We start from the raw sequence: 56,379 nt of genomic DNA, 5'->3' as shown, positions 1-56,379 counted from the left end.
CGGATCGCCGACAGCGGCCGGCCCGTCGTCGGCCGCCCGGTCCGGGGCACGCGGGCCCACGTCCTCGACGCCTCGCTGCGCCTGGTGCCGCCCGGCGTCACCGGCGAGCTGTACCTGTCCGGCGCCGGGCTCGCCCGCGGCTACCTGGGCCGCCCCGACCTGACGGCCGAGCGCTTCGTCGCCGACCCGTACGGCCCGCCCGGCGCCCGCATGTACCGCACCGGCGACCTCGCCCGGTGGACGGAGGAGGGGCAGTTGGAGTACGCCGGCCGCTCCGACGACCAGGTCAAGATCCGCGGCTACCGGGTCGAGCTCGCCGAGGTCGAGACCGCCCTCGCCGCGCACGACACGGTGGCCCAGGTCGTCGTCGCCGCCCGCGAGGACCGGCCCCGCGTACGGCAGCTCGTCGGCTACGTCGTCCCCGCGGAGGGCCGGAGCGCCGACCCCGCCGCCCTGCGCGCCCACGTGGCCGCGAGCCTGCCGGAGTACATGGTCCCCGCGGCCGTGGTCGTCCTGGAGCGGCTGCCGCTGCTGTCCAACGGCAAGCTCGACCGCAAGGCGCTGCCCGCCCCCGACTTCACCGCGGGCACCGGCGGCCGCAGGCCCGGCAACGACACCGAACGCACCCTGTGCGGCATCGTCGCCGAGGTGCTGGGCCTGCCCGCGGAGGCCGTCGGCACCGACGACGACTTCTTCGCCCTCGGCGGCGACAGCATCGTCGCGATGCAGTTCGTCAGCCGGGCCCGCGCGGCCGGACTGCGGATCACCCCGCGCCAGGTCTTCCAGCACCGCGACGTGGCCTCGCTCGCCGAGGTCGCCGTCCCGCTCGCCGGCGACGAGCTGGTCCGTACCCACGACGACGGCACCGGCCTCGTCCCGCTCACCCCGATCATGCACGCCCTGCGCGAGCGCGGGGGCCCCATCTGGGGCTACCACCAGGCCGCGCTCCTGCAGACCCCGGCGGACATGGACGAGGACGGCCTGCTGGCGGTCCTGCGCGCCGTCGCCGACCGGCACGACATGCTCCGCGCCCGCCTGGAACGCACACGCACCCAGCCGTGCCACAAGGGCGACAGCGGCGAGCAGTGGGCGCTGCGCGTGCCCGCCCCGGGCACCGTCGACGTGGCTTCCTGGCTCGCCCGCGCCGACGTCCCCGGCGCGGACGACACCGCGCTGCGCGAGGCGATCGCCGCCCACGCGCTCACCGCGCGGGCCGGACTCGACCCGGACACCGGCGACATGGTGCGCGCCGTGTGGTTCGACGCCGGGCCCGGACGGCCGGGACGGCTGCTGCTGCTCCTGCACCACCTCGTCGTCGACGGCGTGACCTGGCGCATCCTGCTGCCCGACCTGGAGACCGCCTGGGCGGCCGTCGCGGCGGGCCGCGCCCCGGAACTGCCCCCCGTGGACGTCTCCTTCCGCCGCTGGTCCGAACTGCTCACCGCCCGCGCGCAGGACCCCTCCCGCGAGGACGAACTGCCCCGCTGGACCTCGGTCCTCGCGGACGGCGCCGGCCTGCCGCTGGCCCGCCCGCTGGACACGGAACGCGACACCGTGGAGAGCACCCGCTACCTGTCGCTGACCCTGCCCGCCGACGTCACCGGGCCGCTGCTCGGGCGGGTGCCCGCCGCGTACGGCGCGAGCGTCAACGACGTGCTGCTGACCGCCTTCGCGCGGGCCGTCGCCGACTGGCGGACCAGGGTGCTCGGTGCCGAACCCGGCAGCGCCGTCCTCGTCGACCTCGAAGGCCACGGCCGCGAGGAGGAACTCGCCGGCAACGCCGACCTGTCCCGCACCATCGGCTGGTTCACCAGCGTCGTCCCGGTCCGCCTCGACCCGGGCCACGCGGGCCTCGACCCCGACGAGGCCGTCGCCCGCGTCCGCGAGCACCTGACCGCCGCGCCCACCGGCGGCGTCGGACACGGCCTGCTGCGCCACCTCAACCCGGTCACCGGGCCCGAACTGGCCCTGCTCGCCGAACCGCAGATCGAGTTCAACTACATGGGCCGCTTCGGCGTCCCCGAGGCCGCCGACTGGTCGTACGCGCCGGAGGGCGACGCCGCCGACCTCGACGCCGACCCCGGGATGCCCATGTCGCACGCCCTCACCCTCAACGCCCTCACCGAGGACCGCCCCGGCGGCCCCGAGCTGAGCGCCCACTGGGCCTACGCCGGCGAACTCCTCACCGAGGAGGCCGTCCGGGATCTGGCGCAGACCTGGTTCCGGGCCCTTGCGGCCCTGGTCACACGGAAGGAAACCACCCGATGAGCAGCAACCCCTTCGAGAACCCCGACGGCGTCTACTCCGTCCTGGTCAACGCCGAGGGCCAGCACAGCCTGTGGCCGGACTTCGTCACCGTCCCGGCCGGCTGGACGGTCGCCCACGGTCCGGCGGGCCGCCAGGAGTGCCTGGAGTACGTGGAGACCCACTGGACGGACCTGCGCCCCAAGAGCCTCGTCGAGGGCCGGTAACCGCCCGCACACGCCGAAGGGGCCGACCCGCACCGCGCGGGTCGGCCCCTTGCGTGCCCCGGCCGACGGATCCGGCCGACCACGGCCGTAATTCCGTCGACGAAGTGTGAGCAGGCCTGGCAGGCTGCGCACATGACCTACCGAATCGAGTCCCACCCCGCCCGGTGAGCGCCCGGGAAGAGCGCGACGCGCTCACCCTTCCGCCCGCCCTGTACGACCGCGCCCTGCACCTGCTGCGCGAATCCCCGGACGGGCTGCCGCCCCGGCGTGGGCACTCCCTCCCGGGGAAGGCCGAGTCAGCCGGTCCCCACCTGACCCGGGACGAGGTCAGGGCCGCCGTCCGCGCGGCCCTTGACCCGCTGCCGGACGACTCACCCACCCTCCACCACCGCTTCGCCCGGCTCGGCGTACGGGACAGCCACAGGCACCTGATCCGTTCCGCCGTCGAGGAGTTGCCGCTGCCGGAGGAGGAGCGGGACACGGCCCGTGCACTGGCCCGGCAGCTGACCAGGACCGGCACCACCGCGCCCGCCGTCACGGCGGGAATCGCCCTCCTCATCCGCGTCGGCGAGTCCGAGGACGTACCGCACCTCGCCGCTCTCGGGGTGTTCCGGCAGCTCACCGGCCTGGCCGTGAACGCCTTGGACGGACTGGACCGCAGGTCCGCGGCCGTCGTCCACCTCGCCACCTTCGCCGACGACGAGCTTCGGCCGCTCGTCCGCGCCCTCCGGACGGGAGACGAGCACGCGGTCCTCGCCGAAGTGACCGCCCTTCCCAACCCGCTCCACCGAGTCGGCGCCAGGGACGCTCGCCGGATCGCGGAGGCCGCCGGGCTGCCCGAACTGCTCGAGCGCCATCCCCGCGACACGGCACTTCTCGCCCAGGCGGTCAGCCTGCTCGTGCGGATGGGGCTCTCGTACGACGACCCGAGCCACCTCCTCGCCTACCGAGAGGCACTTGCCCTGTACGAGAGGGTCGTCACACGCGCCGGCCTCCTGCCGCCGAGCCTCGACCACCACGCCACCCTGCTCTCGCTCGCCCTCGACATGAGCAGCGGCTCCGCGGCGCTCCTGGACTGGCCGGGGGACCGGCGTGCGGCGCTGCTCGACACACTCGGGCGGCTGCTGGCCGAACCACGATGGGCCTCGCAGACGGAGATCCCCGAAAGCACCGCGGAGCAGCGGCGGCGGGCGGGCTGGATCCGGCGCACCGGGCGGCGGCCGTTCACCCTCCCGGCCACGGCCGGCCGGCTGCGCATCGAGGTGGTGGCGGGTGACCCGGTGGACCGGGACCGGGTCGAGACCCGCATCCTCGTCGACGGCCGCCCCGTCGTCCCGGCGCTCTTCTCCCGCGGTCCCGCCAACAGCCCCGAACTCCTCCTGGAGGAGGGGCGACTGCGCGCCGGTCCTGAGCCTCGCGAAGTGCAACTCGCGGAGGCGGGCTGTACGGAGGGCTGCTGCGGGGCGCTCCACGTCACGATCCGGCGCGACGGGGACCAGGTGGTGTGGTCGAACTGGCGCCGGGCGCTGCCCGGTTCCGAGGAGCCCGCGCCCCAGCCGGCGCCGTACCGCTTCGACGCTGCGGCCTACGACGCGGAGGTCGCCCGCGCGGAGACCGACCGTGGGTGGTCCTGGCGGGTTCGCACGGTGGCCCGCCTCATCAAAGCGGGTCTGGTGGCGGAGCCCGATCTGCTGAGCAGATGGGACGCGAGCCGGGGCTGGATCAGCAGCAGCTTCGACGACCGGGCGGACACCACCGTGGTGACCTTCTGGTACGTGCCCGGACTCGCCTCGGGGAACCCCGACCGGCCCGACAGCCCGCTCCAGTTCCGGTGGGACATCGCCGACGACGGCACACCGCCCGAGGCACAGGCCGCGGCCGCGTTGCTGCGCCTCGCCGGGGAGGACCCGAAGACCTACGCACGGGTGTCCGGCGGTACCCGGGAGCGCGCTCGGGAACTCGGGTACCCGTGGCCGGACACCTGGTGACCGGCACCGGGCCGACACGAAGCCGCCCGGTGGTGTGCGCGCCCGCACACACCACCGGGCAGGCGGACACTCAGGACGCGGGCTGCTCCACCTTCGTCGCCGGGTCGCCGTCCACCGCGGCGGCCAGCTGCGGGACGAGGCGGTCCAGGACGTAGGGGATGCTCAGCACGGTCGACAGGGAGACCGCGTTGCCGTAGTCGCCGGTCTCCTGGACGAAGACCTCGCGGCCCTCCTTCACGACCTTCAGGTCGGCGTACAGCTTGTCCTTGTGCAGCTTGGCGACGGCCCCGGTGGTGTCCGGCACGATCCACACGGCGACGCCCTGGTCGAGCAGGTCGGTGCGCTCCTTGCTGATGTTGGCGCCGAACTGGTCGCCGATCACCTTGTCCAGGTCCGCCGGGAGCTTCAGCCCGAGGTCGGACAGCAGCCGCGAACGCGCGTCCTGGCTGCCGTAGACGAAGGTGCCCTCGTACGGGGTGGCCATCACCGCGGTGGAGCCGGCGAAGTCGGGGTGCGCCTTCTTGGCCTCGGCGAACTTCGCCTCGACGCCCTCGACGAGCTTGGCGGCCTCCTCGGACCTGCCCAGCGCCTTGCCGATGGTCTCCGTCTGCTGCTGCCACGGGATGCCGTAGTCGTTGAACTCCTTGGGCTGCGCCACGACCGGGGCGAACTTCGACAGCGTGTCGTACTGCGCCTTGGTCAGGCCCGAGTACAGGGCGAGGATCAGATCGGGCTTGAGCGCGGCGATCTTCTCGACCTGCGGCCCGGTGCCGGTGTCCTTCAGGACGGTCGGCGCGGCGGCGGAGCCCAGCTTGTCCTGGGCCCAGGGGCCGACGGCGCCCTTGTAGCCGCCGATCCACTCCGTCGTGCCGACCGGGACGGTGCCGAGCGCGAGGACGGCGTCCTGGTCGGTGAGGCCCACGGTGACCACGCGCTTGGGCTCGGCCTTGATCGTGGTGCTGCCGTACTTGTTGGCGATCGTGACGGGGAAGGCGCTGCTCGCGGGCGCCTTGGTGGAGCCGGAGCCCGGCTTGGCCTCGTCGGAGGGGGAGTCGGAGGAGCCGCAGGCGGCTACCGCGCCGACAAGAACCAGTACGGAGGCGAGCAGTCCGGTGATCCGGGTGGCTCTGGTGGCGCGGGGCATCGCGTGATCCTTCTGTTCGTTTCGGTTGTGGACGGGTTCGTAGGGGGCGGCGGCCGGCTACGGCCGGGGGGTGCTGCGGTGCTCCGCCCACGCCTGCCACAGGGCGGCGTACGGCCCCCCTGCGGCGCGCAGTTCGTCGTGGGTGCCGCTCTCGGCGATGCGGCCCTCCTCCATCACCACCACCCGGTCGGCGGCGGCGGCCTGGCTGAGCCGGTGCGCGACGACCAGTGCCGTACGGCCCTCCAGCGCGCGCTCGGCGGCCTCCTCCAGCCGCCCGGCGCCGGAACTGCCGGCCTCCGCGGTCGCCTCGTCGAGGACGGCGACCGGCGGGTCGGCCAGCACCAGGCGGGCGAGGGCGAGTTGCTGCGAGCGGTCCGCGGTCAGCCGGTGACCGCCGTCGCCGACGACGGTGTCCAGGCCCTCGGGCAGCGCCTGCGCCCAGCCGAGCGCGCCCACCCGCTCCAGGGCCTCGCGCAGTTCCTCGTCGGTGGCGTCCGGGCGGGCCAGGCGCAGGTCGTCGGTGAGCGGGCCGGAGAAGACGTGCACCTCCTGCGTGACCAGCGCGACCGTGCGCCCGGTCTCCGCGGGCCGGCCACCGCCGACCTCGACCCGGCCCGACGACGGCTGGTGGATGCCGACGACGATCTTGGCGAGCGTGGTCTTGCCGGCGCCGCTGGCACCGACGAGGGCGACCTTCTCCTTGGGCCGGAGGACCAGGTCCACGTCGCTGAGCACCGGCCGCCCCGGCACGTAGGCGTGGCCGACGCCCTCAACGGTGACGGCCGGAACGCCGGGGACGTCCTGCGGCCGTGCGTCGTCCGCGGCGGCGGGTGCCGGCTCGTCGACGACCCCGACCAGCCGGGCCAGGGCGGCGGTCGCGGACTGGGCGTCGTCCAGCAGCACCAGCGCGGTGTTCACCGGGCCGAACAGACTGTGGAAGTACAGGGCCGCCGCCGTCGCCGTGCCGATCGACGCGGAACCGCCGCGCACCAGCAGGAAACCGGTGACCAGCACGGCGGCCAGCCCGGTGTACTCGGCCACGTGCAGCCGGCTGTAGAAGCGCAGCACCAGCTGCACCCCGCGAAGTGTCAGGTCGACGGCCGCACGGGAGCGTTCGGTGACCCGATCGGTGTGCCCGGCCTCGGCCCGGTAGGCCCGCACCGTCGCCGCGCCGCCGATCGTGTCGAGCAACTGCTGCTGCTGGGCGCCGGTGGAGATGCGCTCCTTCGCGTACAGCGGGGTGGCGTTGCGGACGTACCAGCGCGCGGTGTGCGCCTGCACCGGCAGCGCGAGCAGCGCCGCCAGCAGGAACCGCCAGTCCAGCACCGCGAGGGCGGCCAGCGTCAGCACGATGGACAGCCCCGACCGCACCAGTTCCGGCAGCGCGGTGCGCACCGCCTCCGCCACCCGTGACACGTCACGCGTCACGCGGGAGTTGAGGTCGCCGGATCCGGCCCGCTCCAGCCGCTCCAGCGGCAGGGACAGCGCCCGCTCGACGAAGCGCTCGCGCAGTTCGGCGAGCACGGTCTCACCGAGCCGCGACACCAGCGACATGCCGAAGGCCGTGGCCACGCCCTGCGCCACCGCGACCAGCACCAGCAGCACCACGGGAAGCGTCAGCGCCCCCGCCGGGCGCCGGTCGGTGACCAGGTCGACGATGTGCCCCAGCAGCGGCTGCGTCAGCAGTCCCACCGTGGTCGCCGCCACCATCACCACGGCCCCGCCCACGGCCAGCGCCCGGTGGGGACGCAGCAGTTCGCGCACCGCCGCGCGGGTCCGCGCGGGCGTCGCGGTGGGCAGCAGTTCGCGCGCCGCGGATCCCGATGCCGTCGTCATGCCAGTACCGCCGTCCGGTAGGTCGGGTCGCCGTGCACGAGGTCGCCGTGCACGCCGTCGGCGGCCACCCGGCCGCCGTCGAGGAGGACGACGCGGTCGGCCACGGACAGCAGGGCCGGGCTGTTGGTGACCAGCAGCGTCGTGCGGCCCCGGCGGTGCTCGCGCAGGCCGCCGGCGATGCGGGCCTCGGTGACCGCGTCGACCGCCGTGGTGGGGTCGTGGACGACGAGCACCGGGCGGTCGGCGACGAGGGCGCGGGCGAGCGCGACGCGCTGGCGCTGGCCGCCGGAGAGCGAGCGACCGCCCTCGGTGACCTCGGAGGCGGTGCCCTGCGGCAGGGCCCGCGCGACCTCGTCGGCGCAGGCGGCGGCCAGCGCGCGGTCGGTGTCCCCGGCGCCGCCCAGGTTGTCGGCGAGGGTGCCCTCGAACAGATCGGCGTCGTGCGCCGCGACGAGGACCGCGGTGCGCAGCCGCGCGGGGTCGAGCTCCGGCAGGGGCACGCCGTCCAGTTCGACGACGCCGGCCTCCGGGTCCGTGGTGCGGCCGAGGCAGGCGAGCAGCGCCTGCGCGGCGGCCGGGTCGGTGCTGGCCACGCCGAGCAGTTCGCCGGGCCGTACGTCGAGGTCGGCCCCGCGCAGCGCGCCGAGGGTGACGCCGCGCAGCCGCAGGCCGCCCAGCACCGGTTGCGGCAGGGGGCGTTCACCGGGCAGCACGTCGGGTTCCGCGGCGAGCACGGCCGCGATGCGTCCCGCGGAGGCCCGCCCCTGGGCGAACTCGGCGTTGACCCAGGCGAAGACCTCCAGCGGACCCAGGAGGAACAGGGCCAGGCCGACGGCCGACACGAGCTGACCCAGCGTGATGTCGCCGGCCGCGGCGAGCCGTCCGCCGATCAGCGCCACGAGCGCGATGAAGACGCCGGTGAGCGTGAGCACCACCCCGCTCTGCCAGGCCTCGGCGCGCGCCGCCCGCACCGTCGCGCCGAGCGAGGCGCGGCTGGTGCGCCGGTAGCGTTCGACGGCGGCGGCCTGCGCGCCGATGCCCTTGAGCACCCGCAGTCCGGCCACCAGGTCGGCGGCTATCCCGGAGGCGTACGCGGCCCCCTCCTGCTCGGCTTCGCTGCGCCGCTCCAGGGGCTTGCTCAACAGGTGCCCGAGCCAGAGCAGCACCGGTGTGCCGAGGAGGACGACCAGGCCGAGCGGCACGGAGATGCGCAGCAGCGCCACGGCGCTGACCAGGAGTCCGGTCAGGGCCGAGATCCCGGTCATGACCGCCATGTTGACGGCGCCGACCCGTTTGGCGTCCTCGGTGGCGATGTTCGCCAACTCGCCCGGCAGGTGGCCGCGTTCGGCGCCGCCGCCGGGGTCGAGGACCCTTCGTACGAGCGTGATCCGCAGGTCGTGCGCGGCCTGTTCGGCAGCGCGTTCGCCGGCGCGGGCGCCGAAGCGGAAGCTGAAGGAGAGCCCCACGTACACCACGGCCAGCACCGCGAGCCAGCCGAACAGCGCGCGGCCGTCTCCGTCGGAGACGGCCTGGTCGATGACGATGCCGATGACGACGGGGACGAGAGCCTCCCCGAACTGATGGCCGGCGCCGAGTACGGCGCCCACGGCGACGTCCTTCCGGCGGCCCCTGACCGTCCGCAGCAGGACATCCCGCCCTGACGGCACCTTCGTTCCCACCCCGCGACCCCTCCGGTACCCAGCCGACGGCGACCAGCACCCATGTCTGAAATTTAGGTAAGGCTACACTAAGTCCTTCTCGGGGGTGAGGTCCCCCGGAGACATCCGGAGCACCGCGGCGCACGACGCGCCGGTGCCGGAGCGAAGTGACCTCGGCCACGTGCGCACCCCACGCTTGACCTCAAGCGCTTGAGGTTCCGAAGACTGAGGACGTGGCAATGACAGACGCCCCGCCGGTGTCGATCCAAGAGGTGTCGCGACGCAGCGGCCTCTCCGAGCCGACACTCCGGTACTACGAGAAGATCGGCCTCATCGGCCCGGTCCCCCGCGACGCGGGCAGCGGACACCGCCGCTACGGCGCTGCCGCGGTGGAGAGGATCGAGGCCCTGAGCTGCCTCAAGGCGACCGGGATGAGTGTGCGCGACATGCACGCCTACCTCCGTCACCTCGACGGGGAGGCGGACGCCGACCGGGCCGCGCAGCTGCGCGAGCTGTTCCGGCGCAACGCCGACCGGGTGGCCGAGGAGCTTGGGCGGATGCGGGTCCGCCTGCGCTACCTGCAGTTGAAGACCGACCTGTGGGACGCGCGGGAGCGGGGCGACGACGAAGCGGAGCGGTGTGCCGTGGACGAACTCACGCGCACGGTGCCCGAACTGAGATAGGGAAGAGAAGACCATGCACGACCACGACCTGACCCCCGGCTCCGGACCCGTCCTCGTGACCGGTGGCAGCGGCTACCTCGGCTCGCACGTCGTCGACGCACTGCTGCGGGCCGGCCACCGGGTGCGCACCACCGTCCGGTCGCTCGACCGCGCGGACGACGTCCGTGCGACGGCGGCCCGTGCGGGCGCCGACCCCGGCGAACGGCTGGACGTCGTCCAGGCCGACCTGGCTTCGGACGAGGGCTGGGCGGAGGCGGTGAAGGCACGTGGCGTCGCCCTTCCCGGCCCGTCAGCCCCGCACCGAGGACGAGGTCGTCGTCCCGGCCCGGGACGGCGCACTGCGCGTGCTGCGGGCGGCGCGTGACCACGGCGTCCGGCGCGTGGTGCTGACCTCGTCCTTCGCCGCCGTCGGCTACAGCCGTACGGGCGGCGGCGCGTACGACGAGAGCGACTGGACCGACCCCGCGGACGACCTGACGCCCTACATCAAGTCCAAGGCCGTCGCCGAGCGCGCCGCCTGGGACTTCGCGGCGGCCGAGGGAGGAGGCCTCGAACTGGCCGTGATCAACCCCCCGGGGATCTTCGGCCCCGTGCTGGGCGCGCACCTCTCCGCCTCGGTGGCGCTGGTCAAGGCGATGCTGGAGGGAGCCCTGCCGGTGGTCCTGCCGCAGTACTTCGACGTGGCCGACGTGCGTGACGTGGCGCAGGCCCATCTGCGGGCCATGACGGAACCGGCCGCCGCGGGCGAGCGGTTCCTCGTCGGCAGCGGCACGCCGACGAGCTTCCTGGGGATGGCCCGCGTCCTGGCGGAGGGCCTGGGCGAGCGCGCCGCGAAGGTGCCGGCGCGGGAGCTGACCCCCGAGGAGGTGCGGGAGGGCGCGCGCACCGACCCGGCGCTGCGGGAGGCGGCGAGCCGGCTGGGCGAGGTGCCGGTGCTGCGCACCGACAAAGCGCGCGCGGTGCTGGGCTGGGAGCCGCGCTCCGTGCGGACGACCGTCCTCGAGACCGCCGAGAGCCTGTTCCGGCTGGGGCTGGTCGAGGCCTGACGCTCCGTGCGGGTCACGTCTCCCAGTGGTACCCGAGGGTGAAGTCGACCACCACGGCGAAGGTCAAATACAGCAGCCAGGCGGCGGTCAGCAGGCGGAACAGCCCCATCACGCGCTCGGCGACGGGGACGCCGACCGACATGACGAACTTGCTCAGGTACACGACGAAGAGCCCGACGAAGACCAGTCCGACGGGCCAGTCGTTGGCGGCGAAGAACACCGTCGCGCCGAGGGCCGACAGGACCATGTAGGCCACGCCGACACCGGCGTTGACGCGTGCGTCGTTGCCGCGGTAGCGGTCCCAGCCGAGCGCGAACCAGTGGATGCCGTACGCCGTGAAGGCCAGTGCGGCCATGTAGAGCGGCGGCTCCTTGAAGACCTCGAACCAGGTGAGGCCCACGAAGAGGATGACGCCGGCCAGGAGCTGGCAGAGGCCCGGCAGCCAGATGCCCCAGACGCCCATCGCCCGGTCGACCTTCTCGTCCCTCTTGGGCCAGCCGAACAGTTCCTGGGAGCCCCAGATCAGATAGCCGGTCGCCAGACCGAAGAAGCCGAGGGCGAGCGGTGGGTACACCGACGGTTCAAAGATCACATCCATTAGTCCATTATTCACCCAAATGGGTCATTTTGCATATGAAATGCAGAGGGTGCCACGCACGCATCCCGGGCCGGTCGGTGACGGACAGCCCTCTCGGTGTCACCCTCCGTCGCGCACCGGTGCGGTGCTGTCCCGGACGGCCCGCTGCGTCGCGAGCTCCACCCTCGGCAGGTCGGCCTCCTCCCCGTCGACCAGCCGCGGCAGCGTGCGTGCCGCCATCGCGGCCATGGCCTGCAGCGGCTGGCGGACGGTGGTGAGGGCGGGGGCCGTCCACCGGGTGACGGGCACGTCGTCCAAGCCGACGACGCTGATGTCGCCGGGGACGTCCAACCCGCGCTCGCGCAGCGCGGTGCAGGCGTCGAAGGCCTGCAGGCCGCTGGCGGCGAGCTCCATCAAGCCCGGTGGTTTCACCGGGGCCTCCGTCACCGTCCACTACCGCGTGAACGGCGGTACGCAGGCGAACCACTTCCTGACCTGGAACGCCTCGGCCGGCCGCTGGGAGCAGCCCGTCCCGCTGCGCTCCGGGGACACCTACACCTTCGACTCCCTGCCCGCCGGGCAGACCGCGCAGCCCACCGGCGCCGCCTTCACCTGCACCGCCTCCTGACCACCGCCCGGCGGAAGGCCGGCCCAAACATGTTGCCGACGCTCGTCGAGGTGGAGAAGGATCTCCTGCCGGGACGCGAGAGTGCCCGGGAGGGCAACGTCAGCGACGGCTCGGCGGGATCGAAGGACTCGATGTGGCACCCGCCTTCCTCCGGACCGCTCGAACGCCCCAGGCGTATGTGTGGTGTGCCCGACAACAAGGGAGGACGTCATGGAGCCGTCGCAACTCCGCCGCGCGGTCGAGGCGGCACGGGCGACCGCCTCGGAGCTGGGCCTGAAGGTCGACGACGTGGTCGTCGTCCACGACTCGGACCGTGTCGCGCTGCATCTCGTCCCTTGCGGTGTGCTGGCCAGGGTCGCCCCCGCGGGCCATCTGGCCGATTCCGAGTTCGAAGTGGCGGTCGCCCGCATCCTCGCCGGCGTCGACGCTCCCGTGGCCGAGCTCGACCCCAGGGTCGACCCCCGCGTCCATGTGCGTGACGCCTTCGCCGTCTCGCTCTGGACGTACTACGAACCTGTGGGATCGCGGATCGCTCCGGCCGACTACGCGGACGCGTTCCTGCGGCACCATGCCGCCCTGCGCCGGATCGACCTGGACGCACCGCATGTCACCGATCGAGTCGCCTTGGCACTGGGAGAAGTCGACGACCGGGAGCGATCCCCCGAGCTGTCCGACGCCGACCGGGAGTTCCTCCGCGGCACACTGGCCGCTCTTAGCGCGGCGGTCGGCATCGACAGGGCCGGCGAGCAACTGCTGCACGGCGAGCCGCATCCGGGCAACCTCCTCAGCACATGGAGGGGTCCGCTCTTCGTGGACCTCGCCACGTGCTGCCGCGGGCCGGTCGAGTTCGATCTCGCCCATGCGCCCGAAGAAGTGGCAGAGCACTACGCGGGGGCCGACCACGAACTGATCCACCGGTGCCGCGCCCTGAACTGGGCGATGTTCTCGGCCTGGCGCTGGCGCCGGGACGACCGGATGCCCGACCGGGACCACTGGAGAGCGGAGGGGCTCCGCCGGGTTCGTGCCGCACTCGACCGCTGCGGACCGGGCTGAACCCGGGACGGAGGGGATCCGCCTTCCCCGCACCGTCCCCCTGGACCCGTCCGCCCGGGGCCCGTCGCCGACACGGGACCCGGGCGGACGCGGACACGTCAGCCCGCCGTGATCCGGAGCCTGATCGTGCGGGCCTGCGGGCGGAGCGCGAACTCCGGCCACACGTCGGGTCCGCACGCCCGGGAGCCGAGTCCGTGCTGGGCCGCGTCGACGAAGAGGTGACTGGTCGCCGACCGGGGGAGCTCGAACGGGTGCGCCGCCCGGGCGATCTGCTGCGGCGTGTGACGGCTGAGCGTGAAGCCGGGCAGGCGGCCCTGCACGTCCGGGACGGCCGCGAAACGCAGCACTCCGGCGCCGCCACTGGTCAGCTCCAGCTCCCGCCACCGGGAGCGGTGCCCGGTCTCCTGGGGGCGCGCGTAGTCGACCGAGAGGTCGTCGACACCGGCGGAGAACCGGCCGGTGCGCGCCGCACGAAGGCTGTCGGGGTAGGACTCGTGCGGGCCGAGGCCGAACCACTCGGCCCCGTCGACCGGAGCTGCGCCGTCGGGGAGGTCGAACCGGACGCCGATCCGCGGCCACACCGTCGTCCAGCCGCCCGACGGCTCGATCTCCACGCGCAGTTCGAGCTCGTCGCCCTCCAGGGACCAGACCGTCTCCACCGTCACCGACGACGCGGAGTCCGCCGCGGAGACCCTGGCGACGGTCCGCAGGGCGTCCGCGGCGGTCTCCACCGACAGCAGCCGCGAGGTCAGCCGGTCCAGGCCGTCGCGCCGCCACAGCTCGGCGTTGGAGACCCCGGGGACGTGGGCGTCGCTCTCCTCGGCCACCCCCGAGGTGCCCTCGTCGTTGTCGGTCGGGGCACGGAACAGCTCCAGGCGCGGGCCCGCCACGGCGCGCCCGGCGAGTCGTACGAGGGCCCCCTCGGCGAACTCGGCGATGCCGAGCGTCAGCGTCCCGTCGCTCCGCCGCCAGTCGGCCGGCAGCCGGACGGCGGGCGCGGTACGCCGCGCCGAACGGTCCAGCTGGGCGGTCGCGACCACATGCCCCTCGCCCGCCCACACGGTGCCGGTGGCCAGGACCGCGTCCACGGTGAGCCATGTCTCCGACTCCAGGGACACCGCGATCCGCGGCAGCGGCACGCGCGCCGACCCGCCGGCCGCGACGACGGGCACCTCCAGGTCCCCGGAGTCCACGGGCCTCCCGTCGTGCTCGACGCGCCAGCGGAAGCGCAGGTCCGAGGTGTCCGCCGAGTGCCGCAGATTGGCGACCGTGACCGCGCCGTCGCCGTCGCCGTCGAAGGTGAAGCGGAGCGGCTGCACGACGGCCTTGAACTCGTGGAGACCGGGGGTCGGGACGCCGTCGCTGAGCACCATCCCGTCCATCACGAAGTTGCCGTCGTGCACGACCTCCCCGAAGTCGCCGCCGTACGCGTAGTAGGGCGTGCCGTCCGGTGCCGTCGCCCGGATGCCGTGGTCGCGCCACTCCCAGACGAACCCGCCGTGCAGGCGCGGGTGCCGGTGCACCAGCTCCTCGTACTGGTCGAGGGCACCGGGCCCGTTGCCCATCGCGTGGGCGTACTCGCACAGCAGGAACGGCTTGGTGCGCTGCCGCGCGCCCTGCGAGGGGGTGCAGTCCTGCAGGGGTGCGCGCGAGCCGTCCGTCCCGATCTGCTCGGTCTCCGCCACCGACGCGTACATGCGCGAGTAGACGTCCGTGTACGCGCCGGCGTGGTCGCCCTCGTAGTGCACGGGGCGTCCCGCGTCGCGGGCGTGGACCCACGCCGACATCGCGGCGAGGTTGCCGCCCGTCCCCGCCTCGTTGCCGAGCGACCACATCACGACGCTGGGGTGGTTCTTGTCCCGTTCCACGGTGCGCCGGACACGGTCCAGGTACGCCTCGCGCCACGCCGGGTCGTCGCTGGGGTTGCCGGCCCAGGCGCCGTCCTTGTCGAAGCCGTGCGTCTCCAGGTCGCACTCGAGCACGACCCAGAACCCGAGTTCGTCGGCGAGGTCGAGCAGCCGCGGGTGCGGCGGGTAGTGGCTGGTGCGGATCGCGTTGACGTTGAACCGCTTCATCAGGGCCAGGTCCTCGCGCGCGTGCGCCTCGTCGAAGACACGGCCGCGCTCGGGGTGGGTCTCGTGGCGGTTCATCCCGTGGAAGACGACGCGGCGGCCGTTGACGAGGAACCGGTCGCCGCGGATCTCGACGGTGCGGAAGCCCGTCCGGACGGTGACGGTCTCCGCGGCCGAGGCCACGGTGACCTCGTACAGCCGCGGCACTTCGGCCGACCAGGGCTCGACGCCGTCGACCTCGAACGGGGCCACCTCGGCGGCGGAGACCCAGACCCGCTCGACGCCGAGTTCGGGGATGCGGAGGGTGACGGGGAAGGCCGCCGCCCCCGCGGTGACTACCGGGTCGATCCACCCGCGCCCCTGCTCGAACCCGGTGCGCAGCCAGACGTCCTCGACGCCTCCGGCCGGCCGCGCGATCAGGGTGACGTCGCGGAAGATGCCCGGCAGCCACCACTGGTCCTGGTCCTCGAGGTAGCTCGCCGCCGACCACTGGTGCACCCGCACCGCGACGACGTTGTCGCCCGGGCGCACGGACGAGGTCACGTCGAACTCGTGGGCGAGCCGGCTGCCGGAGGCGCTGCCGATCTCGTCGCCGTTCACCCAGACCTTGAACAGCGACTCGACCCCGTCGAACCGCAGCACGACCCGCTCGGCCCGCGTCCAGTCGGCGGGCAGGTCGAAGTGGCGGCGGTAGTCGCCGGTGGGGTTCTCGTCCGGTACGTGGGGCGGGTCGACGGGGAAGGGGTACTGGATGTTGGTGTAGATCGGCCGGCCGTAGGCCCCGTCGCCCTGGAGCACCCAGTGGGAGGGCACCGGGATGCCGTCCCAGCCGCCGTCGTCGAATCCTTCGGCCGCGAAGTCCTCCGCCGCCGTCGCCGTGGGCGAGAGCCGGAACCGCCAGTGCCCGTTGAGGGAGCGGGAGGGGGCGTCGGAGTGCAGCCACGAGCGCGCGGGGCGCAGCGCGCCACGCCCTGGGGTGGTGTCCGAAACATACGCGGAGAGCTGGGAGGGCAAGAGGTCACAACTCTTTCTTGGTAGCGGAGGGGGGATCCGGGGTGCGGTGGCGGTCGGGTCCGCGACCGCTACCGGAGCACGATCGTCCGGATCTCCCACGGGCCGAGGGCGAGTTCGAGGCCGCCCTCCGCGGGTTCGGTGGCCAGCGGCCGGCCGAGCAGGTCGACGGTGGTCACCCGGGTGAAGGCGCCGGTGACGCGGGCCGTGGCGCCCGTATCGCTCATCGCCACCAGCCGCACCTCGGTGCCGGCGCCGAGGTCGCCGCCGGTGACGCGGCGGAGGGCCGAGACGAACACGTCCGTGCCGTCGACGCGCACGCCGGCGGTGTCGGCGGGCAGCCGCTCCCCGGCGGGCGCGGTACCGCGGGTGACCAGCACGTCGTTGCGGAACTCCTCGGCGAGGGCGACCGCGTCCGCGTCCTGCCAGCCGGTCGCCGAGGGCACGATCGCGAAACGGTTCTCGATGCGCACCCCGAGGTCCTGGGCCCCCGGCGCGGGGATCTCGCTCGCCGCCGGCTCGTCGCGCAGCGGATGGATGTTGACGCTGATCGAGCCGATCGCGCGCAGCAGGGTGACGGCGAGTTCGGCGCCCTCGCCGGTGAGCTCGTACTCGGTGGCGTGGTCGAGCAGCACGGTGGCCGCGCCGGCCGAGACGAAGGTGCTCGCGGGGAAGGTCGGGATCGGGTACTCGCCCCAGCCGCCCTCGGCGGTGAGCCCGCGCTCGGTGACGGCGAGCTGCCCGGCCGACGCCGAGACGGCCGCCGGCCGGGGAAGCGGCACGTGGAAGCGCAGCCGGTGGTCGGCGGCCTGGTTCAGGAACGAGGTCGTGACGCGCACGAACGGCTCGCCCGCACGCAGTTCCACCAGGGTCTCGACCGGCGTCGGCACGGTCCGGCCGGCGCGCACGTCGCGGTCGGGGGAGAGCGCGGCGGGCCACGCGTACACACGGGTGATGCGCACCCTCGACCGCAGCGGGCCGTTCTCGAGGAGCTCGACGGCGACCTCCGTCGGTTCCGAGACGAGCAGATCGTGCGCCGGTGGGCCGTAGTTGTAGCTGTCGCCGCGGTCTCCGCCGTCGACGAGACGGCCGACCCCGCGCAGCACGGTGCCGTCCGCCCCGGTCACCTCCAGGGTGCCGTCGGAGGCGATCACGACCTCGACCAGCCCGTTCGACAGCGCCCCGGCCGTCGCCGTCGCCGGCGCGAACGCCATGGCCGGCGCGGCCGCCCGCGCGGCCGGTGCCACCGTGAAGCTCGCGAGCCCGGAGGCCGGGACGGCGACCGGCACCAGCGCGGTCGCCCGTGCCTCCTCCAGTGTCAGCACCCGCCACTCACCCGGGTGCGCGGCTGCCGCGGCGGCGACCTCGCGGCGCAGGATCAGCAGGTCGAACGGCCCGCTGGAGGGCACCTCGGCGAGGTGGAAGACGAGCGACCCCGCCGTGAGCTCGTAGTGGTCGATCTGCCGGCCGAACAACTCGCGGCGGTGGATGCGGCGCAGTACGCGTTCGAGCTGCGAGGCGTCCATGCGCTCGTCGCTGAGCACGGTCGGCGCCTCCGCCACCAGCTGCACGGGGTGCTCCGAGCCGTCGGCCGCGGTCGCGACCAGGACGGACCCCTCGGGCGGGGCCATGACGTCGACCTCGACCAGCGTCGTGCGGGGGGTGGCCAGCGGGTTGGCGACGAGGTGGCCGTCGGCGGGCACGCGGGCGGCCGGTCCGGCCAGCGCCGCGTCCCGGACGGCGCGCGCGGCGTGCGCGGCCTCGGCGAGCCGCGCCTCGACCTGGTCGGCGGTCTCGTCCGTGCCGGAGCCGACGACCGAGTCGTGGGCGCTCGACTCGATGATCTTGTGCCAGGCGAGCGAGAGGAACGGCGAGTCGTCACGCGTGGACCACAGCGCGTTCATCCGCTCGGCATGGTCGACGGTGCGCTCGGCGACGGCCATCCGGCGCTTGAGCCCGCGCCGCACCGAGAGCACGCCCGGCAGGATGTTGCCGCGCACATGGCTGCGCAGTTCGCCGGTGACGACCGCCGGGACCTCGTCGCGCACGTGCTTGCGAATGTACTCGTCGAGCGTGGCGATGGTGATGGCGCGTTCCCCGCCCGAGGCCTGCCGCAGCCACTCGGCCAGCCGCGGGTCCGGTGCGTTGTGGTCGGTGCCCGCCATCGCGAGCACCGGGTCGCCGCCCCACCGGCCGGCCGTCATCTCCGCGTACTCGCCCAGCGCGCGCCCGATCTGGTCGGGCACCAGCAGCACGTCGAGGCCGTTGTCGTAACCGTCGAAGAGGAACTCGGTGCGCACCTCCGAGCCGTCCGGGGCACGCCAGCGGAAGGCGTGGCCGTCGACGGAGCCGGGCACCCCGCGCCACAGCGCCGCGTGCTCGATGCCCGCGCGCGCCAGGATCTGCGGCATCTGGGCGACGTGGCCGAACATGTCCGGCAGGTAGCCGATGGGCATGGAGCCGCCCAGTTCGGCCGCGGCGGCCCACCCCATCTGCAGGTTGCGGACGATGGTCTCGCCCGAGCAGAGGAACTCGTCGAGCAGGATCAGCCACGGCCCGATCGCGAGCCGGCCCTCGGTGACCAGGGCCGTGACGCGCTCGCGGTTCTCCGGCCGCATCTCCAGGTAGTCCTCGAGCGCGGCCATCTGCCCGTCGACGGTGAAGCGGAAGTCCGGGTTCGTCTCGGCCGTCTCCAGCACGGTGTCGAGGGCGGCGACGAGTCGGTGCCGGAAGACCTGGAAGGGCTCGTACCATTCCCGGTCCCAGTGGAAGTGGGGCACGAATACGGCGGAATTGGGCATGGGAACGGGACCTTCTGTGCTGGTGGGGCGGCGGGGAAGGGGAGAACGGAGAAGGGGGGGTACGGGGCTATCGGAGCGAGCCGGCGGCCAGTCCGGTGCGCCAGAAGCGCTGGAGGAGGATGAACACCACGATCACGGGCAGGATCGAGACCAGCGAACCGGTGATCACCGACTCCTGCAGCAGCGGGGCGCGGGCGGTCTGGCCGTTCCACTGGTAGAGGCCGAGCGTGATCGGGAAGAGCGACTCCTTCTGCAGCATCACCATCGGCAGGAAGAAGTTGTTCCAGATGGCGACGAACTGGAACAGGAAGATGGTCACCAGAGAGGGCGTCATCAGCTTGAACGCCACCGAGAAGAACGTCCGGAACTCCCCGGCACCGTCCAGCCGCGCCGACTCCAGGATCTCCTGGGGGACGGCGGACGCGGCGAAGATCCGGGCCAGGTAGACGCCGAACGGGCTGACGATGCTGGGCAGGAACACCGCGAGGTAGGTGTTGACGAGCCCGGTCGCCGAGAACAGCAGGAACAGCGGCAGCGCGAGCGCGGTGGTGGGAACGAGGATCCCGCCGAGGATGACGGAGAAGAGGAACTCCCGCCCCCGGAACCTGAACTTGGCGAGCGCGTAGCCGCACAGCGCCGAGATCAGGGTCCCGACGGCCGCGCCCAGCACCGCGTACAGCACGCTGTTCAGTGCCCAGCGCCCGAAGATTCCGTCGCTGCGGGTGAAGAGGGTGTCGAGGTTGCCGAACAGGTCGAAGTGCGAGAAGGCCAGGCCGTTGGTGGAGGCGAGATCGCCCTGCGGCTTGGTCGCCGCGACGACCAGGAAGTACACCGGCAGCAGGAAGTAGACCGCCAGCAGGAACATCAGCGCCATGGCGGCCGTGCGGCTGATCCGGCTCTCGCGGTCGGGGGCCTGGGTGCTCGTGGTCCGGTCGCTCACAGTCCCGCCTTCTTCGAGGTCAGTCGCATGAACCCGAAGCTCAAGACGAAGGTGATGACGGCGATGACCACGGAGATCGCCGCCGCCTGCTGGTAGTTGTTCCCGGAGGCCACCGTGTACGCGAGCATGTTCGGGGTGAAGGTGCTCGAGATGTTCGAGGAGATCTGCCGCAGCACGGCCGGCTCGGCGTACAGCTGCAGCGTGCCGATGATGGAGAACACCGTGGTCAGGACGACCGACGGGGCGATGATCGGCACCTTGATCCGCCAGGCGATCGCCCAGTTGCTCGCGCCGTCGAGCTTGGCCGCCTCGTAGAGCTCCTGCGGGATCGACTGCAGCGCCGAGAACATGATCAGCATGTTGTAGCCGGTCCAGAGCCAGGTCGACACGTTCGCCGCCGACCACAGCACGGCGCCCGGACCGAGGAAGTCGGGCTGGAGGCCCACGCCCTTGAGCAGGTCGACCACCGGGCTGAGCTGCGGCGAGTAGAGGTACGACCACATGATCGCGGCGATGACGCCGGGCACGGCGTACGGCATGAAGGCCGCGATGCGGAAGAACGACTTGAGCTTGAGCAGGGGAGTGTCGAGCAGCAGCGCCATCACCAGCGCGACGAAGAGCATCACCGGCACCTGTACGACGCCGAAGAGCCCGATGCGCCCGATGCTGCCCCAGAACTCGGTGTTCTGGAAGACCTGGGTGTACTGCTCGAAGCCGCCGAAGGTCGTGTACGAGGTGCCGTACTGGCCGCCGGTGCGGCGCACGACGAGCAGGCTCTGCCAGAGCGCGTAGCCGATCGGCACCAGGTAGAAGAGGACGAACGGCACGAAGAACGGGGTCACGAACGCGGCGATGGTGCCCGCCCGGGGGCCGCCGCCGTTGTGACGGCGGCGGCGCCCCTCGGTGGTCGCCACCACGCGCGTCGCGCGGGTTGCGAGGTCGGTCATGCCGCGGTCACTCGCCTGCCGCGGCCGGGATCGCCTGGTCCTTCATGGACTTCAGCGCGGCGTCCTGGGCGGCCGTCAGCGCGTCGCCGACGGTGCCGTCACCGGCGGCCGCCTTGGCCATCGCGTCCTGCAGCGCCAGGTTCACCGTCTTCTGGGTCGGGCCCCAGGTGAAACCGGTGTCGATCTTCGTGGACGAGTCGGCGAAGACGTCGAAGATCTTCTCGTTGTTGTAGTACGGCACACCCTGGGAGAGCGCGGGGAGCGCCAGACCGGCGGTGGCGGCCGGGTAGAGGCCGCCCAGCTTGTTCTCCAGCGCCAGGGCCTCCGGGTCGGTGTTCAGCCAGGTGTTGAACTTGACCGACTCGTAGGGGTGCTTGCCGCCCTTCATGAAGGCGACCGTGGAACCGCCCCAGTCACCGGACGCGGCGCTCGTACCCCAGGTCGGCATCGGCACGATCGACCACTTGCCGGCCTGCTTGGGCAGGTTGTCGCGGAACATGCTGTAGCCCCAGGCGGCGCCGACGTAGGTGGCGATCTGGTCCTTCTGGTACGCCGTGTACATCTGGGTCGAGCCGTGGGCGAGGTCGGTCCGCACCAGCTTGGCGTCGATCAGCTTCTGCCAGTAGTCGGCGACCTGCTTGCTCTGCTCGGACTCGACGGTGACGTGCCACTTGTCGCCGGAGTAGGAGTACATCTCGGCGCTGTTCTGCCAGAGGAGCCCGTTGAACCACTCGGCGTTGTTCGGGTCGAAGAACGTCATGCTGAGGTTCGGGTCCGCCTTGTGCAGCTTCTGCGCCTCGGTCGCGTACTCGTCCCAGGTCTTGGGGATCTCCAGGCCGTGCTTCTTGAAGATGTCGCTGCGCACGTACAGGGCCATCGGGCCGGTGTCCTGCGGCATGGCGAACACCCCGGTGCCGCCGAAGCTGGCCTGCGACCAGGTCCAGGGCACGAACGCCGACTTGGCGCCGGTGGCCGACTTGCAGGCGGAGACGTCCGTGAAGGCGTCCTGGGTGCGCAGGTTGGGCAGTTCGTCGTAGCCGACCTGCGCGAGGTCCGGCGCCTTGCCCGCCTTGAGGGCGTTGCCGATGGTGCCGTACTGGTCGTTGGAGATGTTCTTCGTCTCGACCTGGATGTTCGGGTTCTTCTTGTTCCACAGCGCGACGACTTCGTCCATGCCGGGAACGGTGTTCCAGTACTGGAGGGTGACTTTGCCCTTCGCGGGCGCGCAGGAGTCTGCCGCTGCGCTGTTACCCGAAGGAGCCGGCGATGAGCATCCGGCGAGTACGGCGATGCTGGCTGCCGCGGCGACGGCGGCGAGGCGGATGCGCGTGACTGTGCTGCTCATGGTTTCCGTTCCGGAGGACGACTAGCGAGGTCGCTAGACGGGTCGACGTTGACACCTCAGGCGGGACGTGCTGCTGAGAAGGGACACAAGCGCAACGGGTTTCCGGCGCAAGCACCGAACGCCCGTCGCAAGTAGGGGCAAAACCGGTTGTTCTGGTCCCGTGAGCGTTCACGTGAGCGTTCACGTGAACGCTCACGGGCTGATTGAGAATTGTTCGGAAGTGTGCGCTCCGGTGGCTTCAAGTGTCAAGGGTTTGCGGCGCGCACGGGTCCGGGAGGTTAAGCGGAGCCGCCCAGCCGCAGGTGCGCCCGGACGACGAGGTCGTCGGCACCGAGCGGTTCCAGCCCGGTCAGCAGGCGTGCGGCCTGGTCGATGGCGAGCGCGCCGAGGCGGCGCGTGTCGAGCGCGACGCTGGAGAGCGGGGGTTCGACGAGCGTGCCGAGCTGCAGGCCGTCGAAGCCGACCACGGCGAGGTCCTCGGGGACGCTTCTGCCCAGCCGGCGCGCCTCGCGCAGGGCGCCGATCGCGATGATGTCGTTGAAGGTGAACACCGCGCTGACCTCGGGGTGCGCGCCGAGCAGTTTCCTGAGCGCCGTCCCCCCGCCGTCGGCCGACTGCGGGGCCCCGACCACCCTGTCCACGGCGATCCCGTGGGCCGCCGCGGCCGTCGCGAACCACTCACGCCGCACGCTCGGCTCGGCGCGGCCGTCGTGGTCGAGCATGCCGATGTGCCGGTGCCCCGCGGCGACCAGGTGCGCGACCGCGGTGTGGACGCCCTCCTCGCCGTCGATGCGGATCGAACTGAACCGCCCCGTGTGGTGCTCACGGCCGATGAGCACCACGGGCAGTCCGCGGGTGAAGCGTTCGAGGTCGTGCTCGGAGCAGCTGAAGTAGCCGACCACCGCGTCCACTTGCGAGGCGATCACCTGAAGGGTGCCGAACTCCTCCTCGGCGCGGTCCCCGGTGTCGTAGACGACGACGTGCCAGCCGCGCGCCCGGGCCGCCTCCAGCGCGGCCGCGGCGACCTCGGTGAAGAAGGGGTTGAGCAGGTCGGGGATGACCAGTCCGATCGTGGTGGTGTCCTGCCGGACCAGGCCGCGGGCGAAGCGGCTCGGCCGGTAGCCGAGTTCGCGGGCGGCGTCGAGGACACGCTGCTTGGTCGCGCCGTCGATCTCGTCCTTGTCGTTGAGCGCCCGCGACACGGTCTGCCGGGACACCCCGGCGGACCGGGCGACGTCATGGATCGTGACCCTCCGGGATTCCGTTCCCGACGACGACACCATCGCGCACCTCCCGATCGTCGCGGGTGCCGGCGCGCCCGCAGGGCCTGAGTATGCACGTCCGGGACGCGGCGGCGCGAGATCGGGCCTCCGCACGACCGCGCGGGCCGGGGCCCGTCGGCGCGGCCCTGACCTCGGGAAAGGCGGCCGCGGGTCAGGTGGCCACGGCGCGCAGCGCCGCGCCGAGCGCCCGGAGGTCGAGACCCGCGAGGTGGTCCAGGAAGTGGCGGCGCATGGAGGCCAGGTGGGACGGCCAGGCCTCCTCCAGGCGGGCCAGCCCGGTGTCGGTGAGGACGGCGTTCCAGCCCCTGCCGTCCCGCGCGCACTTGACCCGCCGGATGTACCCCTGGCCCTCCAGCCGGTGCACCACGCCGGTCATGCCGCTGAGCGACATCTCGCAGGCGGTGGCGAGGTCGCTCATCCGCAACTGCCGGCCCGGAGCCTCCGAGAGGTTCATCAGTGCCTGGTACTCGATGAGGGGCAGCCGCTGTTCGCGGGACATGTCGGCGTCCAGCGCGCGGGGCAGGGCGTAGATGACGCGGCTGAGGGACCGCATAAGGTCTTCTTCGTCCGAATTGAGTGGATGTGGAAGTTCCGGGACTGGCTCCGGGTGGTGTGTGGTGTCGGGCATGCCCCCCACTTTACTTGCTTCGCGAAGGATATATATTTGCTGCGCGAAGCAATTAGCGCCGAACCGTGCGGTCCGGCGACCCCTGCCCGCGCCGCCGGACCGACTCCGCAAGCCATCCCGGAAAGAGACGCACATGCCTCAGTCGCTGACGAACGCCCAGCCCACCGCCGGAATCCGGTACACGGGAGCCGGCCCGGGCGGTGGCCGGCACCGGGGCCGGCGCGCGGACGGCGAGCCGTATGGGCGGGGGAGCGGTGCGGGCCCCGGCAGTGGCCGGCACCGCAGGACCCTCCGCACCTCGCAGGCACGGCCGGCCGTCGACGGACCGGTGCTGCCCCTCGGCGACGACGACTCCCTCGGGTACGCGGCCCGCTTCGAGCGTGATGTGCTCACCCACCTGGACCCCGTGTACCGGGCCGCGTCAGGCGTCACGGGCGACCCGGCCGAGGCGGAGGAGCTCGTGCTGGAGGTCTTCATGCGGGCCCACGCCGCGTTCCCGCGGCTCCTCGGCGGTGTCGACCACCGGGCCTGGCTCTACGACCTGCTGGCGGCCGCGTTCATCGGCCCCCACCCCGAGGTGTGCGTGCTGCCGCCGGAGTCCGGGGTCCCGTACGGTGTGCGCGCCCTGGCGCTGGACGACTTCGTGCTGCTGCCCGAGGCGGACGTCCGGGCCGCGCTCCTCGCGCTGCCGAAGGAGCAGCGGTTCGCCGTGTACCTCGCGTCGGTCGAAGGTTTCGAATACCAGGACATAGCCGACATCATGGACGTCGCTCCCTCGATCGCGGCGTACTGGCTGTACGACGCGCGACTGCGGCTGTGGGCGGCCGAGGGTCCGCGTACGGGGGTGCACGAGGAGGAGTACCTCTCCGGCGGCCTCGTGGGTGCCGGGCAGGCCGGCCGCGGGTGACGAGCCGCCGTTCGGGGCGGTGGTGCGAAGCGCGGGCGGGCCCGCTCGTCACCCGCGCGATGTGTGATCTTCGCCGCCTCGTCACGATCCCGAGGCCCGGACGGTCATCCCTGCCGGGACACCCCGCGACCTGCGGAAATCGGGTTCCGGCGGCCGGGAATCGTTTGGGGCCCGTCGCGGTTGATGCGAGCGCAGAAAGAAGATGATCACAGTGAACGAAGAAGCAACCGCAACCGCGGAACCGTTGCAGCGACTTGCCGCCGAGGGAGTCTCGGTCTGGCTCGACGACCTGTCACGCAGACGCATCGCCTCCGGCGACCTGGCCCGGCTCGTCACGTCGGGACGTGTGGTGGGCGTCACCACGAACCCGTCCATCTTCCGGGCCGCCATCGGCTCGGGGGAGGACTACCGGGAGGAACTCGCCGGCCTGGCCGCGCGCGGCGTCACCCCGGACGAGGCCGTCCGCACGATGACCGCCGCCGACGTCCGTGCCGCGGCCGACGTCCTGCGACCGGTGTACGAGGCGACCGGCGGCCGGGACGGCCGGGTCTCGATCGAGGTCGACCCGCGCCTCGCCCACCGTACGGAGGCGACCGTCGCCGAGGCCGGGCGGCTCGCCCGGCTCGTCGACCGCCCCAACGTGATGATCAAGATCCCGGCGACCACGGAGGGCCTGCCGGCCATCACGGAGGTCACCGGTCTCGGCATCAGCGTGAACGTCACGCTGATCTTCTCCCTGGACCGCCACCGCGAGGTCATGGAGGCCTACCTGGCCGGCCTGGAGAAGGCCCGCGCGGCCGGGATCGACCTGTCCACCGTGCACTCCGTCGCATCCTTCTTCGTCTCCCGCGTCGACACGGAGGTCGACCGGCGGCTGACGGAACTGGGCACGGACGAGGCGTCGGCCCTGAAGGGCAGGGCCGCGCTCGCCAACGCCCGGCTGGCGTACCTGGCGCAGCGGGAGTTCTTCACCGGCGGCCGCTGGGCCGCGCTCGCCGCGGCCGGCGCCCACGAGCAGCGGCCCCTGTGGGCCTCCACCGGAGTGAAGGACCCGGCGTACCGCGACACGCTGTACGTCGAGGAACTCGTCGCACCGGGAACGGTCAACACCGTGCCCGAGGCGACCCTCGACGCCGTCGCCGACCACGGCCGCGTCGACGGTGACACCGTCACCGGCCACTACGACCGGGCCCGGGCCGATCTGACGGCCCTGGAACGGCTGGGAATCCCCTACGACGCGGTCGTCCGGCAGCTGGAGGACGAGGGCGTGGCGAAGTTCGAGGCGGCCTGGGCCGAACTGCTGCAGGCCGTCGCAACCGCACTGAACGGCAAGGGAGCCGACGCGCGATGAGCAAGGACACGACCGGACCCGGCACCCCGTGGTCCAACCCCCTGCGCGACCCGTCCGACCGGCGGCTGCCGCGCATCGCGGGGCCGTCCGGCCTGGTGATCTTCGGTGTGACGGGCGACCTGTCCCGCAAGAAGCTGATGCCGGCCGTCTACGACCTGGCCAACCGCGGGCTGCTGCCGCCGGGCTTCTCGCTCGTCGGCTTCGCCCGCCGGGACTGGGCCGACCAGGACTTCGCGCAGGTCGTGCACGACTCGGTGCGGGAGTACGCCCGTACGCCGTTCCGCGAGGAGGTCTGGCAGCAGCTCGCCGAGGGCATGCGCTTCATCCCCGGCGACTTCGACGACGACGTGGCGTTCAAGCAACTGGCCGTCACCGTGGACGAGTTGGACGCGGCCCGGGGGACCAGCGGCAACTACGCCTTCTATCTCTCCGTGCCGCCGAAGTTCTTCCCCAAGGTCGTCCGGCAGCTGAAGAAGCACGGCCTCGCCGACGCCCCCGAGGGCTCCTGGCGGCGTGCCGTCATCGAGAAGCCCTTCGGCCACGACCTGGCCAGCGCCCGTGAACTGAACGCGCTCGTCCACGAGGTGTTCGCCCCGGAGCAGGTGTTCCGGATCGACCACTACCTGGGCAAGGAGACGGTCCAGAACATCCTGGCGCTGCGCTTCGCCAACACGATGTTCGAGCCGCTGTGGAACCGCTCCTATGTCGACCACGTGCAGATCACGATGGCCGAGGACATCGGCATCGGCGGCCGCGCCGGCTACTACGACGGCATCGGCGCCGCACGCGACGTCATCCAGAACCACCTGCTGCAGCTGCTCGCGCTGACCGCGATGGAGGAGCCCGCCTCCTTCGACGCCGAGTCCCTGCTCACCGAGAAGCTGAACGTGCTGCGCGCCGTACGGCTCCCCGGCGACCTGGGCGCGCACACCGTGCGCGGCCAGTACGCGCACGGCTGGCAGGGCGGGGAGGAGGTGCTCGGCTACCTGGAGGAGGAGGGCATCGACCCCGCCTCCACCACCGACACCTACGCCGCGATCAAGCTGGGCATCGACAACCGCCGCTGGGCGGGCGTCCCCTTCTACCTCCGCGCCGGCAAGCGCCTGGGCCGCCGCGTCACCGAGATCGCGGTCGTCTTCCAGCGGGCCCCCCACTCGCCGTTCGACCCGGGGGACACGCAGGAACTCGGCCAGAACGCGATCGTCGTCCGCGTCCAGCCCGACGAGGGCATCACGGTGCGCTTCGGCTCGAAGGTGCCCGGGACGTCGATGGAGATACGCGACGTGACCATGGACTTCGCCTACGGCGAGTCCTTCACCGAGTCCAGCCCCGAGGCGTACGAGCGGCTCATCCTCGACGTGCTGCTCGGTGACGCCAACCTCTTCCCCCGCCACCAGGAGGTCGAGGAGTCCTGGAAGATCCTCGACCCGATCGAGCGGCACTGGGACACGCACGGAAGGCCGGCGCAGTACACCGCGGGCAGCTGGGGCCCCGCGGAAGCCGACGAGATGCTCGCACGAGACGGACGGAGCTGGCGCAGGCCATGAGGATCGATCTGACCGACACCACGGCAAGCCACATCAACAAGGCCCTGGTCCAGGGCCGCCGCGCCATCGGCTCCCCCGCCGTCGGCATGGTCCTGACCATGGTCGTCGTGACCGACGAGGAGAACGCCCACGACGCCCTGAAGGCGGCGGAGCAGGCGGCGCAGGAGCATCCCTCGCGCACCCTCGTCGTCATCAGGCGGCCGTCGCGCACCACCCGCCGGCACACCCCCTCCCGCGTCGACGCCGAGGTACGCGTCGGCTCGGACGCCGGATCCGGCGAGGCGGTGCTCCTGAGGCTGTTCGGCGAAGTGGCCGAGCACGCCGACTCCGTGGTCCTGCCGCTGCTGCTGCCCGACGCCCCCGTGGTCGTGTGGTGGCCCGCGGACGGCCCCGACGCACCGGCGAAGGACCCGCTGGGCGCGCTCGCCCAGCGCCGCATCACCGACGCCTACGCCGTCGACCGCCCGCTGGAGCGGCTGGCCGCCCGCGCATATGCGTACGCACCCGGCGACACCGACCTCGCGTGGACCCGGCTGACGCCCTGGCGCTCCATGCTGGCCGCCGCGCTGGACCAGGCCGGGGCCCGGGTGATCTCCGCGGTCGTGGAGAGCGAGGCCGACAACCCCAGCGCCGAACTGCTGGCCCGCTGGTTCGCCGACCGGCTGCGCGTGCCCGTCGAACGCGTCGTCACCGACGGGCCCGTCGTGACCGCGGTCCGGCTGCGCACCGCGGACGGCGACGTCATCATCGACCGGCCCGAGGGCGCCGTGGCCCGGCTGTCCATCCCCGGCCAGCCCACTCGCGCTCTCGCGCTGAAGGTGCGCACCACCGCCGAGCTCATCGCGGAGGAGCTCCGCCGTCTCGACCCCGACGAGGCCTACGCCGCCGCGCTCCGCGCCGAGGTCAAGGCGCCCCGCGCGAAGGCGGTTCCGGCGAAGGCCCCCGCCGCGAAGGCCCGCTCCACGAAGGCCGCTCCGGTGCCGCCGCACAGCGAGCACCAGCACGAGAACCAGGAGAAGCACGATGCCTGACACACCCAAGCCGAGCCACCGCGCGCAGTGGGCCGCGCTGGCGGAGCACCGCGCCGCCGGCCGGCCGGGACCGCACCTGCGCGAGCTGTTCGCCGCGGACCCCGCACGCGCGCGGCGCTACACGGTGGAGGTCGGCGACCTGCGCATCGACTACTCCAAGAACCTGGTCACGGACGAGACCCTCGCCCTGCTGCGCGACCTGGCCGCCGCCACCGGCGTGTTCGAGCTGCGCGACGCCATGTTCCGCGGCGAGAAGATCAACGTCACCGAGCGCAGGGCCGTCCTGCACACCGCCCTGCGCGCCCCCCGGGACGCCGTCGTGGAGGTGGACGGCGAGAACGTCGTGCCGCGGGTCCACGCCGTGCTCGACAAGATGTCCGCCTTCGCCGACCGGGTCCGCTCCGGGGAGTGGACCGGCCACACCGGCAGGCGGATCAGGAACGTCGTCAACATCGGCATCGGCGGCTCCGATCTCGGCCCCGCCATGGCGTACGAGGCGCTGCGCCCGTACACCGACCGGTCGCTGGCGTTCCGTTTCGTCTCCAACGTCGACGGCGCGGACCTCCACGAGGCCCTGCAGGGCCTCGACCCGGCCGAGACGCTGTTCGTCGTGGCGTCCAAGACCTTCACCACCATCGAGACGATCACCAACGCCACCTCCGCGCGCGGCTGGCTGCTGGACGGGCTCGGCGGGGACGAGAAGGCCGTCGCCCGGCACTTCGTCGCCCTGTCCACCAACACCGGCAAGGTCACGGAGTTCGGCATCGACCCGGACAACATGTTCGAGTTCTGGGACTGGGTGGGCGGCCGCTACTCCTTCGACTCGGCGATCGGCCTCGCCCTGATGATCGCCATCGGCCCGCGGCGCTTCCGCGAGATGCTCGACGGCTTCCGCACGGTCGACGAGCACTTCCGCACGGCGCCCGCCGAGGCCAACGCCCCGCTGATCCTCGGTCTGCTCGGCGTCTGGTACGGCAACTTCCTCGACGCGCAGTCGCACGCCGTCCTGCCGTACTCCCACTACCTGTCCAAGTTCACCGCCTACCTGCAGCAGCTGGACATGGAGTCCAACGGCAAGTCCGTGGACCGCGACGGCAACCCGGTGGAGTGGGAGACCGGCCCCGTCGTGTGGGGAACGCCCGGCACCAACGGGCAGCACGCCTACTACCAGCTGATCCACCAGGGCACGAGGCTGATCCCGGCGGACCTCATCGGCTTCGCCCGTCCGGCCGGCGAACTGAGCCCCGAACTCACCGCCCAGCACGACCTGCTGATGGCCAACCTGTTCGCGCAGGGCCAGGCGCTCGCCTTCGGCAAGACCGCCGACGAGGTCCGCGCCGAGGGCGTGCCCGAGGAGCAGGTCCCGCACCGGACCTTCCGCGGCGACCACCCCACCACCACCGTCCTGGCGACCGAACTGACCCCCTCGGTCCTCGGCCAGCTCATCGCGCTCTACGAGCACAAGGTCTTCGTCCAGGGCGCCCTGTGGAACGTCGACTCCTTCGACCAGTGGGGCGTCGAACTCGGCAAGGTCCTCGCCAAGCGCGTCGAACCCGCCGTGACCGGCGACGCCGACGTGCCCGGCCTCGACCCCTCCACCGCGGCCCTGGTGGCCGCGTACCGCACCCTGCGGGGCGACTGACCCGGGGACTTCCACGGCGGCGCCGCCCGGACCCCGGGGTGCGCGCCGCCCGCCGGCCACACACCCGTGAGACACACAGAAGGAGCACCTGACATGCAACTCGGACTCGTCGGCCTCGGCAAGATGGGCGGCAACATGCGCGAGCGGATCCGCCGCGCCGGCCACACCGTCGTCGGCTACGACCGGGACCCGGACCTGGCCGACGTCGGCAGCCTCACCGAACTGGTCGACAAGCTCGACGCACCGCGCGTGGTGTGGGTGATGGTGCCGGCCGGCGCCGCCACGCAGTCCGTGGTCGACGAGCTGGGCGGCCTCCTCGAGCCGGGCGACATCGTTGTCGACGGCGGCAACTCCCGCTGGACGGACGACGAGAAGCACGCCGGGGAACTGGCCGCCAAGGGCATCGGCTTCGTCGACGCCGGAGTCTCCGGCGGCGTCTGGGGCCTGAAGAACGGCTACGCCCTCATGGTCGGAGGGCAGGCCGAGCACGTCGAGAAGGTGCAGCCGGTCTTCGACGCCCTCAAGCCCGCCGGTGACTTCGGCTTCGTCCACGCGGGCGCGGTCGGCGCCGGCCACTTCGCGAAGATGGTCCACAACGGCATCGAGTACGCCATGATGCAGGCCTACGCCGAGGGCTGGGAGCTGCTGGAGAAGGTCCACTCGGTCACCGACGTGCGCGAGGTGTTCCGCTCCTGGCAGGAGGGCACCGTCATCCGCTCCTGGCTGCTGGACCTGGCCGTCAACGCCCTCGACGAGGACGAGCACCTCGACGAACTCAGGGGTCGTGCGGAGGACTCGGGCGAGGGCCGCTGGACCGTCGAGGCCGCCATCGACCACGCCGTGCCGCTGCCCGCGATCACCGCGTCGCTCTTCGCGCGCTTCGCGTCCCGCCAGGACGACTCCCCGCAGATGAAGATGATCGCCGCGCTGCGCAACCAGTTCGGCGGCCACGCCGTCACCTCCGCGGGCGACAAGGCCTAGTCACCGCCGGAGCCCGCGCCCGTCGGCGCGGGCTCCGCACCGCCTCACCCGGACCACCCCTCCTGCGTGCCGAAAGTGGATGAACGACCATGGGCGACCTGCTCCTGCTCCGCCACGGCGAGACCGCGTGGACCCTGTCCCGACAGCACACCAGCCACACCGACCTGCCCCTGACACCGCACGGCGAGGGCGAGGCCGCCCGCGTCGCCCACCTGCTCGGCGGGCACGACATCGCCCTGGCCCTGAGCAGCCCCCTGCGCCGCGCCGTACGCACCGCCGAACTGGCCGGGGTGTCCGGTGCCTCGGTCGACCCGGACCTGAGCGAATGGGACTACGGGGGCTACGAGGGCGTGACCACCGCGGAGATCCACCGCACCCGCCCGTCGTGGAACCTGTGGACCGACGGTGTGGCCCCCGGGCCCACGGACCATCCGGGGGAGAGCCCCGAGGACGTCGGCCGCCGCGCCGACCGCGTGCTCGCGCGCGTCGAGCCGCTGCTGCGCGACCCCGGCGCGGGCGACGTACTGCTCGTCGCCCACGGCCACATCCTGCGCGTCCTCACCGCCCGCCGCCTCGGGCTGCCGCCCTCCGCCGGTTCCCTGTTCGCCCTGGACACCGGCACCGTCAGCCGGCTCGGCACCGAGCACGGCCGCCCCGTCATCAAGGCGTGGAACACCACCGGCGCCCGGGCCGCAGGCGCCCCGCCCGGCACCGTCCCCCCGCAGCGGCGCCCCGCGCACGACACGTTCCCGGGCGTGTGACGGGGAACCGCCCCGTCAGGAACCGCTGAGGACGGCCGGGCCGACCCCGAGCCCCCGCCGCTGCCTGCACGACGCGCGACTCCGGGTTTCCGTCCGTGCCTTCGACGTGGGTTCGCAGGCTGTGGTCTGTTCCTTGAGCATCTCGGCCAGGGCTGCCCGGTTCATCTGCCCCCTCCTGCCCTTGGTGTCGGATTTCCACTCAGTCGGCGCAGTGGAGCCGCTGTCGGGTCCAGAGAGTGAGGTCGCTGCTGGTGGCGACGGCCAGCGTGAGGCCGGAGGGGGAGAATCCGGCGGTGCGAAGTTCTGAGTACTCCGAGTGGAAGACATGCCACCATGCCTCTCCCACTGGGCCTTTGCGGGTCCCGCCGTCAGCGGAGAGGATGACGCGGTCGTGGGGCCATTCCGGGCTGACGACGTCCAGCGTCCAGCCGTCGGGGGTGGTGCTGTGGAGGCCGCCGCCGAAGAGACCGGCGATGCGGACCTGGGTGCCCTCGATCGGGCCGAGACCGGGGCAGGTGAGGTCTGGGTGGGCGTCGGGGGTGCTGGTGTCGGGGTCGGGGTCCCGGTCGCGGGCGATCTTCTCGCCGGTGACCGCGTCGAAGAGCCCGTGGCCGTCGCCGGAGACGACCATGGCGAGGTCGTGCCCGCTGTCGGGGTGGACGGCGAAGCCGATGCCGAGCAGGCCGCCGATGGGGGTTCTGCGGTCAAGTACCGTCTGCCACGGCTCCGGGGCCGGCATGACGGGGGCGGCGAGGTAGCGCTCGCGCAGCTTCTGCTGGTACTCCGTGATCAACTCGTCTCCTCGGTGCGATTCGCGTCGAGGATCTCTCGCGCAGCGGCCCAGGTCGACTCGAATTCGTGCCGGGTGATCTCGGTAGGGCCGTCGACGTCTTGCCAGCCGTGCGGACTGCCCTCCGCGAGGACTCCGTACCGCAGGCGCAGCCGCAGCCGCCACGACTCCGCGACTCCGGGTTTCCCCCGTGCCCTCGACGTTCCGGGAACGGACGGGCCCACCCGCCGTGCGGCTGCCCTACCGTGGGGCAGGTGAAGGTCCTCATCGTCGGCGGCAGCGGCTTCCTGGGCAGGGAACTCGTACGGCAGGCCGTGGCCGCGGGGTTCGAGACGGCCGCGACGTACCGCTCCCGCCGCCCCGGCGGCGTTCCCGGCGTCCCGTGGCACCACCTCGACCTCCGCGCCCCCGGCGGCACGGCCGAGGTGCTGGCCGAGGTCGCCCCCGACGCCGTCGTCAACGCCACCAGCGGGTACGGCGACTGGGAAGTCACCGCCGACGGCTCGGTCCGGGTGGCCATGGCCGCGGCGGAACACCGCTGCCGCCTGGTCCACGTCTCCAGCGACGCCGTCTTCTCCGGGGACCGGGTCCACTACGACGAGAACTGCCTGCCCGACCCCGTCACCCCGTACGGCGCGGCGAAGGCCGCCGCCGAGACCGCGGTGCGGCTGCTGGTGCCCTCCGCCGTGGTCGCGCGCACCTCGCTGATCATCGGCGACGGCGGATCCGTCCACGAGCGCCTGGTCCACGACCTGGCCGCCGGGGTGCGCGACGGCGGGCTGTTCACCGACGACGTCCGCTGCCCGGTGCACGTCCGCGACCTCGCCGCCGCCCTGTGGGAACTCGCGGTGTCCGACGCGTCCGGGGTGTTCCACCTCGCGGGGACGGACGCCCTCAGCCGCCACGAACTCGGCGCACTGATCGCCCGCCGCGACGGACTCGACGCCACCGCGCTGCCCACCGGGCGCCGCGCCGGCGGCCCCGTTCCCGGTCCCCTCGACGTCCGCCTCGACAGCAGCGCCACCCAAAGGCTCATACGCACACGTCTGCGCGGGGCCCGGGAGTTCCTCGACCCCCGGTAGGGAGCGGGCCTGACGGCCCATCGGATGGAAACGGACGGCGCGCGGGCCGTGTCGCCGGGAGCCGCGTTCGCCCGGGGGCCAAGCTGGTGTGCCAGTCATCCCGGCACACGAAAGGGCACACCATGGAGGGCATCGCCGACATGGGGGGCACCGAGGGATGGGGCCCCGTCCGGCCGCCGCGACCCGGCGAACCGGTCTTCGCGGAGCCCTGGCAGGCGCGGGCGTTCGCGCTCGCGCTCCTGTCCATCCGGGTGGCCGGTTACAACGTGGACGCCTTCCGGCACGCCACGGAACGCCTGGACCGCGCCGCCTACCTGGACGAGGGCTACTTCGGCCGGTGGCTGAACGCCGCGGAGCTGGTGCTCACCGAGACCGCCGTCCTCGCGCCCACCGCCGTCGAGACCCGTGCCCGCAACCTGCGCGGTGAGCACGTCGCGGAGCCGCCGGCCCCCGAACCGGTCCGCCCCGACTACGCCCCCACCGCCCCGGGCTCGCTCCGCACCGTGGACACCCCTGCGGCCTTCGCCGTCGGCGAGCGGGTGCGGGCGAGGGACATGTCCCCGCCCGGGCACACGCGGCTGCCGGGCTACCTGCGCGGACGCGGCGGCGTCGTGGAGCTCGTACAGCCCTCCGCGCTGCTTCCCGACACCCACGCGCACTTCCTGGGCGAGAACCCGCAGCACGTCTACTCGGTCCGGTTCGAATCCCGCGAACTGTGGGGCCCCGGCGCCGAACCCTTCTCCGTCACCGCCGAGCTGTTCGAGAGCTACCTGGAGACCCCCTCATGACCCCCACCAGCGGTCCTGACGACCGCCTCGCCCCGGCCCTGCGCACCGAGGCGCTCGAGCAACTGCTCACCGAGCGCGGCCTGATCGACCCGGCGGCGATGGACGCGATCATCGCCACCTACGAGACCCGGGTGGGGCCGCTCAACGGAGCCAAGGTCGTCGCCAGGGCGTGGACCGACCCGCTGTACAAGAGCCGGCTGCTCCAGGACGGCACCGCGGCCATCGCGGAACTGGGCTTCACCGGCCCGCAGGGCGAGCACATCGTCGTCGTAGAGAACACCCCCACCACCCACAACGTGGTGGTCTGCACCCTGTGCTCCTGCTACCCGTGGCCGGTGCTCGGCCTCCCGCCGAGCTGGTACAAGGACCCCGCCTACCGCTCGCGCGTGGTGCGGGAGCCGCGCGCGGTGCTCTCCGAGATGGGACTCGACCTCGCCGACGACGTACGGATCACCGTCCGCGACTCCACCAGCGAGGTGCGCTGGCTGGTGCTGCCCGAACGCCCCGCTGGTACAGAGCACTTGACCGAGGAGGAACTCGTGCCGCTGGTGACGCGGGACGCCATGGTCGGCGTGGCGAAGGTGACGGCGCCGTGACCGCACCCCTGGACGTCGACGGACCGGCCGCCCCGCCCCGCTCCAACGGCGAACTGGTCTTCGCCGAGCCGTGGGAGAGCCGGGCCTTCGGCATGGCCGTGGGCCTGCACGAGGCGGGGGCCTTCGCCTGGCCGCGCTTCCAGGCCGCGCTGATCGCCCGGATCCGGGCCTGGGAGGACGGGCGGGCCGAGGACGAGGCCTGGGACTACTACCGGCTCTGGCTCGCCGCGCTGGAGGACGTGCTCACCGAACAAGACGTGGTCCGCGCGGACGAGGTCACCACGCGCGCCCGGACCCTGGCCGGCCGCCCCGCGGGCCACGACCACGGGGATCACGGGGCCCACGGCGGTGACCACCACGACCACGACCGTCCGCACTGACGGCCGGCCACCCGTTCCCGGCCGGATCCGTCAGCCGTCCCGGATGGGCAGGTCCAGCGAGACGGTCTTCCCGCGGCCGTTGGGCGAGGTGTTCCACTGCCCGGCCAGGGCCTCCACGATGAGCAGGCCCCGGCCGTGCTCGGCCTCGGCGTTCTGTTCCGCGTCCAGCGCCAGCGGCGAGGGGACGGGCGGGTTGCCGTCGGAGTCCCTTACCTCCAGCCGCACGTGGTCCTCGAAGGCCCGCAGCCGGACGTCGACGTCGCTGCCCGCGTGGACCAGGGCGTTGGTCACGATCTCGGACGCGATCAGCTGGAAGGTCTCCGACAAGCCGGTCAGCTCCCACGAGCGCAACTGCCGGTCGACGAACGCGCGGGCCGCCTTGACCCCGTGCAGATCGCGGCGCTGCACGTGCAGGCTCGCCGTCCGCGGCGCGCCCCTGCCCACGGCGCCCTCGTAGCGGGCCAGGAGCAGCACCGCGTCGTCGCGGCGCCACCGCGGGCCGGAGACCTCGGCGACCAGACGGTCGGCCAGCCGCTCCAGGTCGGCCCCGGCTTCCCGGCCGCCGGCGCGGAGCAGGTCCTCGGCGCAGGTGCCGGGGTCGCGGGGGGCGGAATCGGTCAGGCCGTTGGAGTAGAGCATCAGCACGGATCCCGGCGACAGCGTGTGCTCACAACTCCGGTACGGGTGCTGTGCGGTGACGCCCAGGGGGAGGTTCGCCGGCGCGTCGAGGGTGTCGACGCCTCCGTCGGGCCGTCGTACGAGCGGCGCGGGATGGCCCGCGAGGGCAACCTCGGCGGTGCCGTCGCCGGTGTCAAGGGCGACCACGCAGCACGTCACGAGCTGCTCCGTGCCGAGTCCGGCGAGCAGTCTGCCCGTCCGGTCGATCACCAGGGCGGGCCGGTGGCCCTCGGTGGCGTAGGAGATCAGCGCGGTGCGCGCCTGGCCCATCACGGCTGCGCTGTCCAGGTCGTGGCCCTCCACGTCGCCGACGACGAGCACCATCCGCTCGTCCGACACCTTGATCACGTCGTACCAGTCGCCGCCCACCTGGACGGTGGTCACGGCGGGCCGGTAGCGCGCGGTGGTGGCGAGCCCCGGCAACTCGGAGAGCCCGGACGGCAGCAGCCTGCGCTGCAGGTGCTCCGCGACCTCGCGCTGCCTGGTGCCCAGTTCGACGCGCTCCACCGCCGCTCCCAGCATGCCGGCCATCATGCTGAGCACCGTCCGCTCCTCGGGCGCGAATTCGCGGGGCCCCGCGAACTCGAGGCAGCACACGCCGACGACGTGCGGGTGCACCTCGGATGCCACGGCGACGGGCCTGCCCCCGACGACGAGCGGCAGGTAGGCCTCGCCCGGCGGCCCGGCATCCCGCCCGCCGGAGCCCGCGTCCGGCGGCGGGCCCCCGGGCAGGAAGAGCGCGTGTCCGCGGACGGCCTCCACGGCCGGGGTGCGCGCGCCGAGCCGGGTGCCGTGCAGGGCGCGGACCATCGCGGAGGACGGTCCGCTGTGCCCCAGCACCCACAGCCGCCCCGCACGCACCGAGGCCAGCACCAGGGCGCGGGCGCCGAACGGGGACATGATGGAGTCCCGGGCGGCCGCGACGAGGTGGTCCACCGTCGTGGTCTGGTTGAGTTGCTCGGCGAAGTGACGCAGGGGGTACATCAGGCTGGCGCCGGCCGAGCCGGGGACACCGCGCACTCCCCAGCCCGGGGTGCGGATGCTCGAGTGGAACACCGGCACGAGGGCGGGTGTGGGGCCGGCGACGACGGCGGTGCCGGCGCGTGCGAGCCCGGCGAGGGCCGTGGCCAGTGCGTCCGCGATCTCCTGCAGCATCCTGCGGTCGGTGGGACAGAAGCCGCCGTGGCTCTCCAGGCGCAGCACGGTGAGCGCGCCGAAGCGGTGCCCGCCGGCGGTGACCGGGGCGGCCAGCGCCGCGTAGGGGTACGGCAGGGCGTACGGCTGGTCCGAGTCGGCCGGGTCGGGATCGGGCAGGACGGCCACCTTGCCCGTTGCGACGGCGCGGGTGGACGCCCGAGGCATGTCCATGCCCATCCGACAGGGCATCGTGAAGCAGGAGGGCGGGCTCCCGGCGATCATCGCCGCCCGTACCTCGGAGGCGTCCCGGCTCAGCAGATAGACCGCCGCGGACACGGCGTCCATCCGGAACAGGGCCTCACGGACGGCACCGTGCAGGACCTCCTCGAGACCCCTGCCCTCGGTCCGTGCGGGCCCGCCTTCGCGGCGGTGTTCTCCGAGCGCGCTGTTGCTCGTCATCGAACGGCTCCCTCTCCGCGAGTATAGGTGCGCGGGTGGCCGGTCGCCCTTGGGCGGGTCGCCGCGCCCGCGGGTACGGAGGCGGCCCGCGCCCGAGGCGGCCGCCTTGCCGCGCAGCAGATAGGAGCATATGCTCGTAATTGATCGGATGGCGGCGCCGCCCTCGGCGTCCCGTGCGCCACGGGCACCCGGGGCCACACCCGTCACCACGAAACCAGTCAACCCAGAAGGAGGCCGCCCGATGGCTGCCGGCAATCTTGTCCTCGTCACCGGCGTCGGCGGCGTGGGCCGTACCGTCCTCGAACTCCTGCGTGAACGGGACGTACCGGTGCGCGCGATGGTCCGCCGCGACGACGAGCGGGCGGACGCGCTGCGCGCGCTCGGCGCGGAGGTGGTCACCGGTGATCTGACCCGGCCCGAGACCGTGGCGGCGGCGCTGGAGGGCGCGCGGCGGATGTACTTCGCCATGCCCGTCTCGCCGGACCACCTGGTCGCGGCGACCGTGGTCGCGAGCGTCGCCCGCGCGTACGGGCGGCTGGACGCGCTGGTGGGCATGTCGCAGATGACGGTGTCGCAGATGACCGCGACCAGCACGGGGGAGTCCTACCAGCAGCGGCTGCACTGGCTGGCGGAGCAGGTGCTGGACTGGTCGGGCCTGCCGGTGGTCCACGTCCGTCCGACCTCCTTCCTGGACAACCCGTTGTTCACCGCGCTGGCCGCACGGTCGATCCGGGAGAACGGCACGATCGCGCTGCCGTTCGGCGCCGGGCGCACCTCGCCGGTGGCCGTGGAGGACGTCGCCCGGGTGGTCGCCACGGTGCTGCGTGACCCGGGCCCGCACGTCGGCCGGGTCTACGAGCTGACGGGACCGCGCACGGTCGACATGACCGAGATGGCCGAGGAGTTCTCGCGCGGCCTGGGGCGTGAGGTGCGGTACGTCGACATGCCGCCGGAGCGGTGGGAGGCCGAGGTGCTCGGCCGGGCCGGACTGTCGCCGCACGTGGAGGCGCACATCGCCACCATGGGCCGGCTGCACCGGGAGAACCGCTACGACCGGGCGTCGCAGGACGTCGAGCGCGTGACGGGCGTGCCCGCCCGCAGCGTCGAGCAGTTCGTCGCCGCCCGCCGGGACTTCTACCTGGGCTGAGCCCGTGTGAGCCGCTCCGGCATCCGGCGGGGGATGCCGGACGGAGGGCGCGGCGTGCCCCGTTCGGTGGGGCCGCCGCGTTCGGTTTGATGGGGAATCAAGCTACTTGCATGTACAAGTAGTCGAATGTTCTATTTGTTTGACCGAGCAAATAGTATGTGGGGGGCTCGGGGCACGCTGGGGGATCGCCCGGACACGAGTGCCGCACCGAGGTGGCGAACCCACCTCGTGGATGCGCGCTCCGGGAGCGCCGGACCGACACCACCCTTGTCGGGACCGGCCGGCAGGCCTCGATGTGCCCGCCCTGACGTGGAGTGCCGGACGGCCGACAGGCCCGACCGCATCCGTCTGCGCCGGAAGTCTCCTCGGGCCGCCGGTCGCCCGTTCGGCACCGCCGCCCTGAGGCGCGCGGGCCGCCACTCCCCAGACCCAGGGGAGCGCGCGCGTCCCTGCGAAGCCCCGCCTCCCGCACTCGTGCCACCCAGAACAGGATGAACACTTACATGTCAACGACCAGCAGGCGGACCGTTCTCGGCATGGCCGGGGCCACCGCCGCCGCCGTCGCCGTGGCCGGCACCGGAGTCCTCGGCTCCACCGGCGTCTTCCAGGGCACGGCGGAGGCCGCCGACGCGCTGCAGGGCGTGAACGAGCCCACGTTCACGACGCTGAAGCCGTTCCGCGACCCGCTGCGCGTCCCGCCGACGCTGCGCCCCAAGAGCCATGGGATCACGGAGATCGACATGGTCGAGTCCCGGGTCCGGCTGCACTCCCAGATGCCGGCCACGCGGATGTGGACCTACGCCGGCCACTTCCCCGGCCCGACCCTCGAGGTCCGCAGCGGGGAGCGGGTCCGCATCGCCTGGAACAACGAGCTCAAGGGCAGGACGCCGCTCAAGGCGGTGTGGGTCGAGGCGGAGGGCCCCGGCCCCGGGCTGCTGCCCTACAACCGTCCCGGCTCCGAGGGCGCGTCCCCGCGCCCCGAGGTCGAGCGGCTCACCGCGTGGACCACCGTCCATGTGCACGGCGGCCACCAGAACGCGCTGAGCGACGGCGCCGCGGAGTTCGGAGTCACCTCCGGCAACGGGCAGTTGGGCGAGTACGCCAACGACCAGGCGGCGACGCACCTCTTCTACCACGACCACGCCATGGCGGTGACCTCGCTCAACGTCCAGTCCGGCCTGGTCGGCAACTACCTGGTGCGCGACGCGGAGGAGGACCGGCTCGGTCTGCCCCGCGGCGAGCACGAGATCCCGCTGACCATCCAGGACGTGAACTTCGACACCGACGCCGAGGGCCGGCTCACAGGCCAGGTCCTCGCCAAGCGGATCCTGGGCCCCGGCTCGATGCCGATGCCGGGCACCATCCCGCCCGCCCTGGCAAGCCTGGCCCCGTTCACCATGGTCAACGGAGTGGTGTGGCCGTACCTGGACGTCCAGGCCCGCGCCTACCGCTTCCGCCTGGTCAACGTCTCCGGCGCCCGCATCTACCGCCTCGTCGTCGTCGACGAGGAGACCGGCAAGGTCGTACGCGGCGCCATGAAGCTGATCGGCACCGACATGGGCCTGCTCGGCAAGCCGCAGACCATCGACGAGGCGCTCTCCCTGTCGCCCGCCGAACGCGCCGACGTCGTCATCGACTTCGCGGCCCACCCCGGCCGCAAGCTCAAGCTCGTCAACACGATCCCGGGCCAGACCCCCGGCGCCGACCTGCCGGACTTCCTGATCCCCCACGCCGAGGTCATGCAGTTCCGCGTCGAGAAGAAGCGCCGCGCGCTCCACCCGCTGCCGACAACGTTGTCGAAGTCGTTCCGCAGGCTCACCCTCGCCGATGTGCCCAAGGACGCCACCGAGCGCTTCGTCCTGCTGGGCTTCGACAAGACCGGCGCCATGCCCCAGATCTGGGAGATGGAGGAGGTCCCGTCCGGCACGGCACCCGGCACCGGCATCGTCACCGTCGACATGCCCGGCGGCACCCGGACGCTGCGCCGCACGGGAACCATGTTCGAGGACACCACCACCTTCTTCGCCGCTGCCGGCACCTGGGAGAAGTGGCACTTCATCAGCGCCGCCCCCGAGGGCGTGCCCATCTACCACCCGATGCACATCCACCTGATGAACTTCCAGGTCGTCGACCGGCGGGCCGTCGACGCCTCCGGGCTGGACTTCGCCACGGCGCAGACCGGGAAGCCCATCACCCTCGGCGCACCGGTTCCGGTCGCCCCCGAGGAGTCCGGCTGGAAGGACACCATCACCGTCAACGCCAACACCCTGGTCACCGTGGCGGGACGGCTCGCCGACCAGACCGGCAAGGTGGTGTACCACTGCCACCTCCTCGACCACGAGGACGAGGGCATGATGCGGCCCTTCGTCGTCATGCCGTCGCCGGTCCACGACATCCACCGGATGCTGATGGACATGGGCCGGGGCATGGACGCGCACGACATGAAGCACGTGAAGAGCGGCATGAAGATGTAGCACGCCGCACTGCCTCGTGGCGACCGGTGCGGTCCCGTCCCGGGCCGGACCGCACCGGTCGGACCTCGGTCTACAGATCCAGCAGTGCCTGCTCGACGGCCTCGGTGAGCGCGGGGTGGATGTACAGCACGTCCCGGCCGACCTGGTCGGCCGTCTGCCCCAGCGACATGGCCTGGATCAGTGGCTGGATCAGTGTCGCGGCCTGGGGACCGATGATGTGCGCGCCCAGGATCCGCCGGTCGTGGGGGTCCGCCAGGACCTTCACGAAACCGGTGGTGTCCTCCAGGGCCCATCCGTAGGCGGTGTCCGCGTAGTCGCGGACGCTCACCAGGTAATCGACGCCCCGGCGGCGCGCCTCCTGCTCGGTCAGCCCGACGCTCGCGATCTGCGGGCTGGTGAAGACCGCGTGCGGAGCGACCTTGTTGGACAGGGTGTGCAGGTCGTCGGGGTGGAGCAGGTTGTGCCGGACGACGCGGGACTCGGCGTTGGCCATGTGCTTGAGCTGGAAGTGGTTCACGACGTCGCCGAGGGCCCAGACCCCCGGCACGGAGGTGCGGTAGGTGCTGTCGGTCACGATGTGGCCGTGCCCGTCGAGTTCCAGACCGCCGGCCGCCGCGTCCAGCCGGTCGCTGTTGGGCCGGCGGCCGGTGCACACCAGCAGCATCTCGGCCTGGACGACATGGTCGCCGTCGGCGCAGGTCATGCTCACCTCGACCCCGCCGGGGCGGCGCTCGACGGAAGCGACGGTGGCGCCGAGGAGGAGGCGGTGCCGCCGGGACGCGAGCTCGGTGAAGCGCTCGGACACCTGCTCGTCCTCCGCCATCAGCAGGCGCGGCCCCCGCTGGATGATCGTCACGTCCGAGCCGAACGCGCTGAAGACGTGGCCGAACTCGGCCGCGATGAAGCCGCCGCCGATGATGGCCAGGGAGGCGGGGGAGTCCTCGATCCGCATGACGGTGTCGGAGGTGTGGAACGGCACGGAGTCCAGTCCGGGGATGTCCGGCACGAGGGGCCGTGAGCCGACCGAGACGACGAAGGTGTCGGCGGTGATCCGCTCCGCACCCACCTGCAGCACCTTCGGCTCGACGAAGCGCGCCTCCTCGGAGTACACGTCGATGCCGTTGTCCTGGCGGTAGTCCAGCGCGCTGTCGTGGAGCGGGTCGATCCGCCGGAACACCCGGTCGCGGACGGTCTTCCAGTCGACCGGTTCGACGGTGGCGCGGACCCCGAGCCGTGCCGCCGCCCGCGCGTCCTCGGCCGCGTCGGCGGCGACGACGAACATCTTGCTGGGGATGCAGCCCCGGTTCAGGCAGGTACCGCCGAACCGGCCCGGTTCGACGATGGCGCAGCGCAGGTGCGCGAACTCCTCGCCGAACAGCATGTTGCCGCTCCCCGCACCGAGGACCACAAGATCGTAGTGCGGCATCTCCGCCCACCTTCCGCCGGTCGGATGTCCGGGCCGCGGGGCATGCGCCCTTTCGCGGGGCGATCCGACCGATTTGTTCCCGTTCGGTCCCTGAGGTTCATATCACGGGCACGGGGTGTCGCGGACGCACCATCGGTGCGACACAGCCGGTGGAGGTCAGCCGGACGATCCGGCGGCCTGTTCCTTCCTGCGCCGGCGGTAGGCCCGCATCGACGCGCGGGAGGCACACCTCGGGCCGCAGTAACCGGCGGAGCTGTTGCGCGTCCGGTCGAAGAAGCAGAAGTGGCACGGATCGTGGCGGCACGCCCGCAGCCTGTCCCACAGTCCCGCGTGGGCGAGTTCGGTGACGCTCGCCAGTACGGTCCCGAACAGCCCGGGGATGCCGGTCTGGGTGCTCGTCAAGGTGGCGCCCGTGGCCGTGACGACCGCGGTGAGGGGGTACCGGACCGCGATGCCGCGCAGGTGCTCCTCCGCCTGCGCGAGCGCCTCGGATGTGGTGTTCGGGTCGCCCGCGTGTGCCAGCAGCACGGTGATCAGGGCGTCGCGCAGTTCGCGTGCGCCGGCCGCGTCGGCCTCGGTGACGTGGGTGGTCTCCGTGCCCAGGCCGTGTTCCAGCAGCCATGCCTGCATGGTCGGGGCGTCCGTGAAGCGCTCGGGGAGCTGCCGGGGGCCGGAGGCGTGCGTGTTGAGGAACCGCAGGAGTGTGGCGGCGGCCGCCGGCTGGTTCAGCGGGCTGCGTTCGGTCGTGGGTGCGGGCATCGTACGGACCTCCCTTCTCGGTCATTCTAGGTTGCCACCCGTTAGGCGTGAAACAAATACGGTCCTCGCGCTCCTCCCGGGCGGTGAGGTGCGTCACGAAAGTCAAAATTCGGTCATCCGGGCTTTGCGCGTTGTTGGCTAATCGCCTACGGTCATCACCACGAGGACAGGCTGAGCCGCTCCTGGAGCAGGGCTCGAAGCCTTCGGCCACCCGACCGGCACCCCGGCGTGTGGCGCCCGTGCGGCCCCGCCGTCCTCGTCCCCCCGGAACGGTGACCCGCCCGCGTGCGGCGCACCGTCGTCAATCAAGAAGGACTTCCCCATGTACATGAAGCTCGAAGTGGTCATGCTGCCCGTGTCCGACGTCGACCGGGCCAAGGCGTTCTACGAGGCGGCGGGATTCCGCCTGGACCTCGACAAGGCCGCCGGCGCGGACTGGCGCGCGGTGCACCTCACCCCGCCGGGCTCGGAGTGCTCGGTGATGTTCGGCACGGGGCTCACCTCCGCCGAGCCGGGCTCCGTCCAGGGCCTGTACCTGGCCGTTCTCGACATCGAGGAGGCCCGGGCCGAGCTGATCGCCCGTGGCGTCGAGGTGAGCGAGGTGTTCCACGACGCGGGCGGCCTGCTGTTCCACGGCCACGCGGGCGGTGACACCACCCACCTGCTGGAGGGGCAGGGGCGGCTCGCCGGTCTGCACCCCGAGCGCGCCTCGTACGGCTCGTTCGCCACCTTCAGCGACCCGGACGGCAACGGCTGGGTGCTCCAGGAGATCAAGCAGCGCTTCCCCGGCCGCTGACCGGCCGCTGACGCCGGCTCCCTCCCGCAGAGGGGGTCGTACGGACGCACGGCCCCCTCTGCGCCCCAATACGCGCACATGCTCGTTCATAGTGAAAGGAATCCCCCGTGAACATGCCACCCGTCGAGCCGCCGGGGCAGGACGGCCCCGCCCCGAAGCCGGCGTCGCACCGTGCCCCGCGCGGACTGTCGCGACGCACCTTCGTCGGCGGTGCGGCCGCCTCCGCCGCCACCGTCGCCGGCCTCTCGCTGGCAGGCGGGCTTCCGTCGGCCTCCGCCACCCCGCCCGCGCGGATGCCGCACGCGTTCGGGACGGTCTCCTCGGCGCCCCGGCTGCCGGCCGGGTTCACCCGGACCTTCAGCAGCCGCTTCGTACGGGCCGGCGGGCTGCGCCAGCACGTCGTCATCGGAGGTGAGGGGCCGCCGCTCCTGCTGGTGCACGGCTGGCCGCAGAACTGGTACGCCTGGCGCATGCTGATGCCGGAACTGGCCCGGCACCACACCGTCGTCGCCGTGGACCAGCGCGGCATGGGACTGACCGACAAGCCCCGCAGCGGGTACGACACCGGCACCCTGGCGGACGACCTGGTGGCGCTGATGGACGCCCTGGGCCACGAGCGGTTCGCCGTCGTCGGCCACGACACCGGAATGATCATCAGCTACGCGCTGGCGGCCGACCACCCGGAACGGGTCGCCCGCGTCGCCCTCGCCGAAGTCCCCGGCCCTCCGCGGCAGTCCGCCTCACCGCCCCTCTTCCTGGACGAGCGGGACAACAACAGGCTCTGGCACATCCCGTTCAACCGGGTCGACCACGAGCTGATCGAAAGGCTGGTCAGCGGCCGCGAAGAGGACTTCTACGGCTACGAGTTCGACATCCAGGGCGGGGAGCGGCTGCCCCGGTACGCACGCGAGTACTACGTGCGCCTCTTCTCCGACCCCGCGACCCTGCGCGGCAGCTTCGGCTTCTACCGCGCGTGGGACGCCACCACCAAGCAGAACGAGAAGCGCGCGGAGAAGAAGCTGACGATGCCGGTCCTGGCGATCGGCGGATCCGAGAGCTGGGGCGCCGGCGTCGCGGACGCGATGCGGCCCCTCGCCGACGACGTACGGGGCGTGGTCATCCGCGGCGCCGGCCACTGGGTCGCCGAGCAGGCGCCCGGCGAGATGCTCACGGAACTCGGCACGTTCCTCGCCCCGTACCGCCGCGCCGCCGGCCGCCGGTAACCCTCGGCCGGGGCCCACCCGGGCGATCCCCACCAACAGACGGGAGGCACGGTGTTCTCCGACATCGGCCCGCTGGAAGTCCTGACGCTGCTCGTGGTGGCGGTCGTCCTCATCGGACCGGACAAGCTCCCCGGGCTGGTCTCCGACACCGTGCGTGCCCTGCGCGGGCTCCGTGAGCTCGCGCAGGGCGCCCGGGCGGGCCTGCGGGACGAACTCCCGCCCGAGATACGGGACCTGGACCTCACCTACCTCGACCCGCGCGATCCGCCCGCCGGCGGCCGGCGGCCCTGACGGGGCCGTCCCTCCGGCCTCGCAGGCGTGTGCGGCACCTCGCCACCTCGCCACCTCGGCACCTCGGCACCTCAGAAAGGAAATCCACATGTTCGGCAGGCTCGGAGCACCCGAGATCCTCCTCATCCTGGTCGTCGTCCTCCTCCTCTTCGGCGCCAAACGGCTTCCCGACATGGCCCGTTCCTTCGGGCAGTCGCTCCGGATCCTCAGGAGCGAGACCAAGGCCATGCGGGACGACGACGGCGACGGAGCCGCCGGCCCCGCGCCGACCCCCGCCCTCGCGACCGGTGACCGGACCCCCCACGCGGCGCCCGAGGCCGCCGTGGCGGACGCGCCCCACCGGCGCTGAAGCGCCCGGAAGGACCGGCGATGACCACCGGCACTCCGCAGGGCCACGATGGGATGACTCTCCGGGAGCACCTGCGCGAACTGCGCAACCGGCTGCTCAAGGCGGTGGGGGCGATCCTGCTCGCCACCGTCGTCGCGGCCCTCTTCCACCGGCAGCTGATCGGCCTCCTGATCGACCCGCTGCCCGGTTGTGCCCCCGGCCGCCTGACCGGCGCCCCAGGGGCGGACGGTGCGGGCCACTGCGGCGTGATCGCCCTCAACGGTCTCCTCTCGCCCTTCAGCCTCGTGCTGAAGGTGTCGATCACCGCCGGAGTGGTGGGCGCGAGCCCGGTGTGGCTGTACCAGCTGTGGGCCTTCGTCGCGCCGGGCCTGCACCGCCACGAGAGGAAGTACACGCTGGCCTTCCTCGGGGCCGGCATCCCCCTGTTCCTGACCGGCGCCGCGGTGGCCTACCGGACGCTGCCCACGACCACCCGGGTGCTGATCTCCTTCACCCCCGACGACGCCACCAACATCCTGCCCGTCGACGACTACCTCGACCTGGCCACCCGCATGGTCGTCGTCTTCGGCCTCTCCTTCGAACTCCCGGTCCTCCTCGTGCTGCTGAACCTCGGCGGGGTGATCAGCGCCCGGCGGATGACCGGCTGGTGGCGCGGCATGCTCATGGGCGTCGCCGCCTTCGCGGCGGTCGCCACCCCCAGCACCGACCCGCTCAGCATGCTGCTGCTGGCGACCCCGATCGGCCTGCTGTACGGGGCGGCGTGCGCGATCGCCTGGTGCAACGACCTCCGCCGCGGTCGGCGAGGCCCATCCGGCCGCCCCGAGCAGGCCGGGGACTCCGCCGAAAGCCCCGGCGACGCCGTCGTCAGCCGGTCATGAGGTGCCCCGGCGGCAGCCGCTCACTCCGCCCAGGGTTCGAAACCGGTGTCCAGGACGGCCTCGAGGAACCCGCGCAGCCGGGCCGCGTCCTCGGTACCGAAGCGCTCCTCGAACCGGGTCTGCACGTCGTTCCACAGGGGGAGTGCGGACTCCATCCGGGCCAGGCCGTCCGGTGTGATCGCGACGATCCGCGCGCGGCGGTCGGCGGCCGACGTCTCGACGGTGACCAGACCCTCACGCGCGAGCGGCTTGAGGTTGGAGGCCATCGTCGTGCGGTCCATGGCGATCATGTCGGCGAGAGCGGTGATCGTCAGCTCCCCCCGGGCCCCGAGGTGCTGCAGGATGCTGAACTGCGTCGCGCGGAGGCCGACCGGGGCGAGCGCCTTGTCGTAGGTCGCGCCGAGGTACCTGGCCGCCTTGCGAAGCGCCAGGTTGTTGCACAACGCGGCTCTGGACTCCGCAGCGCTCATGGTCACCTCCCAAGCATCCTCCCCATGATACGAGCATCTGCTCCCACACGGGAACGGTGGTCCCCGCCGCGTGGCCGCGAGCCCGTCGCGACAGGCGACTCCCCGTGGCCGAACGAAGACAGAACGACAGGAGAAATGATGGACACCACGGACACCCAGCCGGCACGCCGCACCTACGACGTGGTGGTCATCGGCGGCGGCCCCGTCGGCGAGAACGTCGCCGACCGCGCCGCGGCGGCGGGGCTCAGCGCCGTGATAGTGGAACGCGACCTGCTCGGCGGCGAGTGCTCGTACTGGGCCTGCGAGCCGAGCAAGGCGCTGCTGCGACCGGTGGTGGCACGGGCCGACGCGCTGCGCGTGCCCGGGCTGGACCGCGCGGTGGCCGGTCCGCTGGACGCCGCCGCGGTCCTCGCGCACCGCGACGCGATGGCCGCGTACTGGAAGGACGAGGACCAGGTCGCCTGGCTGGAGTCGGTGGGCGTCGACCTGATCCGCGGCCACGCCCGGCTCGCCGGTCCCCGCACGGTGGCCGTGCGCACACCCGAAGGGGACGGCGTCGAGCTGACCGCCCGGCACGCGGTGGCGGTCTGCACCGGCACGGGAGCGGCGCTGCCGGACCTGCCCGGTCTCGACGCCGTCCATCCCTGGACGAGCCGCGAGGCGACGACCGCCGGCGCGGTGCCCGGGCGCCTGGTCGTGGTCGGCGGGGGAGTGGTGGCCGTCGAGATGGCCACCGCCTGGCAGGGCCTCGGCTCCCGGGTGACCATGCTGGTCCGCGGCGAGGGCGGGCTGCTGCCGAGGATGGAGCCGTTCGCCGGCGACCTGGTCGCCGACCACCTGCGCGAAGCCGGCGCCGACCTCCGGTTCGGGGCCTCCGTGGCCTCGGTGACCCGTACGGACGGCGAGGTGCGCGTCACCCTCGCCGACGGTGAGGAACTGGTCGCGGACGAGATCCTCTTCGCCACCGGCCGCACCCCGCGGACCCGGGACGTGGGCCTGGAGACCGTCGGCCTCACCCCGGGAGACTGGCTGCAGGTGGACGACGGCTGCCGTGTGAGCGGGGTGCCGGGAGACTGGCTCTACGCCGTGGGCGACGTCAACAACCGCGCCCTGCTGACCCACCAGGGCAAGTACCAGGCCCGGATCGCCGGCGCCGTCATCGCCGCCCGCGCTAGGGGCGAGGCGATCGACGGCACCCCGTGGGGTGCCCACACCGCGACCGCCGACACCGTCGCCGTCCCCCAGGTCGTCTTCACGCACCCCGAGATCGCCACCGTCGGCCTGACCGCCCGCGAGGCCGAGCGCGCCGGGCGGCGGGTCACGGTCGTCGACCACGACCTCTCCCGCCTCGCCGGCACCCACCAGTACGCCGTCGGCTACCGCGGCCGGGCCCGCATGATCGTCGACGAGGACCGTGGCACCGTCGTCGGGGTCACCTTCGCCGGCCCCGGCGTCGCCGAACTGCTCCACTCCGCCACCGTCGCCGTCACCGGGGCGACACCGATCGACAGGCTCTGGCACGCGGTGCCGGCCTTCCCGACGATCAGCGAGGTCTGGCTTCGGCTGCTGGAGACCTACCGTGACCGTCCGGTGCCGGTGAAAACGGGATGAAACGCTTCATGATCTCAAATCCATGAAGATTCCGGTTCCGTTGTTAGGAAGCGTTCACATCCTTCGCGGCGCAAGTAAAGTGGAGGCATGTCAGACGTCATGCCGCGGCAGGAAGCGGCCCCCGAGGCGATGGTGCCGCTCACTCCGGACGAGGAGGCGGTCGTCCGGTCGCTGAGCCGTGTCATCTACGCCCTGCCCCGCGCCCTGGACACTGACCTGGTCCGCGAGCAGCGGCTCCCGCTCATCGAGTACCTGGCCCTGATGTACCTCTCCGAAGTACCCGAGCGGCAGATGCGCATGAGCGACCTCGCGCGGGCCTGCGAACTGTCGGTGAGCGGGATGACGCGTGTCGTCCACCGGCTGGAGAACGAGGGGCTCGTCCAGCGCGTCAAGTGCGCGCAGGACGCCCGCGGCTGGAACGCGGTCCTCACCGACGCCGGCCTCGTCCGGCTGCGGGAGGCGTGGCGGACCAACCTGTCGTCGGTGCGCCGCCACTTCCTCGACCACCTCGACGGCCTGGACCTCAAGGCGCTCGGCGCGGCACTGAAGAACGTCGCCATCTGACCGCTCCGGACGGCCGGGGTGGCCACGCCGCCCGTGACGCGGCGGCGGCCACTTCGCCGTGGCAGAGGCGTGCCCCTGCCACGGCGCCCGGTCAGGCCTTCGCCGCGACCGGTTCCCCGGCCTCGGACGCTGCCGCGCCCGCACCGTCACCGGCGGTGCCGGCCGACGGCGTGACAGGGGTGTAGAAGACGCTGCCCTGGCGGCGGGACCGCTCGGCGAGCCCCTTCGCGACCAGCGCCTCGAGGGCGTTGCGCACGACGGGAGCGGTCGGTGCGGAGCGGTCCGGGTGCCGCTTGGCCAGCGCGTCGACGAACTCACTGACCATGCGCGGTTCGTTGTCGGCGGCGAGGACGTCCGCGACGAGGCCGCGCAGGGTCGGCTTCTCCTTCTCTTCGCTCGGCGCCGTCTTCTTGCCGGCCTTCCGGGACTTCGCCCCTGCGGCGGGCTTCCGCGCGCGCGGGCGTGGGACGGCCCGGGCCTTGCCCTCCTGCGGCGCTCCGGCCGCGACGGCGGCCGGCGCCTCCACGGCCGGCACCTCCTCTGCCGGTTCCTCGCGCGCGGTGGCGTCCGGTCCACCGGTCGACACGGTGCCCTCCAGCCGGGTCAGCCAGGCCCGCTCGTCCTCGAGCCGGGTCAGGCGGGCCTGGAGCTCCGCCACCTGCTCCCGGACCGCTTCCTGTTCTTTGGCGTTGCTCTCCAGGTCCTCTGCGAGACGCGTCGCATACCGGTCCTGAATGGTTGTGTTGTGGGACACGACAGCCGCTTTCTCGTGTATCGGATGTTGCTGCCGGATGGTACCGATTCTTTGCCCCCATCGTCCGGAACCGCCCCGTTCTCAGCGAGTTGGGACTCCCTCAACCCCGGTCGCGCGGGCCGAACGCCCCCGCCTGCGCAAGTCCCAGTCCCAGCAGGCTCGCGGACAGTCCGGGCCAGGTGTGCACATCCCAACCAGTCAGCTCGCGCCAGCGGTTGAGGCGGTACTTCACGGTGTTGGGGTGCAGGTGCAGCGCCCGGCCCGTCGCGGTGAGGGAGAAGCCGTTGTCGGCGAATCCGCGTACGGTCAGGGCCAGTTCGGGATGCGATGCGGCGGGCCCGACGGCGGGTTCCAGCAGCGGCGCCAGACGGTCGGCCTGCGGGAACAGCGTCGCCGCCAGCCACGCGCCGTCGAAGGGGACGGCCGGCCCGCCGGTCCCGGCCAGCGCGAGCGCCGCCTGGGCGTCGAGGATGGTGGCGGCCGCGCCGGTCAGGCCCCGGCGCTCGAGCCCGGTGCCGATCGGCAGCCGCGGGACCAGGTCGCGCATGGCGTCGATCACCGTGTCGGCGGGCATGCCCTGCACGACGGCCACCATGTTGGCGCCCCGGTTGGCGCACCGGGCGGTGCCCGTACGGCGGTTGAGGCGGCCGCGCAGCTCCGTGAGCTGCTCGTCGGTCCACGCCGGGGCGCACACCGCCTGGAAGGCCCCGGCCGGGGGCGTAGCCGAGGGCGCGCGCCAGCTGCGCCATGTCCGGCTCCTCCGGCGAGCGGGCGTACAGGCCCTGGAAGAAGCGGTAGGTCAGGCCGAGTTGGACGGCGTCCTGAGCCCGCAGCGCGTCGTTGTACGCCTCCGCCGCGGCACCGGTGATCTGCTCGACCCAGGTCCACACGGTGCCGACGAGACGGACCAGCTGCCGCCCCGGGCCGCCGTCGTCGTCCGCTCCGGCGCGGGAGAGCAGGATGTTCCAGACCTCCCGGTAGCCGACGTGGAAGGCGGCGATCAGGGACTGCAACGGGAGCCCCTCGCGGGCCCGCTCACGCCCCAGCGCCCTGACGTGCCGGCACTCCTCGGGGGACGGGCCCCGGCGGGTGACCAGGCCGGTGAGCAGCCCCTCGCACTGCTGGAGGACGCCCGCCTCGTGCTCGGAGCGCGGTACGAGGTGGTAGTCCGGGATCTCCTCGCGGATGCGGTCGGTGATGCCCGCGGTCAGCAGGGGCAGCTCCGCCCGGACCGCCGTGCACAATGCGGCCAGGTCCCGCCAGTCCTCATGCGGGGACCGGGCGGGCGGGGAGGCAGCCGTCATGGCCGTTCACCGCCTTCTCCGCTTTCTCGCGGGCTCTGTTTTCCACGCGTTTCCGCAACGATCGGCTGCTTCCCACGATAAGTCCGGTACGCGTCCTGTCGCGCTGGCTGTGACCTGCGGATTTGCGGATTCCACAGGGTGGCGGCGACGGAATTCTCACTTTCGGCGGGCCCGGCGCACGTCCCGCGGAGAAAGCCTGGAAGGGGGATTCCGGCACTGCGGAGGCGATACGGATGACAGACGACCCCCCGGCCACCGTGGCCGACCACCTGCTGGACCGGCTCGCCGACCTCGGCGTCTCCCACGTCTTCGGCGTCCCCGGCGACTACAACCTCGCGTTCCTGGACCGCGTCCTCGCCCACCCCCGCATGACCTGGGTCGGCACCGCCAACGAACTGGGAGCCGCGTACGCGGCCGACGGGTACGCCAGGATCGCCGGCTTCGGGGCGCTGCTGACGACGTACGGGGTGGGCGAGCTCAGCGCGATCAACGCGGTGGCCGGCAGCTACGCCGAGTACGTCCCGCTGCTGCACGTCGCGGTCGGTCCCGCACGGGCCGCCGAACGCAGCGGAGCCGTGCTGCACCACACCTTCGGCGACGCCGACTTCGAGCGGTTCGCCCGCGTCCACGCCGAGGTCGTCTGCGCGCACGCCACCCTGCGCCCCGGCACCGCGGCGGACACCATCGACCGGGTCCTCGGCACCGCCGTCCGCAACAGCCGCCCCGCCTACCTGCGGCTTCCCTCGGACGTCGCGGCGGCCCCCGTCACCGCTCCGGCGCGCCCGTCACGATCCGGTCCAACGGCCGACGGCACCGGCCTGGCCGCGTTCACCCTGGCCGCGCGGGCACGGCTGGAGCGGGCAGCAACGGTCACCGTCCTGGCGGACTTCCTCGTCGACCGCTTCGGGGCGCGCCCCGAACTCACCCGCCTGCTGGCCGCCGGGCCCCTGCCGCACGCCACGCCCGTCTCCGGCAAGGACCTCCTGGACGAGGGGAACCCCTTCCACCTCGGCGTGTACTCGGGAGCCTTCAGCGACCCCGCGGTCCGCGAGCTCGTGGACGACGCGGACCTGCTGATCAGGGCCGGAGTCGTCCTCGCCGACACCACCAGCGGCGGACTCACCCACGGATTCGACACCGCGACCGGCATCGGACTCGGCCCCCACAGCGCCCGTGTCGACGGCCTGGACTTCCCCGACGTGCCGCTGCGCGCGGGGCTGGCCGTCCTCGCCGAACTCGTCGCGGACCGGGAGACGCCGCCCACGCCCCTCCGGACCGCCCCCACCGCCGGAGCGCCTGCGGAGGACGGGCCACTCACGCAGGACCGCCTCTGGAACGCCGTGGCCGCCGCGGTGCGGCCCGGAGACGTCGTCGCGGCCGACCAGGGCACCGCGTACTACGGCATGGCCACGCGGCGGCTGCCGGACGGGACGCGCTTCCTCGGGCAGCCCCTCTGGGGCTCGATCGGCTACACCCTGCCCGCGCTGCTGGGCGCACAGCTGGCCGACCGCTCACGCCGCGGCGTGCTGCTCATCGGGGACGGCTCGGCCCAGATGACGGTCCAGGAACTGGGCACCTTCGGGCGGCACGGCCTCGCGCCCGTGATCGTCCTCGTCAACAACCGGGGCTACACCGTCGAGCGGGTCATCCACGGCCCCCGCGCCGCCTACAACGACATCGCCGCCTGGGACTGGCCCGCCGTCCCCGCCGCCCTCGGCGTCCGGGACCCGTTCGTCGCCACCGTCCGCACCGGGCGGGAACTCGACGCGGCGCTCGACCGGGCCGCGCGGACCCCCGGCCGCCTGGCCTTCATCGAGGCGGTCACCGGCCTCGACGACGTGCCACCGCTGCTCGGCAGCATCGCGCACTCCCTGAACGACCGGAACACGACTCCCTCCTGACCGCCGGGCGGGCCGCGGCCAGGGCAGGACGCCCCCGCGCCCGAGGACTTCGGGGTGCCCCTGGCGGCGGTGGAACGCCACCAGGCACAGCTCTTCGAGCAGGACGTCCACCACGGGACCATCGCCGGCGCCGCGGCCCCGGCCCACACGCTCGGAAGGCTGCACCGGCCGGAGCGGTCGAACATGACGGTCGCCGTCGCCGTGACGGTCGCCTACCTCGACGCCGCGGGCCGCCCGGTGAAGGTGGGGCGGGACGAGACCCGGTGCGCTCGTCGACGAGCTGCGCGGCGACGACTGCACCGTGCGGAGCCTCGCGACGCTGTCGCGCGCCCGGCCCACCTGGGCCCGCCGTCCTCCGGCGCGGGCCCCCTGGCTTCGGGCTCGCTCAGGCCCGCCAGATGTTGTCGAAGGCCGCCTGCTCGACGTCCTTGCGCTGCCGCACCGACTGCAGCTCCTCGACGGCGTCGTGGACCGCCGCCAGCACGGCCGCCACGGCGTCGTCCGTGACCTCACCGGCCGATTGCGCGCCCTCGCCCCGTTCCCCGGAGATCCCGGCGGCGGCGGCCAGGGCCGACAGGACCGGCTCCCCGGACGTCCAGCGGGCGAGCGCCCCCTCGCGGGCGGGGGAGTCCAGCAGCACCGGCTCACCGGTGACCCAGGGCCGCCAGCGGGGGCTGTTCACGGCGGTCAGGCCGGTCGCCTGCAGCCCGGCGCGGTAGACCGAGGAGAGGTTGCGGCCCCTGCGCCACAGCCAGTCCTCGACCGACTCGTACGGCGCCTCGTCGGCGAGCGCGGACGCCGCCTGGTCCAGCAGATGGTCACCGGTCACCGGCCCGTCCACCGGGACCAGGCGGTCACCCTCCAGGGTGACGGCCCGCGCACCCAGCAGGTCGATCACCTCGGCCCCGGCGAGCGCGAGCGAGAGGTCGCCCGGCTCGACGGGCGGGCTCGAGGCCACGTCCATGCTGACGATCATCAGGTCCTGCGGCGTGCTCATGGCGGCTCCCGTCGAAGAGATCAACAACGATACGTCGCCCGGCGCCGCGGCCCGCCGCTCCCGGCCCACGGCGAGCCGTCCCGCACGGCGCGCACACGTCCCGTCCCGCGCACGGTCAGGGGTTCGTCCAGGCGCTCGGCGACTCCGTCAGCGCCAGCACACCGCGCGGCAGTTCGGCCCCCGCGACATCGGCGAGCGACACACCCTCCAGGATCTCGCGCACGTTGGACCGCAGCGCGATCCACAGCGGCAGAAGCGACTCCGCGGGACCGCTGTACGCCAGATCCGGAGGGCGGACCCCGCGGACCGAGACGAGCGGTCCGTCGACGGCGCGGATGACGTCGGCGATGCTGATCGACTCGGCGGGCCCGGCCAGGCGGTAGCCGCCGTTGCCGCCCCGCCGGCTGACGACGAGACCGGCACGGCGCAGCTCGTTGAGGATGCCCTCGAGGAACTTGTGCGGGATGTCCTGGGCGGCGGCGATGGCCTCGGCCTTCACCGGCGCCGCCTCCGCGGACGCGGCGAGCTGCAGCGCGGCACGTACCGCGTAGTCCGCCCTGGCTGAGATCCGCATGGGCGCATTATCCCGTCGGGTGCGGGTGGCGCGGGCCGCGGGTCAAACCGGCAGCGTGAACGGCGGGTGCGTGCCGTTGAGGTAGTAGTCCCCGACGTCGCGGAGGCGGGGGGCGACCGGCTCGTACAGGGTGTGGGCGCGCGCGTTGCGCCAGAAGCGGTCCAGGCCCAGGCGCGCGGACGCGGAGCGGGGGCCGATGACGTCCAGGGCGCGCGTCGTGCTCTCCCGCACGGCCGTGGACGCCGCGACCTCGGCCACGGCCGCGAGCGCCGAGATCTCCGCGCACTCCTCGTAGCCGAGGTCCTCACCGCGCGCGAGGCCGGCCTGCAACGCCTCCAGCGCCTGACCGGCGAGCGCGGAGGCGGAGCGGGTGAGGACGGTCAGCTCGCCGTACGCGGCCAGCACATGGGGGTCCTGGGGCGATCCGGCCGGCCACTCCGGCTGCCACGGCCGCCGGCCCGCCCTGCTGTACTCACGGGCCTCGGCGAGCACGCCCTCGGCCAGACCGAGCCGGAGCTGGACCGACATCAGACGCCCCAGCGGAGAGACCAGCGAGGCCATGGGGGACAGGACGTCCTCCTCGGCGGGCAGCGAACCGAGCACGTCGTCGGCGGTGACGG

51 protein-coding genes (2 of these 51 cut by a window edge) are annotated in these 56,379 nt (G+C 72.9%); 29 read left to right on the top strand and 22 right to left on the bottom strand.

What is annotated here, in order from left to right; all coding sequences use genetic code 11:
• From OIE69_RS04010 to OIE69_RS04000, 3 genes are all read left to right on the top strand, one after another.
• Positions 1–2,268, top strand: partial view of a non-ribosomal peptide synthase/polyketide synthase gene (locus OIE69_RS04010; RefSeq protein ID WP_326580963.1) — the end only. The gene continues 19,599 nt to the left of window position 1, outside the view; only the last 2,268 of its 21,867 coding nucleotides appear in the window; its start codon lies off the left edge, out of view; it ends in the stop codon at positions 2,266–2,268.
• Positions 2,265–2,471: an MbtH family protein gene (locus OIE69_RS04005; RefSeq protein WP_326570530.1), complete on the top strand. Its 207-nt coding sequence runs from the start codon at positions 2,265–2,267 to the stop codon at positions 2,469–2,471. Before OIE69_RS04010 ends, OIE69_RS04005 begins: the two co-directional genes overlap by 4 nt.
• A 164-nt stretch (positions 2,472–2,635) precedes the next feature.
• A complete protein-coding gene (locus OIE69_RS04000) occupies positions 2,636–4,459 on the top strand; it encodes a hypothetical protein (RefSeq protein WP_326570529.1) in 1,824 nt (607 codons plus the stop codon).
• Between the two features lie 70 nt (positions 4,460–4,529).
• Here OIE69_RS04000 and OIE69_RS03995 read toward each other — a convergent pair whose 3' ends face one another.
• Genes OIE69_RS03995 through OIE69_RS03985 form a run of 3 tightly spaced genes read right to left on the bottom strand, consistent with a single transcriptional unit; the run spans position 4,530 to position 9,046 of the window.
• Positions 4,530–5,603 (bottom strand): iron-siderophore ABC transporter substrate-binding protein, encoded by a 1,074-nt coding sequence (locus tag OIE69_RS03995; protein WP_326570528.1) that lies wholly within the window; start codon positions 5,601–5,603, stop codon positions 4,530–4,532.
• A 57-nt stretch (positions 5,604–5,660) separates the two neighbouring features.
• A complete protein-coding gene (locus OIE69_RS03990) occupies positions 5,661–7,439 on the bottom strand; it encodes an ABC transporter ATP-binding protein (RefSeq protein WP_326570527.1) in 1,779 nt (592 codons plus the stop codon).
• Positions 7,436–9,046, bottom strand: coding sequence for an ABC transporter ATP-binding protein (locus OIE69_RS03985; RefSeq protein ID WP_392567454.1), 1,611 nt, complete (start codon positions 9,044–9,046; stop codon positions 7,436–7,438). The genes OIE69_RS03990 and OIE69_RS03985 overlap by 4 nt, the downstream gene beginning before the upstream one ends.
• A gap of 290 nt (positions 9,047–9,336) precedes the next feature.
• On the opposite strand from OIE69_RS03985, the gene OIE69_RS03980 reads away from it, so the two are divergent.
• The 3 genes from OIE69_RS03980 to OIE69_RS03970 are packed head-to-tail and all read left to right on the top strand — an operon-like array spanning position 9,337 to position 10,826.
• On the top strand, positions 9,337–9,780 hold the full coding sequence (locus tag OIE69_RS03980; protein WP_326570525.1) for a MerR family transcriptional regulator: 444 nt from the start codon (positions 9,337–9,339) through the stop codon (positions 9,778–9,780).
• 13 nt (positions 9,781–9,793) lie between these two features.
• Positions 9,794–10,144, top strand: a complete 351-nt coding sequence (locus tag OIE69_RS03975) for an NmrA family NAD(P)-binding protein (protein ID WP_326570524.1) — start codon at positions 9,794–9,796, stop codon at positions 10,142–10,144.
• On the top strand, positions 10,047–10,826 hold the full coding sequence (locus OIE69_RS03970) for an NAD-dependent epimerase/dehydratase family protein (RefSeq protein ID WP_326570523.1): 780 nt from the start codon (positions 10,047–10,049) through the stop codon (positions 10,824–10,826). The genes OIE69_RS03975 and OIE69_RS03970 overlap by 98 nt, the downstream gene beginning before the upstream one ends.
• A gap of 13 nt (positions 10,827–10,839) precedes the next feature.
• Here OIE69_RS03970 and OIE69_RS03965 read toward each other — a convergent pair whose 3' ends face one another.
• Positions 10,840–11,424, bottom strand: coding sequence for a hypothetical protein (locus OIE69_RS03965; protein ID WP_326570522.1), 585 nt, complete (start codon positions 11,422–11,424; stop codon positions 10,840–10,842).
• Between the two features lie 99 nt (positions 11,425–11,523).
• Positions 11,524–11,835, bottom strand: coding sequence for a substrate-binding domain-containing protein (locus OIE69_RS03960; protein WP_326570521.1), 312 nt, complete (start codon positions 11,833–11,835; stop codon positions 11,524–11,526).
• Between the two features lie 28 nt (positions 11,836–11,863).
• On the opposite strand from OIE69_RS03960, the gene OIE69_RS03955 reads away from it, so the two are divergent.
• On the top strand, positions 11,864–12,031 hold the full coding sequence (locus OIE69_RS03955; protein ID WP_326570520.1) for a hypothetical protein: 168 nt from the start codon (positions 11,864–11,866) through the stop codon (positions 12,029–12,031).
• A gap of 210 nt (positions 12,032–12,241) precedes the next feature.
• Complete coding sequence (locus OIE69_RS03950; protein WP_326570519.1) at positions 12,242–13,084, top strand: aminoglycoside phosphotransferase family protein; 843 nt, start codon at positions 12,242–12,244, stop codon at positions 13,082–13,084.
• 98 nt (positions 13,085–13,182) lie between these two features.
• Here the strand turns inward: OIE69_RS03950 and OIE69_RS03945 are convergent, their stop codons facing one another.
• The 7 genes from OIE69_RS03945 to OIE69_RS03915 all read right to left on the bottom strand — a co-directional run bounded on the left by OIE69_RS03945 (position 13,183) and on the right by OIE69_RS03915 (position 24,036).
• Complete coding sequence (locus OIE69_RS03945; RefSeq protein ID WP_326570518.1) at positions 13,183–16,170, bottom strand: glycoside hydrolase family 2 TIM barrel-domain containing protein; 2,988 nt, start codon at positions 16,168–16,170, stop codon at positions 13,183–13,185.
• Positions 16,171–16,238: 68 nt separating this feature from the next.
• The gene (locus OIE69_RS03940; protein ID WP_326570517.1) at positions 16,239–18,968 is read right to left on the bottom strand and encodes a glycoside hydrolase family 38 N-terminal domain-containing protein; all 2,730 of its coding nucleotides are present in this window, start codon (positions 18,966–18,968) and stop codon (positions 16,239–16,241) included.
• A gap of 67 nt (positions 18,969–19,035) precedes the next feature.
• Entirely contained in the window at positions 19,036–19,842 is an 807-nt protein-coding gene (locus OIE69_RS03935) for a carbohydrate ABC transporter permease (protein ID WP_326580961.1), read from the bottom strand.
• A gap of 62 nt (positions 19,843–19,904) precedes the next feature.
• A complete protein-coding gene (locus tag OIE69_RS03930) occupies positions 19,905–20,855 on the bottom strand; it encodes a carbohydrate ABC transporter permease (protein ID WP_326570516.1) in 951 nt (316 codons plus the stop codon).
• A 7-nt stretch (positions 20,856–20,862) separates the two neighbouring features.
• A complete protein-coding gene (locus tag OIE69_RS03925) occupies positions 20,863–22,200 on the bottom strand; it encodes an ABC transporter substrate-binding protein (RefSeq protein WP_326570515.1) in 1,338 nt (445 codons plus the stop codon).
• Positions 22,201–22,478: 278 nt separating this feature from the next.
• Positions 22,479–23,483: a LacI family DNA-binding transcriptional regulator gene (locus OIE69_RS03920; protein WP_326570514.1), complete on the bottom strand. Its 1,005-nt coding sequence runs from the start codon at positions 23,481–23,483 to the stop codon at positions 22,479–22,481.
• Positions 23,484–23,634: 151 nt separating this feature from the next.
• A complete protein-coding gene (locus tag OIE69_RS03915; RefSeq protein ID WP_326570513.1) occupies positions 23,635–24,036 on the bottom strand; it encodes a MarR family winged helix-turn-helix transcriptional regulator in 402 nt (133 codons plus the stop codon).
• 208 nt (positions 24,037–24,244) lie between these two features.
• Between OIE69_RS03915 and OIE69_RS03910 the strand changes: the two genes are divergently transcribed.
• The 7 genes from OIE69_RS03910 to OIE69_RS03880 all read left to right on the top strand — a co-directional run bounded on the left by OIE69_RS03910 (position 24,245) and on the right by OIE69_RS03880 (position 32,331).
• The gene (locus tag OIE69_RS03910) at positions 24,245–25,018 is read left to right on the top strand and encodes a sigma factor-like helix-turn-helix DNA-binding protein (RefSeq protein ID WP_326570512.1); all 774 of its coding nucleotides are present in this window, start codon (positions 24,245–24,247) and stop codon (positions 25,016–25,018) included.
• A 202-nt stretch (positions 25,019–25,220) separates the two neighbouring features.
• On the top strand, positions 25,221–26,369 hold the full coding sequence (tal, locus tag OIE69_RS03905) for a transaldolase (RefSeq protein ID WP_326570511.1): 1,149 nt from the start codon (positions 25,221–25,223) through the stop codon (positions 26,367–26,369).
• Entirely contained in the window at positions 26,366–27,916 is a 1,551-nt protein-coding gene (zwf, locus tag OIE69_RS03900; RefSeq protein ID WP_326570510.1) for a glucose-6-phosphate dehydrogenase, read from the top strand. Before tal ends, zwf begins: the two co-directional genes overlap by 4 nt.
• Positions 27,913–28,947 carry a glucose-6-phosphate dehydrogenase assembly protein OpcA gene (opcA, locus tag OIE69_RS03895; protein WP_326570509.1) on the top strand — a complete coding sequence of 345 codons (1,035 nt, stop codon included), beginning with the start codon at positions 27,913–27,915 and terminating at the stop codon, positions 28,945–28,947. Before zwf ends, opcA begins: the two co-directional genes overlap by 4 nt.
• Positions 28,940–30,589: a glucose-6-phosphate isomerase gene (pgi, locus tag OIE69_RS03890; RefSeq protein ID WP_326570508.1), complete on the top strand. Its 1,650-nt coding sequence runs from the start codon at positions 28,940–28,942 to the stop codon at positions 30,587–30,589. Before opcA ends, pgi begins: the two co-directional genes overlap by 8 nt.
• A gap of 93 nt (positions 30,590–30,682) precedes the next feature.
• A complete protein-coding gene (gene gnd, locus OIE69_RS03885; RefSeq protein ID WP_326570507.1) occupies positions 30,683–31,570 on the top strand; it encodes a phosphogluconate dehydrogenase (NAD(+)-dependent, decarboxylating) in 888 nt (295 codons plus the stop codon).
• Positions 31,571–31,659: 89 nt separating this feature from the next.
• A complete protein-coding gene (locus OIE69_RS03880) occupies positions 31,660–32,331 on the top strand; it encodes a histidine phosphatase family protein (protein ID WP_326570506.1) in 672 nt (223 codons plus the stop codon).
• A gap of 199 nt (positions 32,332–32,530) precedes the next feature.
• On the opposite strand, the gene OIE69_RS03875 is transcribed toward OIE69_RS03880, so the two are convergent.
• Entirely contained in the window at positions 32,531–33,124 is a 594-nt protein-coding gene (locus OIE69_RS03875; RefSeq protein WP_326570505.1) for a hypothetical protein, read from the bottom strand.
• 251 nt (positions 33,125–33,375) lie between these two features.
• On the opposite strand from OIE69_RS03875, the gene OIE69_RS03870 reads away from it, so the two are divergent.
• The 4 genes from OIE69_RS03870 to OIE69_RS03855 all read left to right on the top strand — a co-directional run bounded on the left by OIE69_RS03870 (position 33,376) and on the right by OIE69_RS03855 (position 35,967).
• On the top strand, positions 33,376–34,203 hold the full coding sequence (locus OIE69_RS03870) for an SDR family oxidoreductase (RefSeq protein WP_326570504.1): 828 nt from the start codon (positions 33,376–33,378) through the stop codon (positions 34,201–34,203).
• Between the two features lie 122 nt (positions 34,204–34,325).
• A complete protein-coding gene (gene nthB, locus OIE69_RS03865) occupies positions 34,326–34,991 on the top strand; it encodes a nitrile hydratase subunit beta (RefSeq protein WP_326570503.1) in 666 nt (221 codons plus the stop codon).
• Complete coding sequence (gene nthA, locus OIE69_RS03860; protein WP_326570502.1) at positions 34,988–35,587, top strand: nitrile hydratase subunit alpha; 600 nt, start codon at positions 34,988–34,990, stop codon at positions 35,585–35,587. Before nthB ends, nthA begins: the two co-directional genes overlap by 4 nt.
• Positions 35,584–35,967, top strand: coding sequence for a nitrile hydratase accessory protein (locus tag OIE69_RS03855; protein ID WP_326570501.1), 384 nt, complete (start codon positions 35,584–35,586; stop codon positions 35,965–35,967). Before nthA ends, OIE69_RS03855 begins: the two co-directional genes overlap by 4 nt.
• A 30-nt stretch (positions 35,968–35,997) precedes the next feature.
• Here the strand turns inward: OIE69_RS03855 and OIE69_RS03850 are convergent, their stop codons facing one another.
• A complete protein-coding gene (locus tag OIE69_RS03850; RefSeq protein ID WP_326570500.1) occupies positions 35,998–38,241 on the bottom strand; it encodes a SpoIIE family protein phosphatase in 2,244 nt (747 codons plus the stop codon).
• Between the two features lie 241 nt (positions 38,242–38,482).
• Between OIE69_RS03850 and OIE69_RS03845 the strand changes: the two genes are divergently transcribed.
• Both OIE69_RS03845 and OIE69_RS03840 read left to right on the top strand, forming a co-directional pair.
• Positions 38,483–39,388, top strand: coding sequence for an NAD(P)H-binding protein (locus tag OIE69_RS03845; protein WP_326570499.1), 906 nt, complete (start codon positions 38,483–38,485; stop codon positions 39,386–39,388).
• A 503-nt stretch (positions 39,389–39,891) separates the two neighbouring features.
• A complete protein-coding gene (locus OIE69_RS03840; protein WP_326570498.1) occupies positions 39,892–41,862 on the top strand; it encodes a multicopper oxidase family protein in 1,971 nt (656 codons plus the stop codon).
• Positions 41,863–41,932: 70 nt separating this feature from the next.
• On the opposite strand, the gene OIE69_RS03835 is transcribed toward OIE69_RS03840, so the two are convergent.
• Positions 41,933–43,288 (bottom strand): mycothione reductase, encoded by a 1,356-nt coding sequence (locus tag OIE69_RS03835; protein ID WP_326570497.1) that lies wholly within the window; start codon positions 43,286–43,288, stop codon positions 41,933–41,935.
• A gap of 156 nt (positions 43,289–43,444) precedes the next feature.
• Positions 43,445–44,047, bottom strand: coding sequence for a CGNR zinc finger domain-containing protein (locus OIE69_RS03830; protein WP_326570496.1), 603 nt, complete (start codon positions 44,045–44,047; stop codon positions 43,445–43,447).
• 322 nt (positions 44,048–44,369) lie between these two features.
• Here OIE69_RS03830 and OIE69_RS03825 point away from each other — a divergent pair, with 322 nt between their 5' ends.
• The 5 genes from OIE69_RS03825 (at position 44,370) to tatC (ending at position 47,584) form a co-directional block, all read left to right on the top strand.
• Entirely contained in the window at positions 44,370–44,843 is a 474-nt protein-coding gene (locus tag OIE69_RS03825) for a VOC family protein (protein WP_326570495.1), read from the top strand.
• A 113-nt stretch (positions 44,844–44,956) separates the two neighbouring features.
• Complete coding sequence (locus OIE69_RS03820) at positions 44,957–46,066, top strand: alpha/beta fold hydrolase (RefSeq protein ID WP_326580959.1); 1,110 nt, start codon at positions 44,957–44,959, stop codon at positions 46,064–46,066.
• A 51-nt stretch (positions 46,067–46,117) separates the two neighbouring features.
• The gene (locus OIE69_RS03815; protein ID WP_326570494.1) at positions 46,118–46,357 is read left to right on the top strand and encodes a Sec-independent protein translocase family protein; all 240 of its coding nucleotides are present in this window, start codon (positions 46,118–46,120) and stop codon (positions 46,355–46,357) included.
• Positions 46,358–46,445: 88 nt separating this feature from the next.
• Complete coding sequence (gene tatA, locus OIE69_RS03810) at positions 46,446–46,706, top strand: Sec-independent protein translocase subunit TatA (protein ID WP_326570493.1); 261 nt, start codon at positions 46,446–46,448, stop codon at positions 46,704–46,706.
• Positions 46,707–46,726: 20 nt separating this feature from the next.
• The gene (gene tatC, locus OIE69_RS03805; protein WP_326570492.1) at positions 46,727–47,584 is read left to right on the top strand and encodes a twin-arginine translocase subunit TatC; all 858 of its coding nucleotides are present in this window, start codon (positions 46,727–46,729) and stop codon (positions 47,582–47,584) included.
• 20 nt (positions 47,585–47,604) lie between these two features.
• Here the strand turns inward: tatC and OIE69_RS03800 are convergent, their stop codons facing one another.
• Positions 47,605–48,054, bottom strand: a complete 450-nt coding sequence (locus tag OIE69_RS03800; protein WP_326570491.1) for a MarR family winged helix-turn-helix transcriptional regulator — start codon at positions 48,052–48,054, stop codon at positions 47,605–47,607.
• A gap of 138 nt (positions 48,055–48,192) precedes the next feature.
• On the opposite strand from OIE69_RS03800, the gene OIE69_RS03795 reads away from it, so the two are divergent.
• Positions 48,193–49,665, top strand: coding sequence for a dihydrolipoyl dehydrogenase family protein (locus OIE69_RS03795; protein ID WP_326580957.1), 1,473 nt, complete (start codon positions 48,193–48,195; stop codon positions 49,663–49,665).
• A gap of 87 nt (positions 49,666–49,752) precedes the next feature.
• On the top strand, positions 49,753–50,229 hold the full coding sequence (locus tag OIE69_RS03790; protein WP_326570490.1) for a MarR family winged helix-turn-helix transcriptional regulator: 477 nt from the start codon (positions 49,753–49,755) through the stop codon (positions 50,227–50,229).
• 91 nt (positions 50,230–50,320) lie between these two features.
• On the opposite strand, the gene OIE69_RS03785 is transcribed toward OIE69_RS03790, so the two are convergent.
• Together OIE69_RS03785 and OIE69_RS03780 are read right to left on the bottom strand one after the other, a co-directional pair.
• A complete protein-coding gene (locus tag OIE69_RS03785; protein WP_326570489.1) occupies positions 50,321–50,983 on the bottom strand; it encodes a hypothetical protein in 663 nt (220 codons plus the stop codon).
• A 100-nt stretch (positions 50,984–51,083) separates the two neighbouring features.
• Positions 51,084–51,677 (bottom strand): helix-turn-helix domain-containing protein, encoded by a 594-nt coding sequence (locus OIE69_RS03780; RefSeq protein ID WP_326570488.1) that lies wholly within the window; start codon positions 51,675–51,677, stop codon positions 51,084–51,086.
• Between the two features lie 843 nt (positions 51,678–52,520).
• Between OIE69_RS03780 and OIE69_RS03775 the strand changes: the two genes are divergently transcribed.
• Positions 52,521–54,188: an alpha-keto acid decarboxylase family protein gene (locus tag OIE69_RS03775; RefSeq protein WP_326570487.1), complete on the top strand. Its 1,668-nt coding sequence runs from the start codon at positions 52,521–52,523 to the stop codon at positions 54,186–54,188.
• Between the two features lie 385 nt (positions 54,189–54,573).
• Here OIE69_RS03775 and OIE69_RS03770 read toward each other — a convergent pair whose 3' ends face one another.
• The 3 genes from OIE69_RS03770 to OIE69_RS03760 form a co-directional block, all read right to left on the bottom strand.
• Positions 54,574–55,185, bottom strand: a complete 612-nt coding sequence (locus OIE69_RS03770) for a GOLPH3/VPS74 family protein (RefSeq protein WP_326570486.1) — start codon at positions 55,183–55,185, stop codon at positions 54,574–54,576.
• Between the two features lie 115 nt (positions 55,186–55,300).
• A complete protein-coding gene (locus OIE69_RS03765; RefSeq protein WP_326570485.1) occupies positions 55,301–55,759 on the bottom strand; it encodes an RrF2 family transcriptional regulator in 459 nt (152 codons plus the stop codon).
• Between the two features lie 42 nt (positions 55,760–55,801).
• Positions 55,802–56,379, bottom strand: partial view of an acyl-CoA dehydrogenase family protein gene (locus tag OIE69_RS03760; protein WP_326580955.1) — the final stretch only. 664 nt of this gene lie beyond the right edge of the window; 578 of the gene's 1,242 nt are visible here — the last part of the coding sequence; its start codon lies off the right edge, out of view; the stop codon is at positions 55,802–55,804.

Origin of the sequence: Actinacidiphila glaucinigra (assembly GCF_035918135.1) — a bacterium.
Lineage (GTDB): Bacteria > Actinomycetota > Actinomycetes > Streptomycetales > Streptomycetaceae > Actinacidiphila > Actinacidiphila glaucinigra.
This window is presented reverse-complemented; position numbering and strand designations above follow the sequence as displayed.

Excerpts from the sequence above, each read along its gene's own strand:
- opcA (WP_326570509.1), top strand. The coding sequence starts at position 27,913 with ATGAGGATCGATCTGACCGACACCACGGCAAGCCACATCAACAAGGCC.
- OIE69_RS03825 (WP_326570495.1), top strand. The coding sequence starts at position 44,370 with ATGTACATGAAGCTCGAAGTGGTCATGCTGCCCGTGTCCGACGTCGAC.
- OIE69_RS03940 (WP_326570517.1), bottom strand. The coding sequence starts at position 18,968 with ATGCCCAATTCCGCCGTATTCGTGCCCCACTTCCACTGGGACCGGGAA.
- OIE69_RS03935 (WP_326580961.1), bottom strand. The coding sequence starts at position 19,842 with ATGGCGCTGATGTTCCTGCTGGCGGTCTACTTCCTGCTGCCGGTGTAC.
- OIE69_RS03880 (WP_326570506.1), top strand. The coding sequence starts at position 31,660 with ATGGGCGACCTGCTCCTGCTCCGCCACGGCGAGACCGCGTGGACCCTG.
- zwf (WP_326570510.1), top strand. The coding sequence starts at position 26,366 with ATGAGCAAGGACACGACCGGACCCGGCACCCCGTGGTCCAACCCCCTG.
- OIE69_RS03975 (WP_326570524.1), top strand. The coding sequence starts at position 9,794 with ATGCACGACCACGACCTGACCCCCGGCTCCGGACCCGTCCTCGTGACC.
- tal (WP_326570511.1), top strand. The coding sequence starts at position 25,221 with ATGATCACAGTGAACGAAGAAGCAACCGCAACCGCGGAACCGTTGCAG.
- gnd (WP_326570507.1), top strand. The coding sequence starts at position 30,683 with ATGCAACTCGGACTCGTCGGCCTCGGCAAGATGGGCGGCAACATGCGC.
- OIE69_RS03835 (WP_326570497.1), bottom strand. The coding sequence starts at position 43,288 with ATGCCGCACTACGATCTTGTGGTCCTCGGTGCGGGGAGCGGCAACATG.
- pgi (WP_326570508.1), top strand. The coding sequence starts at position 28,940 with ATGCCTGACACACCCAAGCCGAGCCACCGCGCGCAGTGGGCCGCGCTG.
- OIE69_RS03765 (WP_326570485.1), bottom strand. The coding sequence starts at position 55,759 with ATGCGGATCTCAGCCAGGGCGGACTACGCGGTACGTGCCGCGCTGCAG.
- OIE69_RS03990 (WP_326570527.1), bottom strand. The coding sequence starts at position 7,439 with ATGACGACGGCATCGGGATCCGCGGCGCGCGAACTGCTGCCCACCGCG.
- OIE69_RS03775 (WP_326570487.1), top strand. The coding sequence starts at position 52,521 with ATGACAGACGACCCCCCGGCCACCGTGGCCGACCACCTGCTGGACCGG.
- tatC (WP_326570492.1), top strand. The coding sequence starts at position 46,727 with ATGACCACCGGCACTCCGCAGGGCCACGATGGGATGACTCTCCGGGAG.
- OIE69_RS03800 (WP_326570491.1), bottom strand. The coding sequence starts at position 48,054 with ATGAGCGCTGCGGAGTCCAGAGCCGCGTTGTGCAACAACCTGGCGCTT.
- OIE69_RS03925 (WP_326570515.1), bottom strand. The coding sequence starts at position 22,200 with ATGAGCAGCACAGTCACGCGCATCCGCCTCGCCGCCGTCGCCGCGGCA.
- OIE69_RS03845 (WP_326570499.1), top strand. The coding sequence starts at position 38,483 with ATGGCTGCCGGCAATCTTGTCCTCGTCACCGGCGTCGGCGGCGTGGGC.
- OIE69_RS03770 (WP_326570486.1), bottom strand. The coding sequence starts at position 55,185 with ATGAGCACGCCGCAGGACCTGATGATCGTCAGCATGGACGTGGCCTCG.
- OIE69_RS03980 (WP_326570525.1), top strand. The coding sequence starts at position 9,337 with ATGACAGACGCCCCGCCGGTGTCGATCCAAGAGGTGTCGCGACGCAGC.
- OIE69_RS03915 (WP_326570513.1), bottom strand. The coding sequence starts at position 24,036 with ATGCGGTCCCTCAGCCGCGTCATCTACGCCCTGCCCCGCGCGCTGGAC.
- OIE69_RS03820 (WP_326580959.1), top strand. The coding sequence starts at position 44,957 with ATGCCACCCGTCGAGCCGCCGGGGCAGGACGGCCCCGCCCCGAAGCCG.
- nthA (WP_326570502.1), top strand. The coding sequence starts at position 34,988 with ATGACCCCCACCAGCGGTCCTGACGACCGCCTCGCCCCGGCCCTGCGC.
- OIE69_RS03790 (WP_326570490.1), top strand. The coding sequence starts at position 49,753 with ATGTCAGACGTCATGCCGCGGCAGGAAGCGGCCCCCGAGGCGATGGTG.
- OIE69_RS03850 (WP_326570500.1), bottom strand. The coding sequence starts at position 38,241 with ATGACGAGCAACAGCGCGCTCGGAGAACACCGCCGCGAAGGCGGGCCC.
- OIE69_RS03920 (WP_326570514.1), bottom strand. The coding sequence starts at position 23,483 with ATGGTGTCGTCGTCGGGAACGGAATCCCGGAGGGTCACGATCCATGAC.
- OIE69_RS03795 (WP_326580957.1), top strand. The coding sequence starts at position 48,193 with ATGGACACCACGGACACCCAGCCGGCACGCCGCACCTACGACGTGGTG.
- OIE69_RS04005 (WP_326570530.1), top strand. The coding sequence starts at position 2,265 with ATGAGCAGCAACCCCTTCGAGAACCCCGACGGCGTCTACTCCGTCCTG.
- nthB (WP_326570503.1), top strand. The coding sequence starts at position 34,326 with ATGGAGGGCATCGCCGACATGGGGGGCACCGAGGGATGGGGCCCCGTC.
- OIE69_RS03910 (WP_326570512.1), top strand. The coding sequence starts at position 24,245 with ATGCCTCAGTCGCTGACGAACGCCCAGCCCACCGCCGGAATCCGGTAC.
- OIE69_RS03840 (WP_326570498.1), top strand. The coding sequence starts at position 39,892 with ATGTCAACGACCAGCAGGCGGACCGTTCTCGGCATGGCCGGGGCCACC.
- OIE69_RS03965 (WP_326570522.1), bottom strand. The coding sequence starts at position 11,424 with ATGGATGTGATCTTTGAACCGTCGGTGTACCCACCGCTCGCCCTCGGC.
- OIE69_RS03950 (WP_326570519.1), top strand. The coding sequence starts at position 12,242 with ATGGAGCCGTCGCAACTCCGCCGCGCGGTCGAGGCGGCACGGGCGACC.
- OIE69_RS03995 (WP_326570528.1), bottom strand. The coding sequence starts at position 5,603 with ATGCCCCGCGCCACCAGAGCCACCCGGATCACCGGACTGCTCGCCTCC.
- OIE69_RS03930 (WP_326570516.1), bottom strand. The coding sequence starts at position 20,855 with ATGACCGACCTCGCAACCCGCGCGACGCGCGTGGTGGCGACCACCGAG.
- OIE69_RS03830 (WP_326570496.1), bottom strand. The coding sequence starts at position 44,047 with ATGCCCGCACCCACGACCGAACGCAGCCCGCTGAACCAGCCGGCGGCC.
- tatA (WP_326570493.1), top strand. The coding sequence starts at position 46,446 with ATGTTCGGCAGGCTCGGAGCACCCGAGATCCTCCTCATCCTGGTCGTC.